The following is a 42,337-nucleotide window of genomic DNA, read 5'->3' on the forward strand; positions in this document are numbered from 1 at the left end:
GCAGATCGAGCGCCGCCCGCGCGGCGCATCGCGAGCTGCGCTCGCTCCTACATTTGTTTCGGGCCAATGATGCCTGGGGCGTATGTGCGCGAACGCCTTTGCGCATGGCGCGATATATTGCCGTACGAACCAGGCAGGCGCTGCCCAGCGCCGCCGCTCAGTGCCCCCCCAGGTAGGCGCTGCGCACCTCTTCGTTCACCAACAACTCCTGCCCCGTCCCGGTCATGCGGATTTGCCCGTTGACCATCACATAGGCGCGGTCCGACAGTTTCAGCGCATGGTTGGCGTTCTGCTCCACCAGAAAAATAGTCATCCCGGTCTTGGCCAGCTCACGCAGGGTGGCGAAAATCTGCTTGACCACGATCGGCGCCAGCCCCAGCGAAGGCTCGTCCAGCAGCAGCAACTTCGGCCGGCTCATCAGTGCGCGGGCAATCGCCAGCATCTGCTGCTCGCCCCCGGACATGGTCATGGCACGCTGGTTGCGCCGCTCCTTGAGGCGCGGGAACAGTTCGTACATGCGCTGCATGTCCTCGTCGGCGTGCTTGTCGCCGATGGGGATGGTGCCCATCATCAGGTTTTCTTCCACGCTCATGTCCGGGAACACCCGCCGCCCCTCCGGGGATTGGGCAATGCCGTTGGCCGCGATGTAGTGCGTGGACTTGCGGGTGATGTCCGTCCCCCGGTAGATGATCTGCCCGGCAGCGGCGCGCGGTTGGCCGAAGATGGACATCAACAAGGTGGATTTACCCGCCCCGTTAGCGCCAATCAGGCTCACCGTCTCACCCTCATCGATATGCATGGACACTTGCTTAAGGGCTTGGATCGGGCCGTAGAACACGTCCAGGTCACGCAGTTCGAGAATGGGTGCAGTCATACCAGTTCCTCTTCGTCGGCACCCAGGTAGGCAGCGATCACGGTCGGGTTGTTGCGGATGTCCTGCGGGGCGCCTTCGGCGATCACGTTGCCGTGGTCCAGCACGACGATATGGTCGGAAATGCTCATGACCATGCCCATGTCGTGCTCGATCAGCACCACCGTGATGTCATGCTCGTCACGCAGCACCCGCACCATACGGCTGAGCGCCTCGGTTTCCTGCGGGTTCAGGCCGGCCGCCGGCTCGTCCAGGCAGATCACCTTGGGCCGCGTGCACATGGCCCGGGCAATCTCCAGGCGCCGCTGCTGGCCGTACGACAGCTCGCCAGCCAGGCGGTTGGCACAATCAACCAGGTCGACCACCTCCAACCAGTAGAAGGCGTGGTCCAGTGCATCGCTCTCGGACTTGCGGTAGGCCTTGGTGTTGAGCACCCCGGCCAGCAGGTTGCGGTTTACCCACATGTGCTGCGCCACCAGCAGGTTCTCGATGACGGACATCTCCTTGAACAGGCGGATGTTCTGGAACGTACGGGCCAGGCCTGCGCGGTTCACCAGGTGTGTGCCACCGAACATCTTGTAGTACAGCCGGCTGGCGAAACGGGACGGGGAGACAAAATCCGCCGCCTGGAAGGTTTCGCCCAGCAACTGGATAACGTTGGTGTGGCCGCCCCGCACATTCAGCTCGATGCGCCCGCCACTGGGCTTGTAGAAGCCGGTAAGGCAGTTGAAAACCGTGGTCTTGCCGGCGCCATTGGGGCCGATCAGGGCGAAGATCTGGTTGCGCCTGACCTTCAGGCTGACGTCGCTGAGCGCCTTGATGCCACCAAACTGCATCATCAGGTTATCCACAGACAAAATGATTTCGTCGCTCATGGCGCCACTCCTTTACGCGGGGTCACACCGGTACGGCTGATGCGAATCAGGCCCCGCGGTCGCCAGATCATCATCAGCACCATCAGCACGCCGAACAGCAGCACCCGGTATTCCGAGAAGCTGCGCAGCAGCTCGGGGGCGACGGTGAGCACGAAGGCCGCGATGACCACGCCCACGGTCGAACCCATGCCGCCCAGCACGACGATGGCCAGAATGAGCGCCGACTCGAAGAAAGTGAACGAAGACGGGTTGACGAAGCCCTGGTAGGTGGCGAAGAACACTCCGGCAAGGCCTGCAGTCGATGCGCCCAGGGTGAAGGCCGACAGCTTGACCAGCACATGGTTGAGCCCCATGGAACGGCAGGCGATCTCGTCCTCGCGCAGCGCTTCCCAGGCCCGCCCAACCGGCATCCGGGTCAGCCGGTGCTTGATGTAGAGCACCGCCAGCACGACCAGAAACAGCACCCCATAAATGAACACGAACTTGAGGTTGGCGTTGTAATCGAAGCCGAAGAACTCGTGAATCGGCACGCCGCCGTCCTTGGCACGCCGCCCGAACTCCAGGCCGAAGAAGGTCGGCGAAGGCGCCGGCATGCCGTTGGGCCCGCCCGTGAACGACAACCAGTTGTTCAGCACCAGGCGGATGATTTCACCAAAGCCCAGGGTGACGATGGCCAGGTAGTCGCCGTGCATGCGTAACACCGGGAACCCCAGGATGCACCCGGCCAACGCAGCGGCGATGGCCGCAAGCGGCAGTACGCTCCAGAAGCCCAGCCCCAGGTACTGGTAACCCAGCGCCAGGCCATAGGCGCCGATGGCGTAGAACGCCACGTAGCCCAGGTCGAGCAGGCCTGCCAGGCCCACCACGATGTTCAACCCAAGGCCCAGCAAAACGTAGATCAGCCCCAGGATGACCACGGTCAGCAGGTACTTGTTGGCAAAGATGGGGAACACGATGGCGATGATCACCAGCGCCGGGATGATGTAGCGCAGGCGCGACTTGTAGTCCGGTGCGTTGACATGCACGCCCGAGCCACCGCTGTCGAAGCCCTGCAGCATGCGCCGGCCAGCGGCGGTCTGCAGGTACAGGCTGAGCAGAAAGCGCCCCACCATCACCCCGCCAACCAGCCAGGCCACACGGCGCGGCTCGGCGTTGAAACTGTAGCCATCGAGCACCACGCCCACTACCGGGCCAAACACGATCAGCGCCAGCAGCCCTGCGACCAGGGTTTCCAGCAGGCTGCGCTTCAGGTCGAAACCCTTGGTTTCGGAAACAGAGGCAATTTTGGCAACGGACATGATCACACCTTAGCCACGAGTGGGCGACCCAGCAGGCCTTGAGGGCGGAAGATAAGGATGAGCACCAGCAGCGAGAAGCTGAATACGTCCTTGTAGTCCGAGTTGATCAGCCCCGAGAACAGCGATTCGGAAATCCCCAGGATGATGCCGCCAAGCATCGCCCCCGGCAGCGAGCCGATGCCGCCGAGCACGGCAGCGGTAAATGCCTTGATGCCGATGATGAAGCCTGCATAGAAGTCGAAGGTGCCGTAGTTCATGGTGATCAGCACACCGGCCAGCGCGGCCATCACCGCCCCGATCACGAATACGTAGGAAATCACCCGGTCGGTGTTGATCCCCAGGATCGACGCCATCTTGCGGTCCTGCTGGGTGGCACGGCACATGCGCCCAAGCTTGGTGTACTTGATGACATAGGTCAGCAGGCCCATGCCGACGAACGCAGCCACCAAGATGAAGATCTTGGTGTAGGTCAATTGTACGAAGCCACTGCCCACATCGACGCGCCAGGCGCCCTCGAGCAACGTCGGTACACCCTGCTGGCGGGCGCCCTGGCTGATCTGCGCGTAGTTTTGCAGGATGAGCGAAATGCCGATGGCACTGATCAGCGGTGCCAGGCGGGTGGAGTTACGCAGGGGTTTATAGGCGATGCGCTCGATGGTGAAGCCATACACCCCGGTGACCACGATGGTGAACAACAGCGTGCCCAGCATCAACAGGGGGAAGGATTCGATACCGAAGTAAGCCAGCAATGCCAGGCTGATCGCCGCCAGGTAAGCGGAGATCATGTACACCTCGCCGTGCGCGAAGTTGATCATGCCGATGATGCCATAGACCATTGTGTAGCCGATGGCGATCAGGCCATAGACCGACCCAAGGGTCAGGCCATTGACCAGTTGCTGCAGGAAAATACCATCCATAACGCAATCTCACCTGATGGAGACTGCACGGGCGCCGCCCACGGCGGGCCCGGGTCAAGGCGGCCCTCGCAGTGCAGACCCGTGCAGGTCTACGAATAAAGACAGGTACCGCAGGGGCCTGGGCCCAGGGCGTGTGCACCTGGGCCTTGGGCCGTTGTTATTGTTGTTTTTCCAGCTGGTGGTACTTGCCGTCCTTATCCCACTGGTAGACCACGTAGTCGGACACCGTCAGGTCGCCCTTGCTGTCCCACTTCTTCTCACCCATCACGGTCTGCACCGGGTTGGCTTTCAGCCACTTGGCGGCGTCCTCGCCCTTGTTCGACTTGGCGCCGTTGAACGCCGCTGCCAACGCCTGCAGCGAGGCATAGGCATACAGGGTGTAGCCTTCAGGCTCGGTGCCGGCCTTGCGGAATGCTTCCACCACCGCCTTGCTGTCCGGCAGCAGGCGCGGGTCGGCGCCGAAGGTCATGTACACGCCATCGACGTACTGCGCGCCGCCAGCAGTAGACACCAGCTCGTCGGTGACGATGCCGTCGTCAGACATGAACTTCACGTCCTTCAGGCCCTGCTCGCGCAGTTGCCGAACCAGCGGCCCGGCCTCTGGGTGAAGGCCGCCGAAGTACACCACGTCGGCGCCCACGGAGCGGATCTTGGTGACCACGGCGCTGAAGTCTTTCTCGCCACGGGTCAGGCCTTCATACAGCACCGGTTTCACGCCGCGCTTTTCCAGCTGCGCCTTGGTCGCGTCGGCCAGGCCCTGCCCGTAGGTGTCCTTGTCGTGCAACACCGCCACCTTCTTGCCCTTGAGCACATCGACGATGTAGTTGCCCGCGACCACGCCCTGCTGGTCGTCCCGGCCGCACATGCGGAACATGGCAGAAAGGCCACGCTCGGTGACCTGCGGGTTGGTCGAGCCGGGGGTGATGGCGATCACGCCTGCTTCGTCATACACCTCCGAAGCCGGGATGGTGTTGGACGAGCAGAAATGGCCGACCACGCCAATGACCTTGTCCTGGTCCACCAACCGGTTGGCCACGGCCACGGCCTGCTTGGGTTCGCAGGCATCATCGCCCTTCACCAGCACGATCTTCTCGCCGTTCACGCCACCTGCCGCGTTGATCTTGTCGGCGGCGGCCTGGGCCCCCTTCATGTACTGCTCGCCAAACGCTGCGTTCGCCCCGGTCATCGGGCCCGCGACACCGATCTTCACGTCGGCCTGAACATACGAAGAAACACCCAGTGCCGTGGCGACGGCCAGGGCCAGAAAACCTTTCTTGTAAAACGTCTGCGACATGAGGTGGTGCTCCTGAATTTTTTTTGGTTGGCACTACAACGACTCAGCCCTGTCCTCCGAGCAAGGGCCGTGCCATCAGTTTTACATCGCTGTTAAACACTTCGTTTAACAGGCGTGCCAGCCTGGCATGGCCTTTTGTTACTGAGCGTGCAACCGTCTGCGACGCGCAGGGCGCCACCCTCATCCAGCAACCAGGGCAACCCGACCCTGCCATCATTGCAACCCTGCGCCACACCACCGTGCAACCCGCCTGTAACAAACAACGTCACCGAACTGCACACACGTGGTGCGCGACTGCTACAGGCGGCACCGTTTCAAGGCTGGCCGAAACATCAAAGTGAAAAGGCTGGCACAATGGCCGCCATTCGCCGTTTCTGGAGTCACCCCTGATGAGCGAGAGCGCATTCGCCGAGCGCATCGTGCATAACCTGCTCGACACCGATTTCTACAAACTCACCATGATGCAGGCTGTGTTGCACAACTACCCGGATGCCGACGTGGAATGGGAGTTCCGCTGCCGCAATGGCGAGGACCTGCGCCCGTACCTTGGCGAAATCCGTCAGCAGCTCGAACGGCTCAGCGACCTGACCCTGGATGACGGGCAGTTGGGCTTTCTGGAACGCATCAGCTTTCTGAAGCCGGACTTTCTGCGGTTTCTGCGGTTGTTCCGCTTCAACCTGCGCTACGTACAACTGGGCATCGAGGACGATCAGCTGTGCCTGCGCCTCAAAGGCCCCTGGCTGCATGTGATTCTGTTCGAAGTCCCGCTGCTGGCCATCATCAGCGAGGTCCGCAACCGCCACCTGCACCCGCACATGCGGCTGTCGGAGGCACGCGACCAGCTCTATCGCAAATTCGACTGGCTCAATGCCAATGCCAGCGGTGACGAGCTGGCCGAGATGCAGGTCGCCGACTTCGGCACCCGCCGGCGCTTTTCCAGCCGCGTGCAACAGGAGGTGGTGCGGGTGCTGCGCGACGACTTCCCGGCCCGCTTCGTGGGTACCAGCAACGTCGACCTGGCCTGGAAGCTGGATATCAAACCCCTGGGCACCATGGCCCACGAATGGATCATGGCCCATCAGCAGCTCGGCCCCCGGCTGATCGACAGCCAGATCGCCGCACTGGACTGCTGGGTGCGGGAGTACCGCGGCTTGCTGGGCATCGCCCTGACCGACTGCGTCACCATGGACGCCTTCCTTGGTGACTTCGACCTGTATTTCGCCAAGCTCTTCGACGGCCTGCGCCACGACTCCGGCGAGCCGGTGGCCTGGGCGGAAAAAGCCATCGCCCACTACCAGCACCTGGGTATCGACCCGATGACCAAGACCCTGGTGTTCTCCGATGGCCTGGACCTGCCCCGGGCGCTGCAAATCTTCCGTGCGCTGCGCGGTCGCATCAACGTAAGCTTTGGTATCGGCACCAACCTGACATGCGACATCCCGGGGGTAGCGCCGATGAGCATCGTGCTCAAGATGACCGACTGCAACGGCGCCCCGGTGGCGAAGATTTCCGACGAGGCGGCCAAGACCCAGTGCCGCGACCCGAATTTCGTCGCCTACTTGCGTCATGTATTCAAAGTCCCCAGCAAGGAGTAACCCATGCAAGCGGTTCAACAGGAAATTGCCCAGGCCCTGAAGGTACAGCCGCCGTTCGCCGACGCCGCTGCCCTGGACGCCGAAGTCGCCCGGCGTGTGGCGTTCATCAAGGGCTGCCTGGCCAACGCCCGCCTCAAGACCCTGGTGCTGGGCATCAGCGGCGGTGTCGACTCACTCACCGCTGCACTGCTCGCCCAGCGCGCCATCAACGAGCTGCGTGCAGAAACCGGCGACAAGGCCTACACCTTCATCGCCGTACGCCTGCCCTACCACGTCCAGCACGATGAGCATGACGCCCAGGCCTGCCTGGAAGTGATCAAGGCCGACGAAGTACACACCGTCGACATCGCCCCTGCGGTGAAGGCACTGGCCGCCGAGGTGGTCGAGCTGAAGACCGGTTCGCCCACCTTGGTGGACTTCGTGGTCGGCAACGTCAAGGCCCGTACGCGCATGGTGGCGCAGTACACCATTGCCGGCGCCCGTGCGGGGCTGGTGATCGGTACCGACCACGCCGCCGAAGCGGTAATGGGCTTCTTTACCAAATTTGGTGACGGTGCCTGCGACCTGGCCCCGTTGAGCGGCCTGGTGAAGCGCCAGGTACGGGCGATTGCGCGCAGCTTCGGGGCGCCCGAGTCACTGGTGGAGAAGGTGCCAACGGCCGACTTGGAAGACTTGGAACCGGGCAAGCCGGACGAAGCGTCGCACGGTGTGACGTATCAGCAGATCGACGACTTCCTGCAGGGGCAACCCATCGAGCAGGCGGCATTCGACATCATCGTCGCCAACTACCGCAAGACCCAGCACAAGCGCGAGCTGCCGTTTGCGCCGTAACAATGCATTGGGGCCGCAAAGCGGCCCCAATGACACGTACCAACGCGCTTCAGATCACTTGACGACAACCTTGCCCTTCATCATCGAGATGTGGCCAGGGAAGGTGCAGAAGAAGCTGTAGTCACCGCCGGCATCCAGCTTGGAGGTGTCGAACTTGATCTCGGTTTCTTTCTCAGGCGCACCAATCATCTTGGTGTGGGCAATGATCGCGGCGTTGTCGGCCTTGATGTAGTCCTTCTCCAGGCCCTGGCTCATGCCTTCAGTCGCAATGCCCTGCATGTCGGCAGTCTTGCTGATGACCAGGTTATGGCCCATGACGTTCTTCGGCAGGTTGCCGGAGTGCGTCAGTTTTACCGTGAACTCCTTGCAGCTCTTGTCGACGGTAATTTCCTTGGTGTTGTACGACATCTGGTCGGTGGAATCGACAGTCACCGAACACTCGGCTGCGAAGACAGAGGCGCTGGCGAGGGTCAGCAGGGATACCGCTACAGCTTTCGCAAACATCATGAATCTCCTTGGCAGGGTTTTATCAATTGCGAGACTGCCTTAAACCGTTCAGCCCCTCGCTGATGTGGGTCAAGGGGGTGTCAATAGGCCAGGCAGTTGAATTGTTCAATGGATTGTATACAACCAATCTAAGGGCACATCATGCCCCTTTATTAGACGATGGGACAACCACTCATTTAGGAGCAATACCAAATGCCCATGTCCAGCCTCATCAACAGCCTGCTCGCCGCTTACGCACACGCAGCCACCGGGGCGATCTGCGAATTCTCGCGCCCGGAATAACAGTTGGTTGAAGGATTCACAGTGTTGCGGGGCCGCCAGGCGGCCCCGAACGAGGTCGACTAGCGCGGGATGACCGGCTGACGCGGTTTCTTGCCCTTGCCCGCTTTGCCACCTTTGCCTGCATCCTTGCGCTCTTTGGCGGCTTGCTGGTTGCGCGCAAATGCTTCGGCCTTGGCCTTTTCTCGCTTGTCCCAAGGCTTGCTGCCATCACTGGCACGCGGCGGCAGGCCGGTGTGCTGGGTCAGCACCTTCTGCTCCTTGGCCACCTTGTGGCTACCTGCAGGCGTGGAGTTCTTGCGCCGAGCACTCTGGTAGGTATCCGATTGCGGCTGGTGCAGGGGTATCAGCTGGTGCTTGCCCGGGCCGATCAGGTCGGCGCGGCCCATGCGCTCCAGCGCCTCACGCAACATCGGCCAACCTTTAGGGTCGTGATAGCGCAAGAATGCCTTGTGCAGCCGGCGCTGCTCGTCGCTTTTGACGATATCCACGCCTTCGCTCTTGTAGGTCACCTTGCGCAGCGGGTTCTTGCCCGAATGGTACATGGCCGTGGCCGAGGCCATCGGCGAGGGGTAGAACGCCTGCACCTGATCGGCACGGAAGCCGTTGCCCTTGAGCCACAGGGCCAGGTTCATCATGTCTTCATCGGTGGTGCCTGGGTGCGCGGCGATGAAGTACGGGATCAGGTACTGCTCCTTGCCCGCTTCTTTCGAGAACTTCTCGAACATGCGCTTGAAGCGGTCGTAGGTGCCGATACCCGGCTTCATCATCTTGTCCAGCGGGCCACGCTCGGTGTGCTCCGGGGCAATTTTGAGGTAACCGCCCACGTGGTGGGTGACCAGCTCCTTCACGTATTCCGGCGACTCGACCGCCAGGTCGTAGCGCAGGCCCGAGGCAATCAGGATTTTCTTCACACCTGGCAAGGCACGGGCCTTGCGGTACAGCTCGATCAACGAGCTATGGTCGGTGTTGAGGTTCTCGCAGATACCGGGGAACACGCACGACGGCTTGCGGCAGTGCTTTTCGATGTCCGGGCTCTTACAGGCGATGCGGTACATGTTGGCGGTCGGGCCGCCCAGGTCAGAGACCACGCCGGTGAAGCCAGGCACCTTGTCGCGCATTTCTTCGATCTCGTGGAGGATCGACTCGTGCGAACGGTTCTGGATGATCCGGCCTTCGTGCTCGGTGATCGAGCAGAAGGTGCAGCCGCCAAAGCAGCCGCGCATGATGTTCACCGAGAAACGGATCATCTCGTAGGCCGGAATGCGCTCCTTGCCGTAGGCAGGGTGCGGCACACGCGCATACGGCATGCCGAACACGTAGTCCATTTCTTCGGTGCTCATGGGGATGGGTGGCGGGTTGAACCACACATCCACTTCGCCGTGTTTTTGCACCAGGGCGCGGGCGTTGCCGGGGTTGGTCTCCAGGTGCAGCACACGGTTGGCGTGGGCGTACAGCACCGGGTCGTTGCGCACTTTCTCGAACGAGGGCAGGCGGATCACCGACTTGTCGCGGGTCATGCGCGGGCTGTCGAGAATCTGCACCACCTTGGCTTCGTTCGGGTCTTCCTGGTCACCTTTGGCTTGCTCGATGGCGCAGGCCTGGGTGTCCTGGGTGTTCACGTAGGGGTTGATGATCTTGTCGACACGGCCCGGGCGGTCGATGCGGGTGGAGTCGATCTCGTACCAGCCTTGCGGGGTATCGCGGCGCACGAACGCGGTGCCACGTACGTCGGTGATGGTGTCGATGCGCTCGCCGCTGGACAGGCGCTGGGCCACTTCGACCACGGCGCGCTCGGCGTTGCCGAACAGCAGGATGTCGGCGCTGGCGTCGATCAGGATCGAGTGCCGGACCTTGTCCTGCCAGTAGTCGTAATGCGCGATACGGCGCAGCGAGGCCTCGATGCCGCCCAGCACGATCGGCACGTGCTTGTAGGCTTCCTTGCAGCGCTGGCTGTACACCAGGCTGGCACGGTCAGGGCGGCTGCCGGCCAGCCCGCCCGGGGTGTAGGCGTCATCGGAGCGGATTTTCTTGTCCGCGGTGTAGCGGTTGATCATCGAGTCCATGTTGCCTGCAGCCACCCCGAAGAACAGGTTCGGCTCGCCCAGCTTCATGAAGTCGTCTTTGGACTGCCAGTTCGGCTGGGCAATGATGCCCACACGGAAGCCCTGGGCCTCCAGCAGGCGACCGATGATGGCCATGCCGAACGACGGATGGTCGACGTAGGCATCCCCGGTCACGATGATGATGTCGCAGGAATCCCAGCCGAGCAGATCCATCTCCTCCCTGCTCATTGGCAGGAAAGGTGCTGGCCCGAAGCATTCGGCCCAGTACTTGGGATAGTCGTAGAGTGGTTTGGCTGCTTGCATGTCAGTGACCGGTTCTGGTGTGCAGGAAAATCGCGGGCGCGAAATATAGCACAAATTTTAACCAAGTCCGACTGGAATCGTAGGGGATAGGTGGGTTGCGCGACAGTTGGTGGAAAGGGGAGGAATTGGTTTAGAGGCGCAATTTCGTGCTTTGTTGGCGCTTGCAGGCTCGATCAGTGCCAAAGCAGCGACCTGGCAAGGCGTTGCGGATGCATATCCGGTTTGCTGATCTGACTTAACCAACCCTCTCCCCGTCCACTGGCAGCCGCTTCAGCTAAGAATACGTGCGAAGCTCATACCGTCCGCTGGATGTGTCAGAGAAAGATACCGGCCTGGCTGCCCCATCATTTTTATCAGTGACGGAGCGTCGTAGGGCTCAGCTATTCTGCCTTCGGTAAACCGCCACAGGATGACGTTGCAATAATGAAAATATTTTATTCAGACGGTCGCTTGTCTACACTCATTAGCCCAAAGAGGACCATTCGGTATTATCGCGCCACCTCCGAAATACTTGCCGTGCGGGATGAGTCTTCCAACCATCTGGTGGCAAACGAGGTCACCAAGTCACCGCTCGGCACGGTGTCATCTCATACACTGTTGCCTTGTATTACCAGCCCTTATGGTTTCGGCAAGCCAATATTACCGCTAGGTTTCAAAAGCGAACGCCCATCGCCTGAGACCAATCACTACATGCTGGGCATGGGTTATCGAGCCTATAACCCGGAATTGATGCGGTTCAATAGCGCGGACAGTGCAAGCCCTTTCGCACGAGGCGGTGTAAATAGCTACGCTTTCACCAGCAATGACCCGGTCAACCGGTATGACCCCACTGGCCATTTCTTTGAATTCGTCAGATCAGCTTTGACTAAGCTGTTCTCAAAAAAAATATATCAAGGGCGCATAGAGGCAGAGTTCGATGGCATTTCTGCGTTCACCGCCCCTGCTCGCACGGACGGAAAGAAACCCACTCTCTATATCGTCGCCCATGGCACACCAGGCTACCTGAGTGGTGATAAGAAATCACTGTACGACGGGCTTCGCACATACAAAACACTCACCCATTTAGGTATTGATATGTCGGAAAGGCCTACTCACTTTCTCGCGTGCGACACCAGCCTTCCGAATCCACGAACAGGCAGATCTATCATTGATGACATGAGCAGCATGACCGGCGCGCAGTCCTCAGGTTATGGGGGCACTGTACCGATCAGCGTAGACAGACAAGGGAGTCGCTTTACCGCCTACAAACACTATGCCTTACCCACTCACGGCACTACCAACATTAAGGTGACTGTAGGTCAGATCCGTTCTCCGGAAAAATTCGGTCGCGCCGGCGAGGATCAGGTGTGAGCACCGATAGCTAAATGCCCCTTGTTGAGTTGGGCAAATGATTCCCCGTGTCTCTCAAAAAATCGAGGGATCATTCATCATCGTCGAAGTTGTACATCCCCGGCGCAAGGTTTTCGAATCGGGTGTACTTGCCGATGAACGCCAGGCGCACAAAGCCGATAGGCCCGTTACGCTGTTTGCCGATAATGATCTCCGCAACGCCCTTGTGTTCGGTTTCGGGGTGGTACACCTCGTCGCGGTACACGAACATGATCACGTCGGCGTCCTGCTCGATTGCACCGGATTCACGCAAGTCGGAGTTCACCGGGCGCTTGTTCGGGCGCTGCTCCAGGGATCGGTTCAGCTGGGAGAGCGCGATGACCGGGCAGTTGAACTCCTTCGCCAGCGCTTTCAGCGAGCGGGAAATCTCGGAAATCTCATTGGTACGGTTATCACCGGCCGACCCCGGGATCTGCATCAGCTGCAGGTAGTCGACCATGATCAGGGCAATTTCGCCGTGTTCGCGGGCCAGGCGCCGCGTACGCGCACGCATCTCCGATGGGCTGATGCCGGCGGTATCGTCGATGAACAGCTTGCGGTCGTTGAGCAGGTTCACAGCCGAGGTCAGGCGCGGCCAGTCATCATCGTCCAGCTGCCCGGAACGCACCTTGGTCTGGTCGATACGGCCAAGCGACGACAGCATACGCATGACCAGCGATTCGCCTGGCATCTCCAGCGAGAACACCAGCACTGCCTTGTCGGTACGCAGCACCGCGTTTTCAACCAGGTTCATGGCGAAGGTGGTTTTACCCATAGAGGGTCGACCCGCAACGATGACCAGGTCGGCCGGCTGCAGGCCGCTGGTTTTCCCGTCCAGGTCGGTGAAGCCGGTGGATACCCCGGTGATATCGCTGTCGGAGTTGAACAGTGTGTCGATACGGTCGATGGCCTTGGTCAACAGCTCGTTGACACCCACCGGGCCACCGGTCTTGGGCCGCGCCTCGGCGATCTGGAAGATCTGCCGCTCGGCATCGTCGAGAATTTCCGCGGCATCGCGCCCCTGCGGGTTGAACGCGTTGTCGGCAATGTCGGTACTGATGCTGATCAGCTGGCGCAGCGTGGCCCGCTCGCGAATGATCGCGGCGTACGCCTTGATGTTGGCCACCGACGGCGTGTTCTTGGCCAGTTCGGCGAGGTACGCCAAGCCACCCACCTGCGTGGAAAGGCCTTCCTTGTCCAGCTGCTCGTGCAGGGTCACCACGTCGAATGGCTGGTTGGCGTCGGCCAACTTGTGCACGGCACGGAAGATCAAACGGTGGTCATGCCGATAGAAGTCGCCATCCGACACCTGGTCCAGCACCCGCTCCCAGGCATTGTTGTCCAGCATCAGGCCACCGAGCACGGCCTGTTCGGCCTCGATGGAATGCGGCGGCACCTTCAGGGCTGCGGTTTGCAGGTCAAGCTGTTCGGAGGAAGTGATCTCGTTCATGTCCACGGGAGAATTCTGGAGGATTAGAAACACAAAGGGCACGGCCTGTCGAAGACAGGACCGTGCCCGATGTTAACCGGCTGACACCTGACGGGCCAGCCGGTCAGCGCAGCTTAGGCCGCTACGACGACCACACGTACGGTGGCTTCAACGTCGCTGTGCAGGTGCACGGCTACGTCGTATTCGCCAACCTGACGGATGGTGCCGTTCGGCAGACGCACTTCAGCTTTGGCCACTTCAACGCCAGAGGCGGTCAGGGCATCAGCGATGTCGTGGGTGCCGATCGAACCGAACAGCTTGCCTTCGTCGCCAGCGGTGGCAGTGATGGTCACTTCCAGCTCGGCCAGTTGGGCAGCGCGGCTTTCAGCCGAAGCTTTCTTGTCAGCGGCTGCTTTTTCCAGCTCGGCGCGACGCTCTTCGAACGCAGCCAGGTTGGCGGCGGTCGCAGCGGTGGCCTTGCCGAATGGCAGCAGGTAGTTACGGCCGTAGCCAGCCTTAACATTTACTTTGTCGCCCAGGTTACCCAGGTTGGCGACTTTTTCCAGCAGGATCAGTTCCATTTGGTAAAACCTCTTAACTTTTAACCTTCACCGTTCGCGGAGTCATTCCCCTTGGGGGACTTGCGACCGCGAAAATCAATCAGGCTGTCGACAATGGCCAAAACCACCAGCAACGGATAAATCAGCTGCATGATCAGCGGCAACGTCACGTACATCCCTACCAACCAGAAACCAGCCAGTCGGCCCTGTGCCACGAGCCCATGCATCAACGCGATGCCGGCCAGCACCAGTACCAGGCTCGAAGCCGATGCCAGGATGATGAACTGCGGCCCGATGAACGGGGCCGCCACCATCACTGCCACCAAGACCGCCATGGTCTGTCTCGGCAACTTCAGTGCGCGAAATTCGCGACCGAAGCCTCCAGGGTTGTACAACGCTGCCTGCCAATAACGCGCCAGCACCAAAGCCAGCACGCAGAACAATTGCACCGTCACGGCTGTGGAAGCGACCAGCACAGGGCGGATCGTTTCGCCGGAGAGCACCGGTTGCCCCTCGACTTGCGGCATGGCGTCTGAAAACGCCTTGGCCAGCGCATCGAAGGTCGGGGCCAGCGCCAGATCGAGCACGTGGCTGAAAACCACGGCGAACACGGCGCTGACCACCAGAACCCGGCTCCAGGAATACTCGGCACGCAACATGGCGGCCAAGGCCAGGGCACCGGCGATCACCATGAAGGTGATCGGATCGCCCATGACCCACACGGCCAGCCCGGCGAGCAAGCCGCCGGCGATGACCGTTGTAGCATCCTTGAAACCCCGCCGCAGCAGCACAAGGCTGCCGGCAGCGGCACTCAACCAGAACAGCAGCGGCAGTACCGCGCTGATGACCACCACGAGGGTGGCCTGCACACGACCGCGCATGATGAAACTTGCTAACGCTCGCATGCTAATCCCTTACTGCTTGTCGACGACCCGGTCTCAGCGGCCGTGGCTGTCGGTGTAGGGCAGCAGGGCCAGGAAGCGGGCGCGCTTGATAGCGGTAGCCAGCTGACGCTGATAACGAGCTTTGGTACCGGTGATACGGCTTGGAACGATCTTGCCGGTTTCGGATACGTAAGCTTTCAGGGTGTTGAGATCTTTGAAGTCGATCTCTTTCACGTCTTCAGCAGTGAAGCGGCAGAATTTACGACGACGGAAGAAACGTGCCATTTAATAGGCTCCTCTAAAGGTCCGTGGATTACTCGTCAGCGTTATCGCTGGAGTCGCTGTCATTGCTGTCGTCGCCATCGGCGGACTCGGCATGCTCAGGACGCTCGCGACGCTCACGGCGCTCGCTGCGGTTTTCTTCAGCCTTCAGCATCTCGGACTGACCGGTAACGGCTTCGTCACGACGGATGACCAGGTTACGGATAACGGCATCGTTGTAGCGGAAGTTGTCTTCCAGCTCGGCCAGGGCCTTGCCAGTGCACTCAACGTTCAGCATCACGTAGTGAGCCTTGTGAACATTGTTGATTGCGTAGGCCAGTTGACGACGGCCCCAGTCTTCCAGGCGGTGGATCTTGCCACCATCTTCTTCGATCAGCTTGGTGTAACGCTCAACCATGCCGCCGACTTGCTCGCTCTGGTCCGGGTGAACCAGGAAGATGATTTCGTAATGACGCATGAATGCTCCTTACGGGTTAGTAGTCTGCCAGCGAATCTGGTCAGACAAGGAGTGAATGACACTGTATGTCTTGCACGGTGGGGAGGCACATGCGCGCCTGCCAGGTCGGCAAGGGGCGCAATTGTAGAGAAGGCCGCGCGTACAAGCAAGGTGATTGGTGATTATTTGAACAGCCTGACATATATTCACAAGCTGCCGGCCCTTTCGCGGGTGAACCCGCTCCTACAGGCTTAGGCATTGCATCAAGCCTTGCACACTACCTGTGGGAGCGGGTTCACCCGCGAAGACGCCACGATGGGCTGATGATCAGCGCTTGGCCTGGCGCTGACGCACGGCTTCGAACAGGCAAACCCCGGTAGCCACCGAGACGTTCAAGCTACTGACACTGCCGCCCATCGGCAACTTGACCAGGAAATCACAATGCTCACGGGTCAGGCGGCGCATGCCCCTGCCCTCTGCGCCCATGATCATCACCAGCGGGCCGGTCAGGTCCTGCTGGTAGATTTCCTGCTCGGCCTCACCGGCGGTACCCACGACCCACAAACCGCGTTGCTGCAGTTTCTCGAGCGTGCGCGCCAAATTGGTTACAGCTACCAGCGGGATCACCTCTGCGGCCCCACAGGCCACCTTGCGCACCACAGGCGTCAGGGTGGCGGACTTGTCCTTGGGCACCACCACCGCCGTCGCACCGGCCGCATCGGCAGTGCGCAGGCAGGCGCCCAGGTTGTGCGGGTCGGTCACACCATCGAGCACCAGGATCAGCGGCGGGGTTTCGGTGCGCTCGAGCAACTCCTCGAGCATCAACTCACCCCACACCTGGCTAGGGCTCACCTCGGCGACCACGCCCTGGTGAACGCCCTCGACCCAGGCATCAAGTTCGCGGCGCTCGGCCTGGCCGACCGCCACGCGGTTGTCGGCAGCCAGCGCCAGCAAGGCCTGCAGGCGCGGCTCGCTGCGCCCTTCCGACAGCCAGATCTGCTTGACCCGCTTCGGATGGTGCTGCAGCAGTGCCTGCACGGCATGCACGCCGTAGATTTTTTCCAGCTGACTCATGACTTGCTCTTGCTCTTGCGTTGGGTACCGGACTTCGACGGGCCTTTACGGTGCTTGGTGGGCTTGCCGGTGGCCTTGCCGCCCTTGTCGGACTTGCCACTGGCATTACCGCCGCTGCGGGCCTCGGTCATCAACGCCTTTTTCATTTCGCGGCTTTTGCGCACTTCGCTGTTGCGCTGTACGGCGTCCTTGGGGAAGTACGCTTCGGCGGTTTCGCTCTTGCGGCTGCGCGGCTTCGGTGTGGCCTTGGCTTCCACCGGTTGCGCCTGCTCGGCGGGGGCGCCGGCAGGGGCTGCGCCACGCTGCTTGCGGCCAATCGGCGCGGCAAGGGTCTTGTCGGCCACCTCGAAGTCGATCTTGCGCTCGTCCAGATCAACGCGCATGACCTTCACCTCGATGGTGTCACCCAGGCGGAAGCTGCGCCCGGTGCGCTCGCCGGACAGGCGGTGGTGCACAGGGTCGAAGTGGTAGTAGTCGCCCGGCAGTGCGCTGACGTGCACCAGCCCTTCCACATAGATGTCAGTCAGCTCGACGAACAGGCCAAAGCCCGTCACCGCCGTGATCACACCCGGGAAGGTTTCGCCCACACGGTCCTTCATGAACTCGCACTTGAGCCAGTTGACCACGTCACGGGTCGCTTCATCGGCCCGGCGTTCGGTCATCGAGCACTGCTCACCCAACTGCTCGAGGGTGTTCTCGTCGTACGGGTAAATGCGCGCTTTAGGGATGCTCATGGCGCCGGCACGCTTGACGTGCGGGGTATCCACCTTGGAGCGGATGATGCTGCGGATGGCGCGGTGCACCAACAGGTCGGGGTAACGGCGAATCGGCGAGGTGAAGTGGGTGTACGCCTCGTAGTTCAGGCCGAAGTGGCCGTTGTTGTCGGTGCTGTACACCGCCTGGCTCAACGAGCGCAGCATCACCGTCTGGATCAAGTGGAAGTCCGGGCGCTCGGCGATGCTCGCCAGCAGGGCCTGGTAATCCTTCGGCGACGGGTCCTTGCCCTTGTGCAGCGACAGGCCCAGCTCGCCCAGGAAGGCGCGCAGTTTTTCCAGCCGCTCCGGCGGCGGGCCGTCGTGCACGCGGTACAGGGCCGGCACGCCATGCTTCTGCAGGAACTCGGCAGTGGCCACGTTGGCAGCCAGCATGCACTCTTCGATCAGCTTGTGCGCATCGTTACGCACAGTGGGGCGAATTTCCGCGATTTTGCGTTCTTCGCCGAAGATGATGCGGGTTTCCTGGGTTTCGAAGTCGATGGCACCGCGGGTATGGCGGGCATCCAGAAGCACCTTGTACAGGTTGTAGAGGTTCTTCAGGTCTGGCACGACCGCCTTGTATTCCTCGCGCAGGGCTTTGCCTTCACGGGTGCGGGAATGCTCGAGCATGCTGCTGACCTTGTTGTAGGTCAGGCGGGCGTGGGAATGGATCACCCCTTCATAGAACTGGTAGTCGACCATCTGCCCAGCCTTGTTCATGGTCATTTCGCACACCATGGCCAAGCGATCGACATGCGGGTTCAGCGAGCAGAGGCCGTTGGACAGCTCCTCCGGCAGCATCGGCACCACACGCTCCGGGAAGTACACCGAGTTACCCCGCTGCTGGGCTTCCACATCCAGGGCGGAACCCAGGCGAACGTAACTGGAAACGTCGGCGATGGCCACGTACAGGCGCCAGCCACCGGAAAACATGCGCAGCTTGCCCAGCGGCTCGCAATACACGGCATCGTCGAAGTCGCGGGCATCTTCGCCGTCGATGGTGACGAACGGCAGATGGCGCAGGTCAACGCGCTTCTCCTTGTCCTTCTCCTCGACTTCGGAGCGGAACTTGCGCGCCTCCTTGATCACATCATGGGGCCATACGTGGGGAATATCGTAGCTGCGCAGGGCAACGTCGATTTCCATGCCTGGGGCCATGTAGTTCCCGATGACCTCCACCACGTCGCCTTGCGGCTGGAAGCGCGGGGTTGGCCAGTGGGTGATCTTGATCTCGACGAACTGGCCGATCTTTGCCCCGCCGTTACGCCCCGCCGTTACCAGCACTTCCTGCTGGATCTTGGGGTTGTCGGGGGTCACGTAGCCGATGCCGCCTTCTTCGAAATAGCGGCCCACCACGCTTTCGTGGCCTCGGGAAATGACTTCGACCAGCACGCCTTCGCGCCGGCCGCGGCGGTCGACGCCCGAGACACGGGCAAGGCCGCGGTCGCCGTCGAACACCAGGCGCATCTGCGAGGGGCTGAGGAACAGGTCTTCGCTACCGTCATCGGGGATGAGGAAGCCAAAGCCATCGCGGTGGCCGGACACGCGGCCGCAGATCAGGTCCAGCTTGTCCACCGGGGCATAAGTGCCGCGCCGGGTATAGATAAGCTGGCCATCGCGCTCCATGGCCCGCAGGCGCCGGCGCAGGGCTTCGATCTGGTCTTCTTCGTGCAGACCGAACTCTGCCGCCAGCTCCTCGCGTGCGGCCGGTTCGCCACGGTCGGCGAGGCGCTGCAGGATCAGCTCACGGCTGGGAATGGGGTTGTCGTATTTTTCCGCTTCGCGAGCGGCCTCGGGATCGAGGGATTGCCAATCGGCCATCAGAAGGGGTTCACCTTGGGGTATATAGATAGGAATTCTGGCATAGGCGTATTGAAACCGGAAATGTCAGCCTTGGACAGCCCCAGTGGCGTGTCCGGCAAACGGGAATAGGCTCGTGAAATCAACAAGTTGAATTTTTTGAGATTTTTTTTGATCGGGGGCTTTACAGCCCTCGGAGGCATCCGTATAGTGCGCACCACAACGACGGACAACCCCGCAGTTGTAGTAGAGATGAACGGCGCTGTAAAGCATCTTTTATCTCGAATGTGTGCCCAGGTGGCGGAATTGGTAGACGCGCTGGTTTCAGGTATCAGTGACTTAACGGTCGTGGAAGTTCGAGTCTTCTCCTGGGCACCAAGATTTTCAAGTAATAGATGACCAAGGATCTGTTACTACTGTGTGAAGCGAACAATAGTCGCCTTCACCAGACGATGTAAAGCTTTGCCCAGGTGGCGGAATTGGTAGACGCGCTGGTTTCAGGTATCAGTGACTTAACGGTCGTGGAAGTTCGAGTCTTCTCCTGGGCACCATACAAAAACCCACTAGCTTGCTAGTGGGTTTTTTCTTGCCTGCTGGTTTTGTAATGTCCAGCCGGATTTGCAATATAGAATCATTCTCATCTAGCATCTGGCTTTCTCTCATGGAGCGAGCCTGCGATGAGCATGGACCTGACTACCCCTCACCCGCTTCAAGCCTGCTGGGACCTGCAACTGGCAGGCCTGGCCGCCGACGCCCTGCGCACGGCACTCACGGTTGAACTGTTCGATCACCTGCAGCACTTCACTGCCCCCGCGCAATTGGCCAAGGCGCTGGACCTTGAGCCCTTCAACACGGGCTACCTGCTGGAAATGCTCTGGGCCCAAGGGCTGCTGGAACGTGATGAGCAAGGCAACCAGTACCGCAATGGCGACACAGCCCGCCGTTACCTGAGCCGCAGCGCGCATGATTACTGCGGTGACGCCCTGCTGTTTCGACACCAGGTACTGCGCCAGGCAGGCGCGCCCCTGGAGCAGGCGCTACGTAACGGCCTGCCGCCGGCTACAGCGCCCGGCCCAGAGATGGCTCGCCGCTGGGCAGAGGCAGCGCGGGTGCAGATCGCCCAGGAGCAGCAAGCGGTGACAGCCGACGTTGCGTGCCAGTTGGTCGACCGGCTGCCGCACGCCACGCGCCTGAAACACATGCTGGACCTGGGCGGCGGGCCAGGCCTGGTTGCCATCGCCCTCGTTGAACGGTTCACGGCATTGCAGGGCACGGTGTTCGACTTCGCCGAAACCGCCGCCGTTGCCCAGGACAATATTCTGCGCGCCGGGCTGGAGAAGCGCCTGAATATCATTGGTGGTGATCTGGACCATGACGGGTTTGGCAGTGGCTATGACCTGATTTGGTGCTCGTCGGTGTTCCACTTCGCCCGTGACCTCGATGGGCTGATACGCCGACTTCATACGGCGCTCAACCCCGGCGGTGTGCTGATGTGCTGCCACGCCGAAGTGCCACGCAACCGGCACACGGCAGCGCGGGTACTGCCTTATTACCTGCATATGCGCATGCAAGGGCGGCATGTATTGCCAGCCGGCGAACTGGCGCAGCGGCTGCGCAATGCCGGGTTCGCGGATGTTCACCAGGAGGATGGCCTGAGGTACCCGGTGGCGCCGGTGACGGCAGTGGTTGCCTGTAAGTGATGGCAGCACACAACCATGAATTTCTTCTCACGTGGCCACTTGAGAAACGATTTCGTTTACCATTGTTTCCAAATATGTAGCCGTAAGCGAGGAAGTACCCGCATGACGATCCGCCCGCAACCGCTGATGCGCACCCTGGCTGCCGCCGTGCTGAGCCTGGTCATCGGCGCTCCGGCCGCCATGGCAGACGCCCCGGTCACCCTGACCATGTACAACGGTCAGCACAAGGAAATCGGCGAAGCCATCGCCAAGGCCTACGAGGCCAAGACCGGCATCCATATCAATATTCGCAAAGGCAGCAGTAACCAGCTGGCCAGCCAGATCATCGAGGAAGGCGACCGCTCGCCCGCCGACATCATCTACACCGAAGAGTCGCCGCCGCTGAACAACCTGGGCGAACTGGGCCTGCTGGCCAAGATCGACGACGCTACCCTGAACATGCTGCCCAAGGAATATGTGGCCGCCAACGGCAGCTGGATGGGCGTTACCGCCCGTACCCGTGTGGTGGTGTTCAACCCTAAGAAGATCGACGAGAAAGACCTGCCCACCACGGTAATGGACTTTGCCGACCCGGAATGGGACGGGCGCGTCGGCTTTGTGCCGACCAGCGGTGCATTCCAGGAGCAGGCCGTGGCCATCCTCAAGATGCATGGCCGCGAGGCCACCGAAGAATGGCTCACGGGCCTGAAAGCATTCGGCAAGACCTACACCAACAACATGGTGGCGCTGAAGGCCGTTGAAAAAGGTGAAGTGGCTGCGGTGCTGGTGAACAACTACTACTGGTACGCCCTGGAGCGCGAGCGCGGCAAGCTGGACTCCAAGTTGCACTACCTGGCCGATGGCGATGCCGGCAACCTGGTGACCATCTCTGGTGCTGCGGCGGTGAAGGCCAGCAAACATCCCAAGGAGGCTCAGGCCTTGCTGAACTGGATGGCCAGCGAAGAAGGCCAGCGGGTGATCACCCAGACCACCGCCGAGTACCCACTGCACAAAGGCATGGTGTCTGACCGCGGCCTCAAGCCGTTCGAAGACCTGCGCCCACCTAAGATATCGCCAGCCGACCTGGGCAACGCAGAGGAAGCGATCGAACTTGAACGTGAGGTCGGCCTGCTCTGATGACTGCCGCCTTGACCCAGCCGGCGCCGGTACGCTTCGTGCCGCGCCGCAAGCGCCCCTCTGTCTGGGTGGTGCTGCCCGTACTGTTCCTGGTCGCCATGAGCCTGCTGCCCTTGCTCTACGTGGCCATCAAGGCCTGGGAAGCCGGCTGGCGAGAGGCGCTGCACCTGCTGTGGCGGCCCTTCGTATGGGGGTTGATGCGCAATACCCTGCTGCTGATGGTGGGTGTAACGCTGACCTGCATGGTGGTGGGCCTGGCGCTGGCCTGGCTGCTCGAGCGCAGCAACCTGCGCGGTCGCAGGCTTTGGGGGGTAGTGCTGTGCCTGCCCTTTGCGGTGCCATCCTTTGTCAGCAGCTTCACCTGGGTATCGCTGAGCTCGGACTTCGAAGGCCTGGGCGGGGCGATCCTGGTGATGGCCCTGTCAAAGTACCCCTTGGTGTTCTTGCCCGTGGCAGCCACCCTGCGCAACCTCGACACCTCCCTGGAAGAGTCGGCGCGTACCCTGGGCTGCAGCCGCTGGGGGGTGTACCTCAAGGTCACCCTGCCACTGCTTTGGCCGTCGATGCTCGGTGGCGCACTGCTGATTGCCTTGCACATGCTGGTGGAATTCGGCGCCCTTTCGATCCTCGGTTTGCAGACCTTCACCACGGCGATTTACCAACAGTTCGAACTGGAGTTCAGCAACGCCAATGCCGCCATGCTGTCCGCAGTGCTGCTGGCAATGTGCTTGGTGATGCTGTGGCTGGAACTGCGTGTACGCGGCAAGGCTCGCCATGTGCGCATCGGCCAGGGCGTGGCGCGCCGGGCGCAACCTGTTCGGCTGGGCGGTTGGGCACTGCCCGCGCAGCTGTTCTGCCTGGGCTTGGCGGTACTGGGCAGCGGCATCCCATTGGCGATGCTCGGTTACTGGTTGAGTGTGGGTTCGTCGGCCGCCTTCCCAGTAGCAGCCATCTCCAAGGCGCTGTTCACATCGCTTTCGGTATCGCTGGGCGGCGCGGGCTTCTGCGTACTGCTGGCTTTGCCGATCAGCTTCCTGGTGGTGCGCTACAAAGGCCGCCTGGCCATCTGGGCAGAGCGCCTGCCGTACCTGCTGCACGCCCTGCCCGGGCTGGTGATCGCCCTGACGCTGGTGTTCTTCGCCCTGCACTACGTGCCGGCGCTGTACCAGACGTCGGCACTGCTGCTGCTGGCCTATGCGCTGCTATTCCTGCCGCTTGCCCAGTCACCCGTACGCACCGCGCTGAACAAGGCCTCGCCGACGCTTGAAGAGGCCGCCAGAACGCTGGGCGCGAGCAGCTTCACGGCATTTTGCAGGGTTACGTTGCCGATCATCTTCCCCGCCATGGCGGCCGCCTTTGCCTTGGTGTTCCTGGATGCCATGAAGGAACTGACCGCCACATTACTGCTAAGCCCGACCGGCATGACTACCCTGGCCACCGAGGTTTGGGCGCACACGGCCAATGTCGAGTTCGCGGCAGCGGCGCCGTATGCGGCGCTGCTGATTGTGGTGTCGGGGTTGCCGGTGTATTTGCTGACTACGCGGATGTATCTGAACAAGGCCTGACCAGCGCACAACGTCAGGCATAGCGCGGCGCGCTCCCACAGTGATTGCGCCAGCTTTGAGATCTTGTGGAAGACAGTTTCATCTACAAGGATTGCGCAATTTTTCTGACTAGCAGTGTGGGTGCCTCTATGGGAGCCTGATTCTGCTGTCTGTCTCGTTGGTGACCTTCTTCGTCTGGTACTTCAGCCGCCAACGCCCCGCAGCCCTGCTGCGACCAAGGCCAGTTGGGCGCTTCCGCCTGACCAGGCGCCTTCACCGGTGAACCCCCATCCTGTGGGAGCGGGTTCACCCGCGAAGCAGGCAGCGCGGTGCATGGCACCGGCTTCGCCGGCGTTCGCGGGTAAACCCGCTCCCACAGTGATTGCGCTAGCTTTGAGATCTTGTGGAAGACAGTTGCTCCCAGGGGTGGCGTGGGTGCCTGGGATAGCTCAGGCACGGAACTGGCCCAAACTTGCCCGCAACTGAGCCGCCAGGTCATCCAGTACCTTGCTGCTGGCGGTGGTCTGCATCACCACCTCGGCCGAGCGCTCCGCCTGGACGTGGATGGTTTCCACCCGCCCCCGCACCGCCTGGGCCCCACTCGCCTGTTGTTCAGCCGCACGGGTAGCCAAACCGATGGCCGCGTGCACCTGCTCCACCGCCGCCTGTACCGACTGCTGACGGCGCTCGTTGTCACGCAGCACCAGCAACCCTTCATTGGCCTTCACCCCCGCCTGGCTGATGGTAGCGACGGCTTCCTTGGCACCCTTCTGCAAGGCGGCGATATGTGCCTGGATGTCCCCGGTAGAGCTCTGGGTCTTGCTCGCCAGGGCGCGTACCTCGTCAGCGACCACGGCGAAGCCCCGGCCCGTTTCACCGGCACGCGCGGCCTCGATGGCGGCGTTCAGGGCCAACAGGTTGGTCTGCTCGGCGATGCCATGGATCACCGTCAGCACCACCTCGATCTGCTCGCTCTGCTTGGCCAGCCTTTCGATTACCTGGGAGCCCGCATCCACCTGGCCGGCCAGGTTCTCGATCAGGCCGGCCAACTGGGTAGAGGTGCGGGTGTTTTCATCGGTCGCCTGGCGGATATCCACCACCTGCTGCAGCGCGGCTTGCATCGCATGGCTTTCGGCCTGGGCCTCGTCGGCCATGCTCGACAAGTCGCGCAGGCTGGCAGCCACTTCATCACGCTGCAGCGCGGCAGCCGCATCGGCACCGGCGTTACGCTGGGCCATGGCGCCGATCTCCACCCCGGTGCGCTGGGCCACCTCACCGGCCTCGCGAACGATGGGCTGCAACTTGTCGACAAAACGGTTCACGGCCGAGGCCATGTCGCCGATCTCGTCACGGCTGTCCATACGCACCCGCTTGGTCAGGTCGCCCTCCCCGGCTGCCAGGTCGTCGAGCGCCGCAATCAGCAGGCGCAGCTTGCTCACCACCCGCCGGCCCAGCACCACGGCCACCACCAGCAATACCCCCAGCCCTACCAGCACCAGGCCCAGGCCAATGCGCCAGCGCAGCTCGCCTGCTGCATCACGAACCGTCTGGGCGGTATTGGCCTGCATCGCGGCGGCGCTGCCTTGCGCCTTCTCCAGGCGCTCGCGCAAGGTCTTGCCGCTGTCGGCTGCAGCGCCCACCAGGCTGTCGCCCACCAGTTGCTCACCACTGGCGATCAATGCAGCGAAACGTTGGTCGAGGGCCGCCAGCTGCTGGTCGATGCCCGCTGTCGACACCCCCATCAGTACCTTGCCGATCTCCGCACCATTGGGGTTGATGGGTGCCTCTACCACATACACAGCCGGGTCGCGGCGGGCCGCCTCGATGACCTTGTCCAGCGCACGCTCACCCTGCCCCTTTTCCATCAGGGCCTGGTTGATGGGGTTTTGCCGGTTCAGGTAGCGGGTCAGGTGCTGGCCCTGGGCGTCGTCGTAGATGACGAACAGCACGTTGGGGTTGCGCTGGGCACGCCGGGCGAAATCGGAAAGCACCGGTACATCGTTGTCCCAGATGGCCCGAGGTGCCACCGAAGCCAGCAGTTCGGCCATATCGTTGGCCGATTCCCTCAGGCTTTTTTCGAGGGTGGCGCGCAGTTGCTGCTGTTCGGCCTGCAGGCGCTCCGAAAGGCCTGCACTCAAGCGCTGGCGGGTACTGCTGGACAACCCGTCAAGGCCGGCGCGGACATCTTGCCCGGCCTGCTCCAGGTCGCCAGTGAGTTGCTGGCTGTCCTGGCCGAGCCGCTCGCTCAGGTCGGCCTCAAGGGCTGTGACTGTGCTTCGCGTGAGGGCAACAGCCACCAGTACCTGCACCAAAAGGGCGATACCCAGGGCCACAAAGACAGGCCGCAAGAGGCGGCTTCGTAACAGTGAGAGGATGGCAGACACGGTGTAACCCTCGTGTTTTCTGGCGCCACTATTTTGATGGCATCGACAGATATTTCTTACAGCAAGGGTTGTGCCGGGGCAGCGGGGATAAGCGCCAAGGTTGAGCAATCTGCGGGCGCGGGTACAGTCGCGCAGAGGCCGCAACAGGCATTGCACAATGAAAAACGCCGCGCCCCCTTGCAGGGACGCGGCGTCAGGTCAACCTGGCAGGCCGATCAGGCGAACGGATGGCGCAACACGATGGTTTCGTTGCGGTCCGGGCCGGTGGAGATGATGTCGATCGGCGCGCCAATCAGCTCCTCGATGCGGGTGATGTAGGCGCGCGCATTGGCAGGCAGTTCTTCCAGGGTCTTGGCACCCAGGGTCGACTCGCTCCAGCCCGGCAGTTGCTCGTACACCGGCTGCAGGCCGATGTAGCTGTCGGCGTCGGTCGGTGCTTCGATCACTTCGCCGTTGGCATCTTTGTAACCTACGCAGATGCTGATGGTGTCCAGGCCGTCGAGCACGTCCAGCTTGGTCAGGCAGATGCCCGAGATGCTGTTGACGTCGATGGCGCGGCGCAGGATGACGGCGTCGAACCAGCCACAACGGCGGGCACGGCCAGTAGTGGAGCCAAACTCATGGCCACGCTTGGCCAGGGTAGCGCCAGTTTCATCGAACAGTTCGGTCGGGAACGGGCCAGAGCCCACGCGCGTGGTGTAGGCCTTGGTGATACCGAGGATGTAGTCCAGGTACATCGGGCCAACGCCGGAGCCGGTGGAAATACCGCCGGCGGTGGTGTTGGAGCTGGTGACGTACGGGTAGGTACCGTGGTCGATGTCCAGCAGCGAGCCCTGGGCGCCTTCGAACATGATGTCCTTGCCGGCACGGCGCAGCTTGTGCAGCTCGGCGGTGACGTCGAGCATCATCGGCTTGAGCTGTTCGGCATAGGCCATGCACTCGTCCAGGGTCTGCTGGAAGTCGATGGCAGGCTCTTTGTAGTAATTCACCAGCTGGAAGTTATGGTAGTCCAGCAGCTCACCCAGCTTGGCGGCGAAACGCTCACGGTGGAACAGGTCGCCCACGCGCAGGCCACGGCGTGCCACCTTGTCTTCGTAAGCGGGGCCGATACCACGGCCGGTGGTGCCAATCTTGGCTTCGCCACGGGCTTTTTCACGGGCCTGGTCCAGCGCCACGTGGTACGACAGGATCAGCGGTGCAGCCGGGGAAATGCGCAGGCGCTCGCGCACCGGTACGCCCTTCTCTTCCAGCTTGGTGATTTCACGCATCAGTGCATCCGGGGCAACGACCACGCCGTTGCCGATCAGGCACTGCACGCCTTCACGCAGGATGCCGGACGGAATCAGGTGCAGAACGGTCTTTTCACCGTTGATCACCAGGGTGTGGCCCGCGTTGTGGCCACCCTGGTAGCGCACTACGGCGGCAGCATGTTCGGTCAGCAGATCGACGATCTTGCCTTTGCCCTCATCACCCCATTGGGTGCCCAGGACGACGACATTCTTACCCATTACATTGGTCCTCATTCACGCAAACTTGGTTGCCGGCCTTTGCCGACGCAGAAACTCACTGGGCCAGCGGCAGAACCTGCCAGCGCCCGTCTTGCTGAATCAATTGCCGATCACAATCCGCTTCGAAGGCAGCACTCAACGGCTGGCCAGGCAGCGCCTGGACCACTCGCTGGCCCTCGTTGCGCAACTGGCAGACTTGCTGCCAGAGGGCCGCATCGCCACTGTCCGGCATCCAGATGCCGCCCGTGGGCAATACGACCTCCGCTCGCCCCAGTGTGACCAGGGTCTTCAAATCCGTGGAGAAACCAGTGGCCGGGCGCGCCCGACCGAAATCAGCGCCAATGTCATCATAGCGCCCACCCTGGGCGATCGATTGACCTTCGCCCGGCACGAACACCGCAAACACCACACCCGTGTGGTAGTTGTAACCGCGCAACTCGCCCAGGTCGAAGTACAGCGGCAGGGCCGGGTAGCGCGACGCCAGGCGATCCGCGATCGCCAGCAGGTCGTCCAGCGCGGTCAGTACGCTGGCCGGAGCACGGCCCAGGCGTACGCGGGCCTCGGCCAGCACCTCGCGGCCGCCGCACAACTCGACCAACGCGCGCAACATGTTGCCCAGGTCCTTGGGCAAGTCGGCGGTCAAGGCCTGCACTTCATCCACAGCCTTGCGCTGCATGGCGTCGAACAGTTGCTGTTCCACAGCGCCGGACAACCCGGCAGCACGGGCCAGGCCGCGGTAGATGCCCACGTGGCCCAGGTCCATGTGCACGTCGGGCACATCGGCCAGTTGCAGCGTGGCCAGCATCAGGCTGATGATTTCGACGTCACTGGTGGGGCTGGCATCGCCGTACAGCTCTGCGCCCAACTGGATCGGGCTGCGCGAGGTGGACAAGGCCCGCGGCTGGGCATGCAGCACGCTGCCGGCGTAGCACAGGCGGCTTGGGCCTTCACGGCGCAAGGTATGGGCATCGATGCGTGCCACTTGCGGGGTGAAGTCGGCGCGGAAGCCCATCAGGCGGCCGGACTGCGGGTCCACCACCTTGAAGGTGCGCTGATCCAGGTCCTGGCCGGCGCCGGTGAGCAGCGACTCCAGGTACTCGATATGCGGGGTGACGACCAGTTCGTAGCCCCAACTCTGGAACAGGTCCAACACCTGGCGCCGCGCGATTTCGATGCGCGCAGCCTCAGGTGGCAGTACTTCCTCGATGCCATCTGGCAGCAGCCAGCGGTCTACCGTTGCCATTACGCCATTTCCCCTCTGGTCCGGGCGGCCGCCCGCAGGCCAGCCATCAGTAAAGCCGGTATCGCGCACAGCAACGGGCAGCACTGATCCCAGCGCAGCCACCGTACCCGATACCCTCGAATTGCCTTGCGAGCTGAGCAAACCGTCAACCGGCGCGTGCCAATCAACCTTGCAGACGCAAAAAAGCCGGGAAATTTCCCGGCTGACTCATGATACACCCGTTTTCATTCAGGATGCACCCCGCCAGGCGTTTTAGCTGCCAGGCGGGGCACCAACCCGAGCGAGCCTCAGGGCCGGCTCTTGTCCATGAAGCGGAAGAACTCGTTCTTCGGGTCCAGGACCAGTACATCGCTCTTGCTCGAGAAGCTGTCGCGGTACGCTTGCAGGCTACGGTAGAACGCGTAGAAATCGGCGTCCTGGGTGTAGGCCTTGGCGTAGATGGCAGCGGCCTGGGCATCACCGTCACCGCGGGTTTCCTCGGCCTCACGGTAGGCCTCGGCCAGCAGTACGCGGCGCTGGCGATCAGCGTCGGCACGGATGCCTTCTGCCAACTCGTTACCCTTGGCGCGGTGCTCGCGGGCCTCACGCTCACGCTCGGTGCTCATGCGGTCGAACACACTGCGGTTGACTTCCTTCGGCAGGTCGATGGCCTTGACGCGAACGTCGACAACCTCGATACCCAGCTCCTTGTTGGCCATGCGGTTAAGCGAAGCGGTGATGTCTGCCATCAACGCGTCACGCTCACCGGACACCACCTCGTGCAGGGTGCGTTTACCGAACTGGTCACGCAGGCCGCTTTCCAGGCGACGGGACAGGCGCTCGTCGGCGATCTGCTTCATGCCGGAAGTGGCGGTGTAGAAGCGCTCGGCGTCCTTGACGCGCCATTTGGCGTACGCATCGACCATCACCGCTTTTTTCTCCAGGGTCAGGAACCGCTGGGTGGGGGCGTCAAGGGTCATGAGGCGTGCGTCGAACTTGCGCACCTGGTTCACGTACGGAATCTTCACGTGCAGGCCAGGCTGGACATCCGCCTGGACCACCTTACCGAAGCGCAGCAGCACTGCCCGTTCGGTCTGGGCCACGATGTAGAAGCTGTTCCAGGCCACAATACCCAGTACCACAGCGACGATCAGGGCGATCAGCGATCGGTTGCTCATCAGCGGCTCTCCCTAGTGCGCAGCGGTTGCTGTTGCTGTTGCGTGTCCTGCGCCGCACGGGCGGCGGCTGCATCATTCGCCGACGATACGCCGCTGCTTGGCGCGGCGGGGTTGCGGCTGCCTTCGACCATCTTGTCCAGTGGCAGGTAGAGCAGGTTGTTCTGCCCGTCCTTGGTGGCCACCATGACTTTGCTCGAGTTGCTGTAAACCTCTTGCATGGTCTCCAGGTACAGGCGCTGGCGGGTCACGTCAGGCGCCTTGTGGTATTCGGTGACCAGCTTGACGAAGCGGTCGGCCTCACCTTTGGCACGGGCAATGACTTCGTCGCGGTAGCCGTTGGCGTCCTCGATGATGCGCTGGGCCTGACCACGGGCCTCGGGTACCACGCCATTGGCGTAGGACTCGGCCTGGTTGCGGGCACGTTGCTCGTCTTCGCGGGCACGGATCACGTCATCGAAGGCTTCCTGCACTTCACGCGGGGCTGCCGCGCTCTGTACGTTGACCTGGGTCACGGTGATGCCGGTACGGTAGTTGTCGAGGAAGCGCTGCAGGCGTTCGCGGATATCCACGGCCATCTGTTCACGGCCTTCGGTCAGCACCTGGTCCATCGAAGTGGAACCCACCACATGGCGCAGGGCACTGTCGGTCGCGTGCTGCAGGCTCACCTCAGGCTGGTCGACGTTGAGCACGAAGTCCTGCAGGTTGGTGATCTTGTACTGCACGGTCAGCGGCACTTCGACGATGTTCTCGTCTTCGGTCAGCATCTGGCCCTGCTTGGTGTAGGCACGCTCACGCGTGACGTTTTCCATGTACTTGCGATCGATAGGCGGGAAGTAAATGTTCAGGCCGGGGCCGACTGTTTCATAGTACTTGCCGAAGCGCAGCACCACGGCCTGCTCCTGCTCGTCGACCACGTAGACAGCGCTATACAGCCAGATGGCAGCCAGCACGGCCAGGCCGATGCCCAGCAGGCCCAGGCCACCACCCTTGCCGACATTGCGGTCACCGCCGCCGCCACGTTTTTTATTACCGCCGAACATGCCATTCAGGCTGTCCTGCAGTTTGCGGAAGGCCTCGTCCAGATCCGGTGGCCCTTTTTTGTCACCGCCACCGCCGCCGCCACCATTACCGCGGCGACCGCCCCAGGGATCCTGATTGTTCGAGTTGCCACCCGGCTCGTTCCAAGCCATAGCGCTCTCCATCTGATAAAGCAAAGACGCGCCCACGGCGCGCCGTCCAATGCTACAGAATGCCTGTCATTGCTGCCCGGCGACGTCGACGAGCATTTATTGCAAAGTGTGTTGCTCGACAAACACTTGCGGCTCCATGCCTTCCCGGCTGACCAGGCGGTTGAGCTCGACCCGGGGCAGCCGCACACTCAGCAGGCTGCGCCCTTCTTCATCATGCGCTTCACTCTGCACCGCGCCCAGGTCAAAGAATTGCGCGCGCAAGCGGGCAAAACGCTGCTCCAGGCACAGGGTGCCAACAAACAGATCATCGCCGAGCAGCTCGGCAATCGCCTGGCCAACCAGCTCCAGGCCACGCCCATCGCGTGCCGACACCCAGACCCGCTCGGGTTTGCCGTCGGCATTGCGCTGGATCTGCGGCTCGACATCTTCAAGCAGGTCGAGTTTGTTATACACCTCGAGGATCGGCAAGCCTTCGGCGCCAATCTCTCCCAATACCGCCAGCACCTGCTCGATCTGCTCCATGCGCTCGGGCTCATGGGCATCGATGACGTGCAGCAGCAGGTCGGAGTTGCTCGACTCTTCGAGCGTAGCCCTAAAAGCCTCGACCAGCTTGTGCGGCAAGTGGCGGATAAAGCCCACCGTGTCGGCCAATACGATTGGCCCCAGGTCGTCCAGTTGCAGGCGGCGCAGGGTTGGGTCGAGCGTGGCGAACAGCTGGTCGGCGGCGTACACCTCGGACTGGGTCAAGGCGTTGAACAGCGTGGACTTGCCGGCGTTGGTGTAGCCCACCAGCGAAACCGAGGGGATGTCTGCCCGCTTGCGGCCGCGACGCGCCTGCTCACGCTGGCTGCGCACCTTTTCCAGGCGTGACTTGATTTGGCGTATGCGCACCCGCAGCAGGCGGCGGTCGGTTTCCAGCTGGGTTTCACCCGGCCCGCGCAGGCCGATACCACCTTTTTGCCGCTCAAGGTGCGTCCAGCCGCGTACCAGACGGGTACTCATGTGCTCCAGCTGGGCCAGTTCGACCTGCAGCTTGCCTTCATGGGTACGCGCCCGCTGGGCGAAAATATCGAGGATCAGCCCGGTGCGGTCGAGCACACGGCACTCGAACACGCGCTCGAGGTTGCGCTCCTGGCTGGGCGTGAGGGTGTGATTGAAAATCACCAGGTCTACCTGTTCGGCATGGACCAGGTCGTGCAATTCCTCGACCTTGCCACTGCCAATCAGGTATTTGGCGGAAGGCTGATGCCTTGTCACCGTGACCAGCGAGACGATGTCGGCACCTGCCGACAGCGCCAGCTCCTGAAACTCCTGCGGGTCTTCACGCGCCTCAGGGTTCTGACCTTCCAAGTGAACGAGCAAGGCCCGTTCACCACCACCGTGGCGCTCAAAGAACAATGCAGGCTCCTATCAGGCGTTGCCTGGCTCGCTGTCGCCGTTCTCGGAATCGGACGGGCTTGGCAGACGAACCGGACGGGCAGGTACGACAGTGGAAATGGCGTGCTTGTAGACCATCTGGCTGACGGTGTTTTTCAGCAGTACCACGAACTGGTCGAAGGATTCGATCGAGCCCTGCAGCTTGATACCGTTGACCAGGTAGATCGAAACCGGAACCTTTTCTTTTCTCAAGGTGTTCAAGTAAGGGTCTTGTAGCGAATGCCCTTTTGACATATGCCGCACTCCTGTAAGGATAAATAATTGGAAAATCTGAAAAAACGATAAATTGGGCCGCCCATCGCAAGGATAGACGGCAATCAGCAGGGACTCAGCTCAATATGGAGATGGCCCCAAGGTATTTCAAGGTGCGGGACAGATTGTCGCAGGCAAGGCTGTCGAGCCACTGCACGCCCGGCCAGCCACGCAACCAGGTGAACTGCCGCTTGGCCAGCTGCCGGGTGGCAATGATACCGCGCTCGCGCATCTCATTCTCATCCAGTGTGCCGTCCAGGTAGTCCCAGACTTGCCGATACCCCACAGCCCGTATAGACGGCAACCCGGCGTGCAAGTCACTTCTGGCTCGCAGCATTCGGACCTCGTCGACAAAGCCCTGTTCCAACATCTGTGAAAATCGTAACGCAATTCGGTGATGCAGAATGTGACGATCTGTAGGCGCTATCGCCAAACTCGCGACAGTATAGGGCAAATGGCCGCCCGCGCCTGCGTCTGCGCCGCTACTTTCAGCCAATTGACGCTGGCGATGGGCCGTCATGCTCTGGCCGCTGACCCGGTACACCTCAAGCGCCCTGATCAACCGCTGAGGGTCGTTGGGGTGAATGCGGGCAGCTGACTCCGGGTCGACCTCGGCCAGTTGCCGGTGCAGCGCCGCCAAGCCCTGCGCCTGCGCCAGGGCTTCCAGCTCGGCGCGCACCTGGGCGTCCGCTGCCGGCATGTCCGCCAGGCCGTCGATCAAGGCTTTGTAGTAGAGCATGGTGCCGCCCACCAGCAGCGGGATGTTGCCCCGCGCGGTGATCTCGCCCATGACCTGAAGGGCGTCGGCGCGAAACTGCGCCGCCGAGTAGCTTTCGGCAGGGTCGCGAATATCGATCAGGTGGTGCGGGTGAGCCGCCAGCACAGCCTTGGACGGCTTGGCCGAGCCGATGTCCATGCCCCGGTATACCAACGCCGAATCAACGCTCACCAGTTCACAGGGCATGACCTTGCTCAGCTCGATGGCCAGGTCGGTCTTGCCGGACGCCGTCGGGCCCATCAGGAAGATTGCAGGGGGCTTGCCACTCATGTCATCGGCCGCGCAAAAAGAGTTTGTCCAGGTCATCCAGGCCCATCTGCGTCCAGGTAGGGCGCCCGTGGTTGCACTGGCCGCTGCGCTCGGTGTTTTCCATGTCACGCAGCAGGGCGTTCATCTCCGGGATCGCCAGGCGCCGGTTGGCACGCACGGCACCGTGGCAAGCCATGGTGCCGAGCAGTTCGTTGAGGTGCGCCTGAATGCGATCGCTGGTGCCGTATTCCATCAGGTCGGCCAGTACGTCCTGTACCAGGCGGTTGGCCTCCGCCTGCTTGAGCAGTGCCGGGATCTGGCGAATCGCCAGGGTTTCCGGGCCAAGGCGCTGCAACTCGAAGCCCAACCGCTGGAACCACTGGCCATGTTCCTCGGCGCAGTCGGCTTCGCGCTGGCTCAAGGCCAGGGTTTCGGGCACCAGCAACGGCTGGCCGCTGAGGCCTTCGCTGGCCATGGCCACCTTCAGCCGTTCATACATGATGCGTTCATGGGCTGCATGCATGTCCACCAACACCAGGCCGACCGCGTTTTCGGCCAGGATGTAGATACCCTTGAGTTGCGCCAGGGCATAGCCCAGCGGCGGAATATCACCCTGGCTCTCCGGCAGTGCGGCAGGCGCAGTGGCGCCTTCGGCCAGCGGCTTGTAGAACTCGCGGTACACCGCCTGTGCCTCAGCGGCGGGCAACGGCTGCGACGGGCGCGGCGTGTACTGGTACTGGTAGCCGGCGCCGCTGCCCCCGTTGCTGAACGACGGCTGGGCACGGGGTAGTTCCAGCACCGCAGCTGCCAGGCGCATTTCACCTTGCGGGCCGAATTCGCCAGCCTGCTGGCCGGTGGGGCGCACAACCTCGGGCAAGGCAGCCGGGGCAGCCAACTGGTCCTCTGGCCGCACATCGGCCAGGGCGCGGTGCAAGGTGCCGTAGAGGAAGTCGTGCACCGAACGCCCTTCCCGGAAGCGCACTTCGTGCTTGGTGGGGTGCACGTTGACGTCGACGCCGTTGGGCTCAAGCTCAAGGAACAGCACGAACGTGGGGTGCCGGCCATTGAACAGCACATCACGGTAAGCCTGCCGCACGGCGTGGGCCACCAGCTTGTCGCGCACCGCACGGCCATTGACGAAGAAATACTGCAGGTCGGCCTGGCTGCGCGAGAACGTCGGCAGCCCAACCCAGCCCCACAAGCGCAGGCCGTTGCGCTCTACCTCGATGGGCAGCGCCTGCTCCATGAAGCCCGGGCCACAGATGGCGCCCACCCGCCGCGCACGGGCCGTTTCGTCATGGGCCTCGTGCAGGCTGAGAATGCTCTTGCCGTTGTGGCGCAGGTGGAAGGCAACATCAAAACGCGCCAGCGCCAGGCGGCGCACCACTTCCTGCAGGTGATCGAACTCGGTTTTTTCGGCCTTGAGAAACTTGCGCCGGGCCGGTGTATTGAAAAACAGGTCGCGCACTTCCACCGACGTGCCCACTGGGTGAGCCGCCGGCTGCACCCGCGGGGTCATTTCACGGCCTTCGGTTTCCACCTGCCAGGCTTCGCTGGCACTGGCGGTACGCGAGGTGAGGGTCAGGCGGGCAACGGAGCTGATCGAGGCCAGCGCCTCGCCCCGAAAGCCCAGGCTCAGCACCCCTTCGAGGTCTTCCAGTTCGCGGATCTTGCTGGTGGCGTGCCGTGCCAGCGCCAGCGGCAGGTCGTCGGCAGAAATCCCGCCGCCGTCATCGCGCACCTTCAACAACTTCACGCCGCCCTGCTCCACCTCCACGTCGATACGACGGGCCCCGGAGTCCAGGCTGTTTTCCAGCAGTTCCTTGGCGACCGAGGCAGGCCGCTCGACCACCTCACCCGCCGCAATCTGGTTGGCCAGCCGCGGGCTGAGCAGCTGGATGCGTGAACCGCCGCTCATTGCGAGGCCAACGTGGTAGCAGGGATGTCCAGGCGCTGGCCCACCTTCAGTTCATCGGTCTTGAGGCTATTGGTGTTGCGCAGGCTGCTCACACTGACCTGGTAGCGCACAGCCAGCATGGCCAGAGTCTCGCCGGGGCGCACCGTGTGCTCACGTGGGCCCTGGGCGATCTTGCCGCTGTCACGCAGCCAGGCGATATAGGTGCCTGGCGGCGGGTTTTGCTGGAAGTACTGGCGCACGCCGGTATGGATCGAACGGGCAAGCGCCTGCTGATGGCTGCGGGTCGACAGCTTGGCGGCCTCGGCATTGTTGGAGATGAACCCGGTTTCCACCAGAATCGAAGGGATGTCGGGCGACTTCAATACCATGAAGCCCGCTTGCTCGACCCGCTGCTTGTGTAGCGATGTGATGCGCCCCATGTTGCCCAGCACCTTCTGCCCCACGTTAAGGCTGGAGCTGAGCGTGGCGGTCATCGACAGGTCCAGCAGTACACCCGCCAGCATGCGGTCCTTGTCATCCAGGCTGACGTTGCCTGCACCACCGATCAGGTCGGAGCGGTTTTCCGTGTCGGCCAGCCAACGTGCGGTTTCGGACGTGGCGCCACGGTCAGACAACGCAAACACCGATGCGCCGAAGGCAGCGCGGGACGGCGCGGCATCGGCATGGATCGAAATGAACAGGTCGGCGCCTTTCTTGCGCGCGATTTCGGTGCGTTTGCGCAACGGGATGAAATAATCGCCCGTACGGGTCAGTTCGGCCCGGAAGCCCTTTTCGGCACTGATCTGGCGTTGCAGCTCGCGGGCGATCTGCAGCACGATATCTTTTTCATGCTGACCACTGGACCCGGACGCGCCAGGGTCTTCGCCCCCGTGACCGGCGTCGATGGCGACCACGATGTCGCGCTTGCCACTGGGTACCGGCGGCAACTTGATGGCAGGCTGCGTGGGCGTCACCGGCACAGCCGGGGTGGTTGCCGGCGCCTGCACCGGTGGTGGAGCCGGCGGCGGCGCAGTGGCGGCGATGGCGTCGGCTTCCTGGTCATACAGGTCGACCACCAGGCGGTTGCCATACTGTGCGTTGGGCGCCAAGGTGAAGCTCTTGGGGGTGACCGACTTTTTAAGGTCGACCACCACCCGCAAATCGGTAGGGGTACGCTGGGCAGAGCGCACGCTGCTGATTGGCGTGTTGGAGGTGGCAACCTTCAACGGGGCGGCCAGTGTCGCGCCATTGATGTCGATAACCAGCCGGTCCGGTGCGCTCAGGGTAAAGACGCTGTGCTGCACGGGGCCAGACAGGTCGAAAACCAGCCGTGTGTTGTCCGGCGCGCGCCACAGGCGCACGCTCTTGACTTGAGTGACGGCCAGAGCGTCAACGGTCACCGTTGTCAGCAGCAGCCCAACGATGGCGACCAGTGCGCGTATGCGCATACCTACCCCACTTACTGTTTATAGTGTTCGGCCAGTGCCACGCACCAGGCCTCGCCGCGAGCGCCCTGCGGCGACAGGTCAAGCGAGCGTCCGCCAGCTTGGGGGCTTATGGTAATGGTCAGGTCGGGCTTTGGCAAAACGCCCGCACCCTTTTGTGGCCACTCGAACAGGCACAGTGGGTCCCCCTCGAAATAGTCACGAATGCCCATGAACTCAAGCTCCTCTGGATCGACCAGCCGATAAAGGTCGAAGTGAAAAGCTCGGACATCACCGATCTCGTAGGGTTCGACAACGGTGAACGTCGGGCTTTTCACTGCACCAGTATGGCCCAGGCCACGGATCAGGCCACGTGACAACGTGGTCTTGCCCGCCCCCAGGTCCCCTTCAAGAAAAATCACACCGCAGCCACCGGTGACAGTAGCCAGGTGTGCGCCGAAGGCGACAGTGGCCGCTTCGTCGGCCAGAAACAGGTTTAAGCCAGGCACGCGCTGTGCTCCTCCAACAAATAACGAATGACAGGTATCAGGTCACTGGCTGCCAGCCCCCGGCCTTCACTGCCCAGGCGTTCACCGGCACGGGCGTGCAGCCACACCCCTAGCCCTGCGGCTTCCCAGGCGCTCAGGCCCTGCGCCAGCAGCGCGGCCAGCACGCCACTGAGTACATCGCCCAGGCCAGCGCCGGCCATGGCCGGGTGGCCACGGTCGCAAAGCATCAGTTGCCCATCCGGGTCGGCCACCAAGGTACCGGCGCCCTTCAGCACGCACACGCTGTTGTAGCGCCGCGCCAGTTTGCGCGCAGCCCCCGGCCGGTCGGCCTGCACCGCTTCGGTAGAAATGCCCAGCAGCCGCGCAGCCTCCCCCGGGTGCGGCGTGAGCACGCTGCCGCTGGGCAGCGCCAGGGGCGCACTGGCCAGCAGGTTCAGGGCGTCGGCATCCCATACCTGCGGGCGGTCGGCATTGGCCACCGCCGACAGCAGGCTGCGCCCCCACCCCGCCTGCCCCAGGCCAGGGCCCACCACCAGCACCGAGGCGCGCTCCAGCACGCCCATCAGCTGGTTGGCCGACTGCACCCCAAGGCACATGGTTTCAGGCAGGCGGGCGAGGCCTGCGGCAACGTGCTCCGGGCGCGTTGCAAGGCTGACCAGCCCTGCCCCGCAGCGCAGCGCCGCCTCGCCGGCAAGCAGCACAGCGCCCCCGGTGCCCAGGTCGCCGCCTACCACCAGCACATGGCCGAAGTCGCCTTTATGGGCCTGCGCAGGCCGCGGCGGCAGGTGCGCGACGGTGAGGCTGCTGAGCAGCTGCGGGGCAGGGTTTGGGTGTTTGGTCTGTGGCATGGGGTCAAAAGCTCCAAAGTCTGGCAGAATTATACGCACCTGAGCCCGTATTGCTTGCCCATCCATGCCCGCCTCCACACCCGACCTCGAACAGTTGGCCCAATCGATCAAGATGTGGGGCCAGGAACTCGGCTTTGCCCACGTAGGCATCGCCGGGGTCGACCTTGGTGAACACGAACACCACCTGCAGCGCTGGCTTGATGCTGGCTACCAGGGCGAGATGGAGTACCTGGGCGCCCATGGCAGCAAGCGCGCCCACCCCGAGCAGTTGATCCCCGGCACGGTACGGGTGGTGTCGCTGCGCATGGATTACCTGCCTGGCGACACGCAGATGGCGCAGCGCCTGGCCCAGCCCGAAAAAGCCTACGTCTCCCGCTATGCCCTGGGCCGCGATTACCACAAGCTGGTGCGCAAGCGCGTGCAGTTTCTGGCCGACCGCATCCAGGAGGCCATCGGCCCGTTGGGTTACCGGGCCTTTGTCGACAGCGCCCCGGTGCTGGAAAAAGCCCTGGCCGAACAGGCCGGGCTGGGCTGGATTGGCAAGAACACCCTGCTGCTCAACCGCAAGGCCGGCAGTTACTTTTTTCTTGCCGAGCTGTTCGTCGACCTGCCGCTGCCGGTGGACCCGGCCACCACCAGCGAGCACTGCGGGCGCTGCCAGGCCTGCCTGGACATCTGCCCGACCCAGGCTTTCGTCGGGCCGTACGTGCTGGACGCGCGCCGCTGCATCTCCTACCTCACCATCGAGCTGAAAGGCCCGATACCGGTGGAGCTGCGCCCCATGATGGGCAACCGGGTATTCGGCTGCGACGACTGCCAGATCGTGTGCCCCTGGAACCGCTTTGCCAAAGCCACCCGCGAGCAGGACTTCCAGCCACGCCATGGGCTGGAGAATGCCGAACTGGCCGAGATGTTTCTGTGGGACGAGAAAACCTTCCTGCGCAAGACCGAGGGCGGCCCCTTGCGCAGGGCGGGGTACGAGCGCTGGCTGCGCAACCTGGCAGTGGGGCTGGGCAATGCGCCGTCGACGATCCCGGTGATCGAGGCGCTGAAGGCACGCCGTGACGATGGCTCGGAGCTGGTGCGTGAGCATGTGGCGTGGGCATTGGCCCAGCACCACATTCAATAGCCCCGTGCCCAAGCCTGAGGCATCAGGCCTGAAAATGGCCTATTGCTGGTCGTTGTAGTGGAACTTGGGCATTTCCCAGTGAAAACGGATGGCCAGCAACCGCACCAGGAACCCGCCGAACAAGGTCAGCAGCATGGCCTGCTCGGCAGGCACGTTGAAATACACGCACCCCAGGTAGAACCACGCGGCTGCGAACGACACACTGGCATACAGCTCGCGGCGGAAGACCAGAGGAATATCGTTGCAGAAGATATCCCGCAAAATCCCGCCGAACACCCCGGTGATGACCCCGCTGATCGACGCCACCAACATGCCCTGCCCCATTTCCAGGGCAGTCATGCAGCCGATCAGCGTGAACGCCACCAACCCCAGGGCATCGAGCACCAGAAACAACGAGCGCAGGCGGCGCATCATCGGTGCGATGAAGATGGTGAACAGTGCCGCGCAACTGGTAAGCACCAGGTATTCAGGGTGCTTGACCCAGGTCAGCGGGTAATGGCCAAGCAGCACATCCCGTACCGAGCCGCCGCCCAGTGCCGTCACGCAGGCAATCAGCACCACACCGAACCAGTCCATGCCACGACGCCCGGCAGACAGCGCGCCCGTCATCGCTTCAGCGGTGATGGCGATCAGGTAAAGCATCAACAACATGAAGCACGTTCCTTGAAGCGACAAGCGGCAAGTGGCAAGTGGCAAGTGGCAAGTGGCAAGCGTTAGGCGGCAAACGCCGCCTTCGGTCTGCTGGCTGATGCTCAGAACTTGATGAAGTGCTCGCGATAGTGGCGCAGCTCGGCGATGGACTCGCGAATGTCGTCCAGCGCCAGGTGGGTGCCGCCCTTGACGAAGCTGTCGCGCACCTCTGGCGCCCAGCGTGCAGCGAGCTCCTTCAGCGTGGACACGTCCAGGTTGCGGTAGTGGAAGTAGTTTTCCAGGTTGCGCATGTGACGGTAAAGGAAGCGGCGGTCCTGGCAGATGCTGTTGCCGCAGATCGGCGACTTGCCCTTGGGCACCCACTGTTCGAGGAAGGCGATGGTCTGCGCCTCGGCCTCGGCCATGCTGACCGTGCTTTCGCGCACCCGCTGGGTCAGGCCCGAAGCGCCATGGGTACGGGTGTTCCAGTCGTCCATGCGCGCCAGCACCTCATCGCTGTGGTGGATGGCGATCACCGGGCCTTCGGCCAGGGTATTCAGGTCGCTGTCGGTGACGATGGTGGCCATCTCGATGATGACATCGCTGTCCGGATCCAGGCCGGTCATTTCCAGGTCGATCCAGATCAGGTTCTGTGGGTTTTGCATGGGGCGCTCCTCGAATAGGCGCTCATTTTAGCCCAGACGCCCCGGTACCGGTCAAAAAGCCAAGCGCACAGGCCGTGGGGCCGACGTGCTAGACTGCCTGCCGATTTCAACGCCCCGCGTGGGGCTCTCCTACGGAGCGTTCATGGCCAAACGCCAGCTCAACCGCCGTCAGAACTGGCGTATCGAAAAAATCCAGAACGAACGCGCTGCCCGTGCAGCCAAGCGTGAGCAGCACGTGCTGCACGAACTGGAAGGTGGTGACCTGGGGCCGGAACAACTGGGCCTGGTAATTGCGCACTTTGGCGTGCAGGTCGAAGTGGAAGCCCAGGACGGCGACACCGCCGGCCAGGTGTTCCGCTGCCACCTGCGGGCCAACCTGCCAGCACTGGTGACCGGCGACCGGGTAGTCTGGCGGGCGGGCAACCAGGGTATCGGCGTGATCGTGGCGCAGATGCCTCGCAGCACCGAGCTGTGCCGGCCCAACAACCATGGGCAGCTGAAGCCGGTGGCGGCCAACGTCGACCTTATCGTCATCGTCTTCGCACCCGCCCCCGAGCCACACCCCAACCTTATCGACCGCTACCTGGTGGCCGCAGAACACGCAGGCCTGCGTCCGTTGTTGCTGCTGAACAAGGCGGACCTGATCGACGAACAGAACGACCCCGGCCTGCACCAGTTACTTGAGGTGTACCGCGAACTGGGCTACCCGCTGCTGGAGGTATCCGCGCACCAGGGCGACGGCATGCAGCGCCTGCAGCAGACGCTCGACGGCCACATCAGTGTGTTCGTTGGCCAGTCGGGCGTGGGCAAGTCTTCCCTGGTCAACAGCCTGCTGCCCGATGCCGGCACGCGCGTGGGCGACCTGTCGGAGTGGTCAGGCCAGGGTACCCACACCACCACCACCGCCCGCCTGTACCACTTCCCCAATGGCGGCGACCTGATTGACTCACCGGGCATCCGTGAGTTCGGCCTGGGTCACGTCAGCCGTACCGACGTGGAAGAAGGTTTCATCGAGTTCCGCGACCTGTTCGGTACTTGCCGCTTCCGCGACTGCAAGCATGACCGCGAACCGGGCTGCGCACTGCTCAAGGCCCTGGATGATGGACGTATCAAGCCGCAGCGCATGAACAGCTACCGGTCGATCATTGCCAGCCTGACCTAAGGTAGATGCTCTCGCCGTGGTAGTTGCGCTGGCCGTGAGCCCGAGCGCCGCCCGCGCGGCGCATCGCGAGCTGCGCTCGCTCCTACGTTTG

Annotated in this window: 36 protein-coding genes and 2 tRNA genes; 10 read left to right on the forward strand and 28 right to left on the reverse strand. The window is 62.4% G+C overall.

Annotation, left to right across the window (positions count from 1 at the left end):
• Positions 1-157: 157 nt before the first annotated feature.
• The 5 genes from IAE38_RS19120 to IAE38_RS19140 form a co-directional block, all read right to left on the reverse strand.
• Complete coding sequence (locus tag IAE38_RS19120) at positions 158-874, reverse strand: ABC transporter ATP-binding protein (protein WP_028631812.1); 717 nt, start codon at positions 872-874, stop codon at positions 158-160.
• Positions 871-1,746, reverse strand: coding sequence for an ATP-binding cassette domain-containing protein (locus IAE38_RS19125; protein ID WP_201218706.1), 876 nt, complete (start codon positions 1,744-1,746; stop codon positions 871-873). Before IAE38_RS19125 ends, IAE38_RS19120 begins: the two co-directional genes overlap by 4 nt.
• Positions 1,743-3,044, reverse strand: a complete 1,302-nt coding sequence (livM, locus tag IAE38_RS19130) for a high-affinity branched-chain amino acid ABC transporter permease LivM (protein WP_028631814.1) — start codon at positions 3,042-3,044, stop codon at positions 1,743-1,745. The genes IAE38_RS19125 and livM overlap by 4 nt, the downstream gene beginning before the upstream one ends.
• A gap of 2 nt (positions 3,045-3,046) precedes the next feature.
• The gene (locus IAE38_RS19135) at positions 3,047-3,961 is read right to left on the reverse strand and encodes an ABC transporter permease subunit (protein ID WP_028631815.1); all 915 of its coding nucleotides are present in this window, start codon (positions 3,959-3,961) and stop codon (positions 3,047-3,049) included.
• 157 nt (positions 3,962-4,118) lie between these two features.
• Positions 4,119-5,255 (reverse strand): branched-chain amino acid ABC transporter substrate-binding protein, encoded by a 1,137-nt coding sequence (locus IAE38_RS19140; RefSeq protein WP_060480676.1) that lies wholly within the window; start codon positions 5,253-5,255, stop codon positions 4,119-4,121.
• Between the two features lie 389 nt (positions 5,256-5,644).
• Here IAE38_RS19140 and pncB point away from each other — a divergent pair, with 389 nt between their 5' ends.
• Entirely contained in the window at positions 5,645-6,850 is a 1,206-nt protein-coding gene (gene pncB, locus IAE38_RS19145; protein ID WP_060480677.1) for a nicotinate phosphoribosyltransferase, read from the forward strand.
• A 3-nt stretch (positions 6,851-6,853) separates the two neighbouring features.
• The gene (nadE, locus tag IAE38_RS19150) at positions 6,854-7,681 is read left to right on the forward strand and encodes an ammonia-dependent NAD(+) synthetase (RefSeq protein ID WP_201218712.1); all 828 of its coding nucleotides are present in this window, start codon (positions 6,854-6,856) and stop codon (positions 7,679-7,681) included.
• A 54-nt stretch (positions 7,682-7,735) separates the two neighbouring features.
• On the opposite strand, the gene azu is transcribed toward nadE, so the two are convergent.
• On the reverse strand, positions 7,736-8,185 hold the full coding sequence (gene azu / locus IAE38_RS19155) for an azurin (protein WP_028631819.1): 450 nt from the start codon (positions 8,183-8,185) through the stop codon (positions 7,736-7,738).
• Positions 8,186-8,529: 344 nt separating this feature from the next.
• Positions 8,530-10,836, reverse strand: coding sequence for a YgiQ family radical SAM protein (locus IAE38_RS19160; protein WP_201214000.1), 2,307 nt, complete (start codon positions 10,834-10,836; stop codon positions 8,530-8,532).
• A 423-nt stretch (positions 10,837-11,259) separates the two neighbouring features.
• Here IAE38_RS19160 and IAE38_RS19165 point away from each other — a divergent pair, with 423 nt between their 5' ends.
• Positions 11,260-12,186: an RHS repeat-associated core domain-containing protein gene (locus tag IAE38_RS19165; RefSeq protein ID WP_201218714.1), complete on the forward strand. Its 927-nt coding sequence runs from the start codon at positions 11,260-11,262 to the stop codon at positions 12,184-12,186.
• A 70-nt stretch (positions 12,187-12,256) separates the two neighbouring features.
• On the opposite strand, the gene dnaB is transcribed toward IAE38_RS19165, so the two are convergent.
• The 7 genes from dnaB to rnr form a co-directional block, all read right to left on the reverse strand.
• Positions 12,257-13,654: a replicative DNA helicase gene (dnaB, locus tag IAE38_RS19170; protein WP_028631821.1), complete on the reverse strand. Its 1,398-nt coding sequence runs from the start codon at positions 13,652-13,654 to the stop codon at positions 12,257-12,259.
• Positions 13,655-13,767: 113 nt separating this feature from the next.
• Entirely contained in the window at positions 13,768-14,214 is a 447-nt protein-coding gene (rplI, locus tag IAE38_RS19175; RefSeq protein WP_028631822.1) for a 50S ribosomal protein L9, read from the reverse strand.
• Between the two features lie 20 nt (positions 14,215-14,234).
• A complete protein-coding gene (locus IAE38_RS19180; protein ID WP_201218717.1) occupies positions 14,235-15,098 on the reverse strand; it encodes a hypothetical protein in 864 nt (287 codons plus the stop codon).
• A gap of 33 nt (positions 15,099-15,131) precedes the next feature.
• Positions 15,132-15,362, reverse strand: a complete 231-nt coding sequence (gene rpsR, locus IAE38_RS19185) for a 30S ribosomal protein S18 (protein ID WP_003249563.1) — start codon at positions 15,360-15,362, stop codon at positions 15,132-15,134.
• A gap of 28 nt (positions 15,363-15,390) precedes the next feature.
• Positions 15,391-15,816 (reverse strand): 30S ribosomal protein S6, encoded by a 426-nt coding sequence (rpsF, locus tag IAE38_RS19190; RefSeq protein ID WP_013974420.1) that lies wholly within the window; start codon positions 15,814-15,816, stop codon positions 15,391-15,393.
• Positions 15,817-16,122: 306 nt separating this feature from the next.
• Positions 16,123-16,869 (reverse strand): 23S rRNA (guanosine(2251)-2'-O)-methyltransferase RlmB, encoded by a 747-nt coding sequence (rlmB, locus tag IAE38_RS19195; RefSeq protein WP_028631824.1) that lies wholly within the window; start codon positions 16,867-16,869, stop codon positions 16,123-16,125.
• On the reverse strand, positions 16,866-19,445 hold the full coding sequence (gene rnr / locus IAE38_RS19200; RefSeq protein WP_201218719.1) for a ribonuclease R: 2,580 nt from the start codon (positions 19,443-19,445) through the stop codon (positions 16,866-16,868). The genes rlmB and rnr overlap by 4 nt, the downstream gene beginning before the upstream one ends.
• Before the next feature lie 270 nt (positions 19,446-19,715).
• Between rnr and IAE38_RS19205 the strand changes: the two genes are divergently transcribed.
• The 5 genes from IAE38_RS19205 to IAE38_RS19225 all read left to right on the forward strand — a co-directional run bounded on the left by IAE38_RS19205 (position 19,716) and on the right by IAE38_RS19225 (position 23,805).
• A tRNA-Leu gene (locus IAE38_RS19205) sits at positions 19,716-19,802 on the forward strand.
• An 86-nt stretch (positions 19,803-19,888) separates the two neighbouring features.
• A tRNA-Leu gene (locus IAE38_RS19210) sits at positions 19,889-19,975 on the forward strand.
• 126 nt (positions 19,976-20,101) lie between these two features.
• Positions 20,102-21,124 (forward strand): methyltransferase domain-containing protein, encoded by a 1,023-nt coding sequence (locus IAE38_RS19215; protein WP_201218721.1) that lies wholly within the window; start codon positions 20,102-20,104, stop codon positions 21,122-21,124.
• A gap of 102 nt (positions 21,125-21,226) precedes the next feature.
• A complete protein-coding gene (locus IAE38_RS19220) occupies positions 21,227-22,240 on the forward strand; it encodes an extracellular solute-binding protein (protein ID WP_201218730.1) in 1,014 nt (337 codons plus the stop codon).
• The gene (locus IAE38_RS19225; protein WP_028631828.1) at positions 22,240-23,805 is read left to right on the forward strand and encodes an ABC transporter permease; all 1,566 of its coding nucleotides are present in this window, start codon (positions 22,240-22,242) and stop codon (positions 23,803-23,805) included. The genes IAE38_RS19220 and IAE38_RS19225 overlap by 1 nt, the downstream gene beginning before the upstream one ends.
• A gap of 428 nt (positions 23,806-24,233) precedes the next feature.
• On the opposite strand, the gene IAE38_RS19230 is transcribed toward IAE38_RS19225, so the two are convergent.
• From IAE38_RS19230 to IAE38_RS19285, 12 genes are all read right to left on the reverse strand, one after another.
• Positions 24,234-26,168 carry a methyl-accepting chemotaxis protein gene (locus IAE38_RS19230; protein ID WP_201164691.1) on the reverse strand — a complete coding sequence of 645 codons (1,935 nt, stop codon included), beginning with the start codon at positions 26,166-26,168 and terminating at the stop codon, positions 24,234-24,236.
• A 215-nt stretch (positions 26,169-26,383) separates the two neighbouring features.
• Positions 26,384-27,676 carry an adenylosuccinate synthase gene (locus tag IAE38_RS19235; RefSeq protein WP_060480686.1) on the reverse strand — a complete coding sequence of 431 codons (1,293 nt, stop codon included), beginning with the start codon at positions 27,674-27,676 and terminating at the stop codon, positions 26,384-26,386.
• Between the two features lie 55 nt (positions 27,677-27,731).
• Positions 27,732-28,919: an ATP phosphoribosyltransferase regulatory subunit gene (locus IAE38_RS19240; protein ID WP_201218732.1), complete on the reverse strand. Its 1,188-nt coding sequence runs from the start codon at positions 28,917-28,919 to the stop codon at positions 27,732-27,734.
• Between the two features lie 287 nt (positions 28,920-29,206).
• A complete protein-coding gene (gene hflC / locus IAE38_RS19245) occupies positions 29,207-30,076 on the reverse strand; it encodes a protease modulator HflC (RefSeq protein WP_028631832.1) in 870 nt (289 codons plus the stop codon).
• Positions 30,076-31,266, reverse strand: a complete 1,191-nt coding sequence (gene hflK / locus IAE38_RS19250; RefSeq protein ID WP_201164693.1) for an FtsH protease activity modulator HflK — start codon at positions 31,264-31,266, stop codon at positions 30,076-30,078. The genes hflC and hflK overlap by 1 nt, the downstream gene beginning before the upstream one ends.
• Before the next feature lie 96 nt (positions 31,267-31,362).
• Positions 31,363-32,664 (reverse strand): ribosome rescue GTPase HflX, encoded by a 1,302-nt coding sequence (gene hflX / locus IAE38_RS19255; RefSeq protein ID WP_201164694.1) that lies wholly within the window; start codon positions 32,662-32,664, stop codon positions 31,363-31,365.
• A 12-nt stretch (positions 32,665-32,676) separates the two neighbouring features.
• Positions 32,677-32,937 (reverse strand): RNA chaperone Hfq, encoded by a 261-nt coding sequence (hfq, locus tag IAE38_RS19260; RefSeq protein ID WP_060480687.1) that lies wholly within the window; start codon positions 32,935-32,937, stop codon positions 32,677-32,679.
• Positions 32,938-33,031: 94 nt separating this feature from the next.
• Positions 33,032-34,003: a tRNA (adenosine(37)-N6)-dimethylallyltransferase MiaA gene (gene miaA, locus IAE38_RS19265; protein ID WP_201164695.1), complete on the reverse strand. Its 972-nt coding sequence runs from the start codon at positions 34,001-34,003 to the stop codon at positions 33,032-33,034.
• Position 34,004: 1 nt separating this feature from the next.
• On the reverse strand, positions 34,005-35,900 hold the full coding sequence (mutL, locus tag IAE38_RS19270; protein ID WP_201218734.1) for a DNA mismatch repair endonuclease MutL: 1,896 nt from the start codon (positions 35,898-35,900) through the stop codon (positions 34,005-34,007).
• Positions 35,897-37,327 carry an N-acetylmuramoyl-L-alanine amidase gene (locus IAE38_RS19275; protein ID WP_028631838.1) on the reverse strand — a complete coding sequence of 477 codons (1,431 nt, stop codon included), beginning with the start codon at positions 37,325-37,327 and terminating at the stop codon, positions 35,897-35,899. Before IAE38_RS19275 ends, mutL begins: the two co-directional genes overlap by 4 nt.
• An 11-nt stretch (positions 37,328-37,338) precedes the next feature.
• Entirely contained in the window at positions 37,339-37,812 is a 474-nt protein-coding gene (gene tsaE / locus IAE38_RS19280) for a tRNA (adenosine(37)-N6)-threonylcarbamoyltransferase complex ATPase subunit type 1 TsaE (RefSeq protein WP_201164697.1), read from the reverse strand.
• The gene (locus tag IAE38_RS19285; protein WP_028631840.1) at positions 37,800-38,660 is read right to left on the reverse strand and encodes an NAD(P)H-hydrate dehydratase; all 861 of its coding nucleotides are present in this window, start codon (positions 38,658-38,660) and stop codon (positions 37,800-37,802) included. The genes tsaE and IAE38_RS19285 overlap by 13 nt, the downstream gene beginning before the upstream one ends.
• A 64-nt stretch (positions 38,661-38,724) precedes the next feature.
• Here IAE38_RS19285 and queG point away from each other — a divergent pair, with 64 nt between their 5' ends.
• The gene (gene queG / locus IAE38_RS19290) at positions 38,725-39,789 is read left to right on the forward strand and encodes a tRNA epoxyqueuosine(34) reductase QueG (protein WP_201218736.1); all 1,065 of its coding nucleotides are present in this window, start codon (positions 38,725-38,727) and stop codon (positions 39,787-39,789) included.
• Between the two features lie 39 nt (positions 39,790-39,828).
• Here queG and IAE38_RS19295 read toward each other — a convergent pair whose 3' ends face one another.
• Entirely contained in the window at positions 39,829-40,440 is a 612-nt protein-coding gene (locus tag IAE38_RS19295; RefSeq protein WP_028631842.1) for a trimeric intracellular cation channel family protein, read from the reverse strand.
• A 101-nt stretch (positions 40,441-40,541) separates the two neighbouring features.
• Entirely contained in the window at positions 40,542-41,084 is a 543-nt protein-coding gene (gene orn / locus IAE38_RS19300; protein ID WP_028631843.1) for an oligoribonuclease, read from the reverse strand.
• A gap of 142 nt (positions 41,085-41,226) precedes the next feature.
• On the opposite strand from orn, the gene rsgA reads away from it, so the two are divergent.
• Positions 41,227-42,246, forward strand: a complete 1,020-nt coding sequence (rsgA, locus tag IAE38_RS19305; RefSeq protein ID WP_201218738.1) for a small ribosomal subunit biogenesis GTPase RsgA — start codon at positions 41,227-41,229, stop codon at positions 42,244-42,246.
• Positions 42,247-42,337 lie beyond the last annotated feature (91 nt).

The organism is Pseudomonas sp. S32, from assembly GCF_016648095.1.
Lineage (GTDB): Bacteria > Pseudomonadota > Gammaproteobacteria > Pseudomonadales > Pseudomonadaceae > Aquipseudomonas > Aquipseudomonas parafulva.

Bases quoted from the DNA above. Each gene is read 5' to 3' on its own strand.
- orn (WP_028631843.1), bottom strand. From the start codon at position 41,084: ATGCAAAACCCACAGAACCTGATCTGGATCGACCTGGAAATGACCGGC.
- rplI (WP_028631822.1), bottom strand. From the start codon at position 14,214: ATGGAACTGATCCTGCTGGAAAAAGTCGCCAACCTGGGTAACCTGGGC.
- IAE38_RS19120 (WP_028631812.1), bottom strand. From the start codon at position 874: ATGACTGCACCCATTCTCGAACTGCGTGACCTGGACGTGTTCTACGGC.
- queG (WP_201218736.1), top strand. From the start codon at position 38,725: ATGCCCGCCTCCACACCCGACCTCGAACAGTTGGCCCAATCGATCAAG.
- IAE38_RS19295 (WP_028631842.1), bottom strand. From the start codon at position 40,440: ATGTTGTTGATGCTTTACCTGATCGCCATCACCGCTGAAGCGATGACG.
- IAE38_RS19140 (WP_060480676.1), bottom strand. From the start codon at position 5,255: ATGTCGCAGACGTTTTACAAGAAAGGTTTTCTGGCCCTGGCCGTCGCC.
- IAE38_RS19135 (WP_028631815.1), bottom strand. From the start codon at position 3,961: ATGGATGGTATTTTCCTGCAGCAACTGGTCAATGGCCTGACCCTTGGG.
- IAE38_RS19220 (WP_201218730.1), top strand. From the start codon at position 21,227: ATGACGATCCGCCCGCAACCGCTGATGCGCACCCTGGCTGCCGCCGTG.
- hflC (WP_028631832.1), bottom strand. From the start codon at position 30,076: ATGAGCAACCGATCGCTGATCGCCCTGATCGTCGCTGTGGTACTGGGT.
- IAE38_RS19285 (WP_028631840.1), bottom strand. From the start codon at position 38,660: ATGCCACAGACCAAACACCCAAACCCTGCCCCGCAGCTGCTCAGCAGC.
- IAE38_RS19275 (WP_028631838.1), bottom strand. From the start codon at position 37,327: ATGCGCATACGCGCACTGGTCGCCATCGTTGGGCTGCTGCTGACAACG.
- rlmB (WP_028631824.1), bottom strand. From the start codon at position 16,869: ATGAGTCAGCTGGAAAAAATCTACGGCGTGCATGCCGTGCAGGCACTG.
- rpsF (WP_013974420.1), bottom strand. From the start codon at position 15,816: ATGCGTCATTACGAAATCATCTTCCTGGTTCACCCGGACCAGAGCGAG.
- IAE38_RS19235 (WP_060480686.1), bottom strand. From the start codon at position 27,676: ATGGGTAAGAATGTCGTCGTCCTGGGCACCCAATGGGGTGATGAGGGC.
- IAE38_RS19165 (WP_201218714.1), top strand. From the start codon at position 11,260: ATGAAAATATTTTATTCAGACGGTCGCTTGTCTACACTCATTAGCCCA.
- nadE (WP_201218712.1), top strand. From the start codon at position 6,854: ATGCAAGCGGTTCAACAGGAAATTGCCCAGGCCCTGAAGGTACAGCCG.
- IAE38_RS19180 (WP_201218717.1), bottom strand. From the start codon at position 15,098: ATGCGAGCGTTAGCAAGTTTCATCATGCGCGGTCGTGTGCAGGCCACC.
- IAE38_RS19215 (WP_201218721.1), top strand. From the start codon at position 20,102: ATGAGCATGGACCTGACTACCCCTCACCCGCTTCAAGCCTGCTGGGAC.
- mutL (WP_201218734.1), bottom strand. From the start codon at position 35,900: ATGAGCGGCGGTTCACGCATCCAGCTGCTCAGCCCGCGGCTGGCCAAC.
- IAE38_RS19225 (WP_028631828.1), top strand. From the start codon at position 22,240: ATGACTGCCGCCTTGACCCAGCCGGCGCCGGTACGCTTCGTGCCGCGC.
- hfq (WP_060480687.1), bottom strand. From the start codon at position 32,937: ATGTCAAAAGGGCATTCGCTACAAGACCCTTACTTGAACACCTTGAGA.
- IAE38_RS19125 (WP_201218706.1), bottom strand. From the start codon at position 1,746: ATGAGCGACGAAATCATTTTGTCTGTGGATAACCTGATGATGCAGTTT.
- rsgA (WP_201218738.1), top strand. From the start codon at position 41,227: ATGGCCAAACGCCAGCTCAACCGCCGTCAGAACTGGCGTATCGAAAAA.
- IAE38_RS19160 (WP_201214000.1), bottom strand. From the start codon at position 10,836: ATGCAAGCAGCCAAACCACTCTACGACTATCCCAAGTACTGGGCCGAA.
- rpsR (WP_003249563.1), bottom strand. From the start codon at position 15,362: ATGGCACGTTTCTTCCGTCGTCGTAAATTCTGCCGCTTCACTGCTGAA.
- miaA (WP_201164695.1), bottom strand. From the start codon at position 34,003: ATGAGTGGCAAGCCCCCTGCAATCTTCCTGATGGGCCCGACGGCGTCC.
- IAE38_RS19240 (WP_201218732.1), bottom strand. From the start codon at position 28,919: ATGGCAACGGTAGACCGCTGGCTGCTGCCAGATGGCATCGAGGAAGTA.
- pncB (WP_060480677.1), top strand. From the start codon at position 5,645: ATGAGCGAGAGCGCATTCGCCGAGCGCATCGTGCATAACCTGCTCGAC.
- azu (WP_028631819.1), bottom strand. From the start codon at position 8,185: ATGTTTGCGAAAGCTGTAGCGGTATCCCTGCTGACCCTCGCCAGCGCC.
- rnr (WP_201218719.1), bottom strand. From the start codon at position 19,445: ATGGCCGATTGGCAATCCCTCGATCCCGAGGCCGCTCGCGAAGCGGAA.
- livM (WP_028631814.1), bottom strand. From the start codon at position 3,044: ATGTCCGTTGCCAAAATTGCCTCTGTTTCCGAAACCAAGGGTTTCGAC.
- hflK (WP_201164693.1), bottom strand. From the start codon at position 31,266: ATGGCTTGGAACGAGCCGGGTGGCAACTCGAACAATCAGGATCCCTGG.
- dnaB (WP_028631821.1), bottom strand. From the start codon at position 13,654: ATGAACGAGATCACTTCCTCCGAACAGCTTGACCTGCAAACCGCAGCC.